The sequence below is a fragment of the Xenorhabdus griffiniae genome, assembly GCF_037265215.1.
Classification (GTDB): Bacteria; Pseudomonadota; Gammaproteobacteria; order Enterobacterales; family Enterobacteriaceae; genus Xenorhabdus; species Xenorhabdus griffiniae.
Genome location: NZ_CP147737.1, coordinates 1036452 through 1094122 on the forward strand (window position 1 = coordinate 1036452; position 57671 = coordinate 1094122).

General features: G+C 40.0%; 61 protein-coding genes and 1 tRNA gene (2 of these 62 cut by a window edge). 17 read left to right on the top strand and 45 right to left on the bottom strand.

What is annotated here, in order from left to right; genetic code table 11:
* The 3 genes in view from WDV75_RS04560 to WDV75_RS04570 are tightly spaced (at most 32 nt apart) and all read right to left on the bottom strand, a layout consistent with a single transcriptional unit that may run on beyond the window.
* Positions 1-980, bottom strand: the 5' portion of a protein-coding gene (locus WDV75_RS04560; protein WP_273558090.1) for an aldehyde dehydrogenase family protein. It extends 514 nt beyond the left edge of the window; 980 of the gene's 1494 nt are visible here — the first part of the coding sequence; its start codon is at positions 978-980; the stop codon falls past the left edge of the window.
* A gap of 15 nt (positions 981-995) precedes the next feature.
* Positions 996-1376, bottom strand: a complete 381-nt coding sequence (locus WDV75_RS04565) for a cupin domain-containing protein (RefSeq protein WP_273558091.1) — start codon at positions 1374-1376, stop codon at positions 996-998.
* A 32-nt stretch (positions 1377-1408) separates the two neighbouring features.
* Positions 1409-2710 carry an NAD(P)/FAD-dependent oxidoreductase gene (locus WDV75_RS04570; protein WP_273558092.1) on the bottom strand — a complete coding sequence of 434 codons (1302 nt, stop codon included), beginning with the start codon at positions 2708-2710 and terminating at the stop codon, positions 1409-1411.
* Positions 2711-3254: 544 nt separating this feature from the next.
* Between WDV75_RS04570 and WDV75_RS04575 the strand changes: the two genes are divergently transcribed.
* Entirely contained in the window at positions 3255-4205 is a 951-nt protein-coding gene (locus WDV75_RS04575; RefSeq protein WP_273558093.1) for a nucleoside hydrolase, read from the top strand.
* 65 nt (positions 4206-4270) lie between these two features.
* Here the strand turns inward: WDV75_RS04575 and WDV75_RS04580 are convergent, their stop codons facing one another.
* Complete coding sequence (locus WDV75_RS04580; protein ID WP_273558094.1) at positions 4271-5059, bottom strand: sulfite exporter TauE/SafE family protein; 789 nt, start codon at positions 5057-5059, stop codon at positions 4271-4273.
* A gap of 267 nt (positions 5060-5326) precedes the next feature.
* The gene (locus WDV75_RS04585; protein ID WP_311062235.1) at positions 5327-5497 is read right to left on the bottom strand and encodes a helix-turn-helix domain-containing protein; all 171 of its coding nucleotides are present in this window, start codon (positions 5495-5497) and stop codon (positions 5327-5329) included.
* A gap of 218 nt (positions 5498-5715) precedes the next feature.
* Between WDV75_RS04585 and WDV75_RS04590 the strand changes: the two genes are divergently transcribed.
* Positions 5716-5928: a helix-turn-helix domain-containing protein gene (locus WDV75_RS04590; protein ID WP_047766682.1), complete on the top strand. Its 213-nt coding sequence runs from the start codon at positions 5716-5718 to the stop codon at positions 5926-5928.
* Positions 5929-5967: 39 nt separating this feature from the next.
* Here the strand turns inward: WDV75_RS04590 and sugE are convergent, their stop codons facing one another.
* Entirely contained in the window at positions 5968-6282 is a 315-nt protein-coding gene (sugE, locus tag WDV75_RS04595) for a quaternary ammonium compound efflux SMR transporter SugE (RefSeq protein WP_189758277.1), read from the bottom strand.
* Positions 6283-6486: 204 nt separating this feature from the next.
* Entirely contained in the window at positions 6487-7053 is a 567-nt protein-coding gene (efp, locus tag WDV75_RS04600) for an elongation factor P (protein WP_189758276.1), read from the bottom strand.
* 40 nt (positions 7054-7093) lie between these two features.
* Between efp and epmB the strand changes: the two genes are divergently transcribed.
* A complete protein-coding gene (gene epmB / locus WDV75_RS04605) occupies positions 7094-8125 on the top strand; it encodes an EF-P beta-lysylation protein EpmB (RefSeq protein ID WP_273558095.1) in 1032 nt (343 codons plus the stop codon).
* A gap of 167 nt (positions 8126-8292) precedes the next feature.
* Here the strand turns inward: epmB and WDV75_RS04610 are convergent, their stop codons facing one another.
* The 4 genes from WDV75_RS04610 to WDV75_RS04625 form a co-directional block, all read right to left on the bottom strand.
* The gene (locus WDV75_RS04610) at positions 8293-8634 is read right to left on the bottom strand and encodes a DUF4156 domain-containing protein (protein ID WP_189758274.1); all 342 of its coding nucleotides are present in this window, start codon (positions 8632-8634) and stop codon (positions 8293-8295) included.
* A 110-nt stretch (positions 8635-8744) separates the two neighbouring features.
* Positions 8745-10391, bottom strand: coding sequence for a chaperonin GroEL (gene groL / locus WDV75_RS04615; RefSeq protein WP_273558096.1), 1647 nt, complete (start codon positions 10389-10391; stop codon positions 8745-8747).
* 58 nt (positions 10392-10449) lie between these two features.
* Entirely contained in the window at positions 10450-10743 is a 294-nt protein-coding gene (locus tag WDV75_RS04620; RefSeq protein ID WP_074020370.1) for a co-chaperone GroES, read from the bottom strand.
* A 175-nt stretch (positions 10744-10918) separates the two neighbouring features.
* Complete coding sequence (locus WDV75_RS04625; protein ID WP_189758272.1) at positions 10919-11437, bottom strand: FxsA family protein; 519 nt, start codon at positions 11435-11437, stop codon at positions 10919-10921.
* A 379-nt stretch (positions 11438-11816) separates the two neighbouring features.
* Between WDV75_RS04625 and aspA the strand changes: the two genes are divergently transcribed.
* From aspA to WDV75_RS04650, 5 genes are all read left to right on the top strand, one after another.
* The gene (gene aspA / locus WDV75_RS04630; protein ID WP_273558097.1) at positions 11817-13241 is read left to right on the top strand and encodes an aspartate ammonia-lyase; all 1425 of its coding nucleotides are present in this window, start codon (positions 11817-11819) and stop codon (positions 13239-13241) included.
* A gap of 140 nt (positions 13242-13381) precedes the next feature.
* Positions 13382-14683: an anaerobic C4-dicarboxylate transporter gene (locus tag WDV75_RS04635; RefSeq protein ID WP_273558098.1), complete on the top strand. Its 1302-nt coding sequence runs from the start codon at positions 13382-13384 to the stop codon at positions 14681-14683.
* Between the two features lie 147 nt (positions 14684-14830).
* Positions 14831-16603 (top strand): protein-disulfide reductase DsbD, encoded by a 1773-nt coding sequence (locus tag WDV75_RS04640; protein ID WP_273558099.1) that lies wholly within the window; start codon positions 14831-14833, stop codon positions 16601-16603.
* An 18-nt stretch (positions 16604-16621) separates the two neighbouring features.
* The gene (gene dicD, locus WDV75_RS04645) at positions 16622-17194 is read left to right on the top strand and encodes a division control transcriptional repressor DicD (RefSeq protein WP_273558100.1); all 573 of its coding nucleotides are present in this window, start codon (positions 16622-16624) and stop codon (positions 17192-17194) included.
* 129 nt (positions 17195-17323) lie between these two features.
* A tRNA-Phe gene (locus WDV75_RS04650) sits at positions 17324-17399 on the top strand.
* Positions 17400-17617: 218 nt separating this feature from the next.
* On the opposite strand, the gene WDV75_RS04655 is transcribed toward WDV75_RS04650, so the two are convergent.
* From WDV75_RS04655 to WDV75_RS04695, 9 genes are all read right to left on the bottom strand, one after another.
* Complete coding sequence (locus WDV75_RS04655) at positions 17618-18682, bottom strand: tyrosine-type recombinase/integrase (protein ID WP_273558101.1); 1065 nt, start codon at positions 18680-18682, stop codon at positions 17618-17620.
* 45 nt (positions 18683-18727) lie between these two features.
* Positions 18728-20416 carry a TraI domain-containing protein gene (locus WDV75_RS04660; RefSeq protein ID WP_273558102.1) on the bottom strand — a complete coding sequence of 563 codons (1689 nt, stop codon included), beginning with the start codon at positions 20414-20416 and terminating at the stop codon, positions 18728-18730.
* A 165-nt stretch (positions 20417-20581) separates the two neighbouring features.
* Positions 20582-22048 (bottom strand): UvrD-helicase domain-containing protein, encoded by a 1467-nt coding sequence (locus WDV75_RS04665; protein WP_273558103.1) that lies wholly within the window; start codon positions 22046-22048, stop codon positions 20582-20584.
* Positions 22049-22203: 155 nt separating this feature from the next.
* Positions 22204-22401 carry a hypothetical protein gene (locus tag WDV75_RS04670; RefSeq protein WP_273558104.1) on the bottom strand — a complete coding sequence of 66 codons (198 nt, stop codon included), beginning with the start codon at positions 22399-22401 and terminating at the stop codon, positions 22204-22206.
* A 14-nt stretch (positions 22402-22415) separates the two neighbouring features.
* The gene (locus WDV75_RS04675; protein WP_273558105.1) at positions 22416-23378 is read right to left on the bottom strand and encodes an ArdC family protein; all 963 of its coding nucleotides are present in this window, start codon (positions 23376-23378) and stop codon (positions 22416-22418) included.
* Between the two features lie 87 nt (positions 23379-23465).
* Positions 23466-23837, bottom strand: coding sequence for a hypothetical protein (locus tag WDV75_RS04680; RefSeq protein WP_273558106.1), 372 nt, complete (start codon positions 23835-23837; stop codon positions 23466-23468).
* An 83-nt stretch (positions 23838-23920) separates the two neighbouring features.
* Positions 23921-24151 carry a hypothetical protein gene (locus WDV75_RS04685; RefSeq protein WP_273558107.1) on the bottom strand — a complete coding sequence of 77 codons (231 nt, stop codon included), beginning with the start codon at positions 24149-24151 and terminating at the stop codon, positions 23921-23923.
* A 446-nt stretch (positions 24152-24597) separates the two neighbouring features.
* On the bottom strand, positions 24598-25197 hold the full coding sequence (locus tag WDV75_RS04690; protein WP_273558108.1) for a GDSL-type esterase/lipase family protein: 600 nt from the start codon (positions 25195-25197) through the stop codon (positions 24598-24600).
* Positions 25194-26117, bottom strand: coding sequence for an integrase domain-containing protein (locus WDV75_RS04695; RefSeq protein ID WP_273558109.1), 924 nt, complete (start codon positions 26115-26117; stop codon positions 25194-25196). The genes WDV75_RS04690 and WDV75_RS04695 overlap by 4 nt, the downstream gene beginning before the upstream one ends.
* Before the next feature lie 1010 nt (positions 26118-27127).
* Between WDV75_RS04695 and ccdA the strand changes: the two genes are divergently transcribed.
* The 3 genes from ccdA to WDV75_RS04710 are packed head-to-tail and all read left to right on the top strand — an operon-like array spanning position 27128 to position 28067.
* The gene (ccdA, locus tag WDV75_RS04700; RefSeq protein ID WP_273558110.1) at positions 27128-27346 is read left to right on the top strand and encodes a type II toxin-antitoxin system antitoxin CcdA; all 219 of its coding nucleotides are present in this window, start codon (positions 27128-27130) and stop codon (positions 27344-27346) included.
* Positions 27347-27655, top strand: coding sequence for a type II toxin-antitoxin system toxin CcdB (gene ccdB, locus WDV75_RS04705; RefSeq protein WP_273558111.1), 309 nt, complete (start codon positions 27347-27349; stop codon positions 27653-27655). It begins immediately after the preceding gene.
* A 58-nt stretch (positions 27656-27713) separates the two neighbouring features.
* Positions 27714-28067, top strand: coding sequence for a hypothetical protein (locus tag WDV75_RS04710; RefSeq protein WP_273558112.1), 354 nt, complete (start codon positions 27714-27716; stop codon positions 28065-28067).
* Between the two features lie 210 nt (positions 28068-28277).
* Here WDV75_RS04710 and WDV75_RS04715 read toward each other — a convergent pair whose 3' ends face one another.
* The 6 genes from WDV75_RS04715 to WDV75_RS04740 all read right to left on the bottom strand — a co-directional run bounded on the left by WDV75_RS04715 (position 28278) and on the right by WDV75_RS04740 (position 34795).
* Complete coding sequence (locus WDV75_RS04715) at positions 28278-29123, bottom strand: aspartyl protease family protein (protein ID WP_273558113.1); 846 nt, start codon at positions 29121-29123, stop codon at positions 28278-28280.
* Positions 29124-29296: 173 nt separating this feature from the next.
* On the bottom strand, positions 29297-29446 hold the full coding sequence (locus WDV75_RS04720; protein ID WP_273558114.1) for a hypothetical protein: 150 nt from the start codon (positions 29444-29446) through the stop codon (positions 29297-29299).
* A gap of 260 nt (positions 29447-29706) precedes the next feature.
* Complete coding sequence (locus WDV75_RS04725; RefSeq protein ID WP_273558115.1) at positions 29707-31842, bottom strand: peptidase domain-containing ABC transporter; 2136 nt, start codon at positions 31840-31842, stop codon at positions 29707-29709.
* Between the two features lie 16 nt (positions 31843-31858).
* On the bottom strand, positions 31859-33040 hold the full coding sequence (locus WDV75_RS04730; protein WP_273558116.1) for an HlyD family secretion protein: 1182 nt from the start codon (positions 33038-33040) through the stop codon (positions 31859-31861).
* 194 nt (positions 33041-33234) lie between these two features.
* Positions 33235-34413, bottom strand: a complete 1179-nt coding sequence (gene xyeB, locus WDV75_RS04735) for a cyclophane-forming radical SAM/SPASM peptide maturase XyeB (RefSeq protein ID WP_273558117.1) — start codon at positions 34411-34413, stop codon at positions 33235-33237.
* 232 nt (positions 34414-34645) lie between these two features.
* Positions 34646-34795, bottom strand: a complete 150-nt coding sequence (locus tag WDV75_RS04740; RefSeq protein WP_273558118.1) for a hypothetical protein — start codon at positions 34793-34795, stop codon at positions 34646-34648.
* Between the two features lie 635 nt (positions 34796-35430).
* Between WDV75_RS04740 and WDV75_RS04745 the strand changes: the two genes are divergently transcribed.
* Both WDV75_RS04745 and WDV75_RS04750 read left to right on the top strand, forming a co-directional pair.
* Positions 35431-36474, top strand: a complete 1044-nt coding sequence (locus tag WDV75_RS04745) for a DNA adenine methylase (protein WP_273558119.1) — start codon at positions 35431-35433, stop codon at positions 36472-36474.
* A gap of 8 nt (positions 36475-36482) precedes the next feature.
* On the top strand, positions 36483-37775 hold the full coding sequence (locus tag WDV75_RS04750) for an ISL3 family transposase (protein ID WP_273558120.1): 1293 nt from the start codon (positions 36483-36485) through the stop codon (positions 37773-37775).
* A gap of 114 nt (positions 37776-37889) precedes the next feature.
* On the opposite strand, the gene WDV75_RS04755 is transcribed toward WDV75_RS04750, so the two are convergent.
* The 18 genes from WDV75_RS04755 to WDV75_RS04840 all read right to left on the bottom strand — a co-directional run bounded on the left by WDV75_RS04755 (position 37890) and on the right by WDV75_RS04840 (position 55298).
* On the bottom strand, positions 37890-39404 hold the full coding sequence (locus tag WDV75_RS04755; protein ID WP_273558121.1) for a conjugal transfer protein TraG N-terminal domain-containing protein: 1515 nt from the start codon (positions 39402-39404) through the stop codon (positions 37890-37892).
* A gap of 2 nt (positions 39405-39406) precedes the next feature.
* Positions 39407-39727, bottom strand: coding sequence for a hypothetical protein (locus WDV75_RS04760; protein WP_273558122.1), 321 nt, complete (start codon positions 39725-39727; stop codon positions 39407-39409).
* On the bottom strand, positions 39724-41103 hold the full coding sequence (locus tag WDV75_RS04765; RefSeq protein ID WP_273558137.1) for an integrating conjugative element protein: 1380 nt from the start codon (positions 41101-41103) through the stop codon (positions 39724-39726). Before WDV75_RS04765 ends, WDV75_RS04760 begins: the two co-directional genes overlap by 4 nt.
* 46 nt (positions 41104-41149) lie before the next feature.
* Positions 41150-42112 (bottom strand): TIGR03756 family integrating conjugative element protein, encoded by a 963-nt coding sequence (locus tag WDV75_RS04770; RefSeq protein WP_273558123.1) that lies wholly within the window; start codon positions 42110-42112, stop codon positions 41150-41152.
* Positions 42112-42522, bottom strand: coding sequence for a TIGR03757 family integrating conjugative element protein (locus WDV75_RS04775; protein WP_273558124.1), 411 nt, complete (start codon positions 42520-42522; stop codon positions 42112-42114). The genes WDV75_RS04770 and WDV75_RS04775 overlap by 1 nt, the downstream gene beginning before the upstream one ends.
* A 319-nt stretch (positions 42523-42841) precedes the next feature.
* Positions 42842-45481, bottom strand: a complete 2640-nt coding sequence (locus WDV75_RS04780; RefSeq protein ID WP_273558125.1) for an autotransporter outer membrane beta-barrel domain-containing protein — start codon at positions 45479-45481, stop codon at positions 42842-42844.
* A gap of 248 nt (positions 45482-45729) precedes the next feature.
* Positions 45730-46125: an acetyltransferase gene (locus WDV75_RS04785; RefSeq protein ID WP_273558126.1), complete on the bottom strand. Its 396-nt coding sequence runs from the start codon at positions 46123-46125 to the stop codon at positions 45730-45732.
* A complete protein-coding gene (locus WDV75_RS04790; RefSeq protein WP_273558127.1) occupies positions 46119-48893 on the bottom strand; it encodes a conjugative transfer ATPase in 2775 nt (924 codons plus the stop codon). Before WDV75_RS04790 ends, WDV75_RS04785 begins: the two co-directional genes overlap by 7 nt.
* Positions 48890-49273, bottom strand: coding sequence for a TIGR03751 family conjugal transfer lipoprotein (locus WDV75_RS04795; RefSeq protein WP_273558128.1), 384 nt, complete (start codon positions 49271-49273; stop codon positions 48890-48892). The genes WDV75_RS04790 and WDV75_RS04795 overlap by 4 nt, the downstream gene beginning before the upstream one ends.
* Before the next feature lie 11 nt (positions 49274-49284).
* Positions 49285-50754 carry a TIGR03752 family integrating conjugative element protein gene (locus WDV75_RS04800; protein ID WP_273558129.1) on the bottom strand — a complete coding sequence of 490 codons (1470 nt, stop codon included), beginning with the start codon at positions 50752-50754 and terminating at the stop codon, positions 49285-49287.
* Positions 50744-51643: a TIGR03749 family integrating conjugative element protein gene (locus tag WDV75_RS04805; protein ID WP_273558130.1), complete on the bottom strand. Its 900-nt coding sequence runs from the start codon at positions 51641-51643 to the stop codon at positions 50744-50746. Before WDV75_RS04805 ends, WDV75_RS04800 begins: the two co-directional genes overlap by 11 nt.
* Positions 51644-52294, bottom strand: coding sequence for a PFL_4703 family integrating conjugative element protein (locus tag WDV75_RS04810; protein WP_273558131.1), 651 nt, complete (start codon positions 52292-52294; stop codon positions 51644-51646).
* Positions 52295-52308: 14 nt separating this feature from the next.
* Entirely contained in the window at positions 52309-52659 is a 351-nt protein-coding gene (locus WDV75_RS04815) for a TIGR03750 family conjugal transfer protein (protein WP_273558132.1), read from the bottom strand.
* Positions 52660-52675: 16 nt separating this feature from the next.
* Positions 52676-53047, bottom strand: a complete 372-nt coding sequence (locus WDV75_RS04820; RefSeq protein WP_273558133.1) for a TIGR03745 family integrating conjugative element membrane protein — start codon at positions 53045-53047, stop codon at positions 52676-52678.
* 14 nt (positions 53048-53061) lie between these two features.
* Complete coding sequence (locus tag WDV75_RS04825) at positions 53062-53307, bottom strand: TIGR03758 family integrating conjugative element protein (RefSeq protein WP_273558134.1); 246 nt, start codon at positions 53305-53307, stop codon at positions 53062-53064.
* Positions 53307-53633, bottom strand: coding sequence for an RAQPRD family integrative conjugative element protein (locus WDV75_RS04830; protein WP_273558135.1), 327 nt, complete (start codon positions 53631-53633; stop codon positions 53307-53309). The genes WDV75_RS04825 and WDV75_RS04830 overlap by 1 nt, the downstream gene beginning before the upstream one ends.
* A gap of 244 nt (positions 53634-53877) precedes the next feature.
* Entirely contained in the window at positions 53878-54639 is a 762-nt protein-coding gene (locus WDV75_RS04835; RefSeq protein ID WP_338802971.1) for an IS5 family transposase, read from the bottom strand.
* Positions 54640-54794: 155 nt separating this feature from the next.
* Positions 54795-55298: a recombinase family protein gene (locus WDV75_RS04840; RefSeq protein WP_273571990.1), complete on the bottom strand. Its 504-nt coding sequence runs from the start codon at positions 55296-55298 to the stop codon at positions 54795-54797.
* Positions 55299-55352: 54 nt separating this feature from the next.
* Here WDV75_RS04840 and WDV75_RS04845 point away from each other — a divergent pair, with 54 nt between their 5' ends.
* A complete protein-coding gene (locus WDV75_RS04845) occupies positions 55353-56474 on the top strand; it encodes an ISAs1 family transposase (protein ID WP_273571962.1) in 1122 nt (373 codons plus the stop codon).
* Here the strand turns inward: WDV75_RS04845 and WDV75_RS04850 are convergent.
* Complete coding sequence (locus WDV75_RS04850; protein WP_420497567.1) at positions 56471-56587, bottom strand: recombinase family protein; 117 nt, start codon at positions 56585-56587, stop codon at positions 56471-56473. The two genes, WDV75_RS04845 and WDV75_RS04850, sit on opposite strands and share 4 nt — an antisense overlap.
* Positions 56588-56901: 314 nt before the next feature.
* On the opposite strand from WDV75_RS04850, the gene WDV75_RS04855 reads away from it, so the two are divergent.
* The 3 genes from WDV75_RS04855 to WDV75_RS04865 all read left to right on the top strand — a co-directional run.
* Positions 56902-57090, top strand: coding sequence for a hypothetical protein (locus tag WDV75_RS04855; protein WP_273571964.1), 189 nt, complete (start codon positions 56902-56904; stop codon positions 57088-57090).
* 138 nt (positions 57091-57228) lie between these two features.
* Positions 57229-57531: a hypothetical protein gene (locus WDV75_RS04860; protein WP_273571966.1), complete on the top strand. Its 303-nt coding sequence runs from the start codon at positions 57229-57231 to the stop codon at positions 57529-57531.
* 75 nt (positions 57532-57606) lie between these two features.
* Positions 57607-57671, top strand: partial view of a hypothetical protein gene (locus WDV75_RS04865; protein ID WP_273571968.1) — the start only. Its footprint extends 151 nt past the window's final position; only the first 65 of its 216 coding nucleotides appear in the window; its start codon is at positions 57607-57609; its stop codon lies off the right edge, out of view.

Here is a 57671-nt window from a genome sequence, read left to right on the forward strand (position 1 = left end):
CGTTCAGTAAGTAATGCCAAAACAGCATCCATGTGAATGGATGGAATATAAAAGCGCTCCGCGGCTGCACAAATTTGCCCTTGATACACATATCCCGCTTCCAGTATGCCATCAACGATCTTTTCAACGGTCATATCAGACAGAAAAGCCGCCGCGTTTTTACCGCCAAGCTCCAACGTTGTGCGCTTCAATCCCTGCTCCAAGGCCAATTTTCCCACGCTTATTCCTGTTGGAACGGAGCCTGTAAAAGTGACTTTGGCACATTGAGGGTGATTAACCAGAGAAGATCCAACCCGAGCACCTGTACCGTTGACAATATTGATCACACCATCTGGAATTCCCGCTTCTTTTGCCAGTTCAGCCACACGAAGTAAGGTTAAGGGCGTATATTCACTGGGCTTAAGCACAATCGTACAGCCACAGGCCAGTGCCGCCCCCAATTTCCAGATCGCAATCATGATGGAAAAATTCCACGGAATAATGCCAACTACAACGCCGATAGGCTCACGGCGCGTGAATGCAGAATATTTTTCCCCTTTAAACGATGGCAATGAAACATTCAGTGTTTCACCCGTAATTTTGGTTGACCATCCGGCAAAATAGCGTAAATAATCGGCTGATGCTCCCACATCCAGCATACGGGATAATTGGATCGGTTTACCGGAGCATACACTTTCCAGTTGTGCTAACTCCTCACTATTTTTTTGTAATAGATCAGCCAACCGATTCAGGCAATTTCCCCGCTCCAGAGGAGAAGTCTGCGCCCACACGCCGTGAAAAGCATCTGATGCTGCCTGCATTGCCTGATTAACTTCGGTATCTCCTCCCTGATTGACCCTAGCGATTACTTCACCAGAAGCTGGGTTAACGATGGAGAAAATTTCATTTTCCTGACCAGGAACAGAGACGCCATTAATATAATGGCCATGAGAGTGCTGCAAAAAAGTTGTCACGGACTCCAGCAAATGAATATCACTCATCACTTTTTCCCCTGTCTAATCAGACAATTGCCCATTTATACAAGCCATATAATGTTTGACGAAACGCTCACTGGTGATTTCCCACAATACTTCGCACCCTTTTGCCGCAAACCACGAATCACCTTTATGGTATTCGACCATCATCCCTGTTTTGACGTCTGTCAGTTTCACTGAACCTTCATGCACTGTTGCCATTTCATCAAAGGGATAGATCATTTTAAATTTGCCCTTGGTACAGGCAAAAATACCACATGTCAGATTATCCGATGGTTCCCCGTGGATCATGGCGACACTTGCCTGCGGATCACCTTCCACCACAACAGAACCAAGATTAGTAACACTGCCAATTGGCATTAATTCAGGAAGAGTTTTATCTAACAATAATGGCTTTATCATAACTTTTACCTTTAACTGTGACCGTTGAAAAACTAACGACGCCCTTTCCAGTAACCTGAAGCCTGATGCCAAGTCTTACCGACAGAGAGCAACACATTTCTCAGTTTATCTTTCCCGATAATATCGAGGTGTGGAATCGAACTAAGTAGCGAATAACGCTCCGAACCTTCACTCATTCCCTCAGCCAGAATTTTGCAGATGATGTGGCTTGGCGTTACCCCAAATCCCGAATAACCTTGAACATAGAACACATTTTTATGATTAGGCAGAGAACCCATTTGTGGAAACAAATTAGCGCTGCAACATAATGGCCCGCCCCATGCCAGTTCTATCTCTACATCTTTCAAATAAGGGAAGGTCTTGAGCATGAGATTGCGGTTCCATGCTTTTAAATCGGAAGGTATATATTCAATAAAGTGTGTCGCGCTGCCATATAGCAAGCGATTTTCTTTGGTAACACGGTAGTAATCAATGACCGGACTAATATCACTGTAGGCTCCCCGAATTGGGCTGATCCTTTCAATCAAATCATCCGACAGTTCTTCCGTCATCAATTGGAAAGCATAAGTATTGATTGTTTTTCTATAAATAGTCGGTTCGAGTCCATCCAAAAAGCCATTACATGCCCACAGCATCTTATTGGCGCGCACTGATCCCGTTACTGTGCGTACTGTGACTCTGGGGCCGTACTCTACGCTCACAACTTGACTGTTTTCGAAAATTTTGACGCCATATTCAGTAACAGCTTTGGCTTCTCCCAGCAGCAAGTTGAGTGAGTGAACATGCCCACCCCCCATATTTTTTAGGGCACTGGTATAACGGTCTGAGCCAATAACTTTTTTAACATCAGCCCCCGTATAAAGCTCAATTTCCTCATCGGGGAAAGCCGAACGAAATTCCTGCAACCAACTATGCAGGGTTCTATCATGACGCGAATTCCAGCCAAGATAGGCATAGCCTTGGCAAAAATCAGCCTGAATATCATATTTGGCAACTCGATCACGAATAATTCCCGCTCCCAAGCTGCTGATTTTAAATATAGTTTCCAGGCCTTTTTTACCCACGTGACGTTTGATCTTATCCAAATCATGACCAATGCCCGTCATCACCTGACCACCATTACGGCCTGTACCGCCATACCCCAAAGTTCGGCCTTCCAAAATAGCAATATTGGTGATGCCTTTTTCTGCCAACTCTAATGCGGTATTGATACCGGAAAAACCTCCGCCAATGATAACGACATCAACATCCAAATCTTCTGTCAGCATTGGAAAACGAAGATCATATTTTTTCGTCACCGTATAGTATGTTAATGAATCAAGTTTATTATTCATGTTATACCCCATGAGCATCTGCTTATCCCCTGATGGCGTAACCTTGCTATTCCTTTTATCAGGGGTGCTTATCACATTTTTTGAACACTAGTTGTTCATGTGTATTAACAAAACAATAAAGAACAAAATATTAATAAGTTAATAAACGAATAAAATCAGACATCCATGCATTTTGTGTCTGGTATATATATGAATCATATGTACTTGAAATGCTCAAATCATTTGTTGTTTTCATGTTAACAAAATCACAATTATTAAAATATTTATTAATAAATTGTAATTTTTACATTTTCATTTTGTGATGGAGTTAGAAGGAATTTTTTCTGTTAGTAAATTATCCTGAACGTAAATATTTACATATGTACTTAATATACCCATCTAACTTCAAGATGCGTGTGATTTCTTCCCGCGAAGCGGGAAGAAATCAGGTTTCATAGCGTGTTGTAAATTGCAACTTGAAGTTTAATGCGTATAGGTTTCGAGTTGTAGCCGACAAAACAGCAACTTGAGAAATGAAGTTCATAATCACTGGAAAGGAATAAATATGCTACCCAAGAAAATTATCCTTGACTGCGATCCAGGGCATGATGATGCCATTGCTCTCCTGCTTGCCCACGGAGATCCCAATATTGAATTGTTGGCGGTAACGACAGTTGTTGGTAATCAAACCCTGAATAAAGTCACCCGCAATGCGCTTTGCGTTGCACGCATCGCTAATATTCATAACGTTCCTTTCGCAGCAGGTTGCCACCGACCACTGGTTCGGGAGATCAATACAGCCCCAGACATTCACGGTGAAACAGGTCTGGATGGCCCTATTCTTCCTGAACCTAGTATGAAACTGGATGAACGCCATGCCGTCGATCTCATTATTGATGTGATCATGGAAAATCCGCCCAAAAGTGTGACTTTGGTACCAACTGCGGGTTTGACAAATATCGCGATGGCCGCACGCAAAGCACCACAAATTGTTGAGCGGGTAAAAGAAGTTGTATTAATGGGAGGGGGCTATCATAAAGGAAACAGAAGCGCAGTTGCAGAATTCAATATCGTGATCGATCCAGAAGCTGCCCACATTGTTTTTAATGAAAAATGGCCGCTGACGATGGTCGGTTTAGATCTCACTCACCAGGCACAAGCAACGCCTGAAATTATTGAAGCAATCGCCCAGATTAAGACACGTTCCGCCCAGTTCGTTTTGGATGCACTGAAGTTTTATGGTGACAGATATCGTGAGCATCAAGGATTTGGCTATCCTCCTGTGCATGATCCCTGTGCTGTAGCTTATGTGATCGATCCTGATGTTATGACAACCCAAAAAGTTCCCGTTAATATCGAACTGATGGGAAGCTTAACCACTGGCATGACCGTTGCAGATTTCCGTTTTCCACCACCTGAAGATTGCCATACGCAGGTCGCTGTCAAACTGGATCATGCCAAATTCTGGCAATTGGTGATTGATGCTCTAAAAAATATTGGTGAAACAACTTACTGATATTATTAATTTATTCTTTGGCTATTGAGGTTATCTTTCTGCCTCAATAGTCAAAAGCATTTCTGTCAAACTAACCGGATACCCATTAACACAGCACTACATAAGATCAAGAGTAATGTGACATATTGCAGCACTTTGTCAGACAAATGCTTGATCAAATAATTGGCAAAAGGGATCGCCAGCAAAGAGCCAACAAACAGTACCAGAGCCAGTTTCCAATCCGTATGCCCGCCATAGGCATAAGCAAAAGCCGATGAGCCAGATAATATCATCGTGATAAAAAGGGAAACACCCACCGCTTGTTTAATACTCATTTGTCCATAGCGTAATAATAATGGCAATACTACTATACCCCCTCCCACTCCTGTCGCCCCAAGCACCAACCCCGCCCCCGTACCAGGCAGCAGAAAAGGCTTAATCAACCCAGATTGTAATTGTGATTGCGTTTGGTTCATGTGCAACTGTGGCTGACGTATTCGGCAGTAAAAAAGATAAAGGGAAAACAGGATAGCCAATAAAACCAGTACATTAATTCCCCATTCAAATTGTCCCCGATCATGGCTTAAATGACTGAGCATTGTGATGCCATAACTGGCGAATACTGTGCCGGGTATCATGATCAGCAGAATAATCAAAGATTGGCGTAAGGGAATATTTCCCATGCGAAAGTGCATATAAGAAGATGATATTTTCATCAACATTGAAAGAAAATTAGCTGTCGCGACAGAAGCTAATGCATCTAATCCAAAAAAATAGGTCAGGATCGGTAAGACTATCACTCCACCACCAACACCGGTAATACTGATAATCAAACCAACAACCGCCCCAATCACAAGTTCAGGGATCACTAACATCGTTTTGTTCCCAGCTGATATCTACATTTTCTTACCAAATTTCAGCAAGCCTTGCTTACAATATGACAAAAATATATATCATATTCAAAAATAGAATATCACTCTCAGTTTGGCGCTAGGGCCAAACGACAAGTAAACATGGTTCTTTCAAGTCGCAGCTTTATTGGCTGCAACTTTGCAATTGAAAGTAAAGAAGATGAAAATATAGGAGATAAGTTGCTGAAATTTACATTTCTAACGAGCTGTGTTTTATCTTACTCGTTGATTTTAATGGGGAGGATGTATTGTCCCAAAATCAAACAATTCACTGAGTTCAATCTGTAGTCCATTTGCTATCACATTAATTATTTCCAAGGTAGGATTCCTGACACCACGTTCAATACCACTGACATAAGTGCGATCCAGTCCACATTTATCGGCAAAAGCCTCTTGTGACATCCCAGCTTCTCTCCTGAGATACCTAATTCTTTGACCAAAAAGGGATCTGATGTTGTTCGATTTTTTCATCCGATAAGTATCGATTCATGTTACTTATCCGACCACGGACTATAAGTCACGTTTCAGCTAGATTTATGCTATGATGTGTGACTTATAGTCTACTGAATACTCATTTACTTTTTAATTAAAAAGATAATTGATAACTGGAGAACTTAAGAATGGAAAAAAAAGATTGGCATTCTGCTGACATCATCGCTGAATTGAAAAAACGCGGAACAACACTGTCAGAAGTATCGCGAACAGCAGGCTTGGCGTCATCAACTCTTGCCAATGCATTGCAACGACACTGGCCAAAAGGCGAACGTCTCATTGCAGCAGCGCTGGGACGCACGCCGGAAGAAATATGGCCTTCGCGTTATGAAAAAAAATAATCATAAACCCAGCGTAGTGCTGGGTTTATTTATAAGTAATCAGCTCGCTAACTTTAAGCCAATAATGCCAATCACAATCAGGCCAAGGCTCAATATCCGAGCGAAATTTGCAGATTCCCCCAACACCATGATGCCGAAAACCGCCGTCCCTACCGCACCAATACCTGTCCACACTGCATAGGCCGTTCCTGCCGGTAGGTTTTTCATGGCATAAGCCAGTAACCCCATACTGACCACCATTGCGCTGATCGTAATTAAACTCGGCACCCAACGTGAAAAACCGTGGGTATATTTTAGACCTACCGCCCACACGACTTCCAACAAACCAGCAATAAGAAGGATCAACCAAGACATGTCTTTCCCTTTATATCAATGACAAGTGGGGCCGTCCCCGATGAGATGACGTTTATCCAGGTCGTCCAGGATAACGATAAGAAATGAAATTGGATTATAGCTACCCGATTTAATAGCTGCAATGAGGCTAACCAAGAAGTGATGACAAAAAAACCGCAACCTCTGGACGAAGAGGCTGCGGTTTTTTTAGAATAGCAAACGCGGTTATTTCACGCGAGAAACGTATTCGCCAGAACGAGTGTCAACTTTGATCACTTCGCCGATCTGGACAAACAGAGGAACTTTAACGACAGCGCCGGTGCTCAAGGTTGCAGGTTTACCGCCAGTACCAGCAGTATCACCTTTCAGGCCTGGATCAGTATCAACGATTTCCAGTTCAACAAAGTTTGGTGGAGTTACAGCGATAGGACGGCCATCCCACAGAGTCAGAATACATTCTGCCTGATCGATCAGCCATTTTGCATTGTCACCAACGGCTTTCTCATCCGCAGCCAACTGCTCGAAAGTCTCGTTATTCATGAAATGCCAGAATTCACCGTCGTTGTACAAATAAGTCAGGTTGACATCCATGACATCTGCACTTTCAGCAGAATCTGTTGATTTAAAAGTTTTTTCCAGCAGTTTACCAGAAATCAGCTTACGAATACGAACACGGGCAAATGCCTGCCCTTTACCTGGTTTAACAAATTCACTGTCAAGAATAGCGCACGGCTCGCCATCTAACATGATTTTAAGACCTGAACGGAATTCATTGGTACTATAAGTAGCCATGGAGATCCTCTAATTTTTAACAAAATGGCTTAGCCAAAAAATGGCACACATTATAACCCATATTCACCCCGTCAGAGAAGTCTGGCTACAACAACTCGCGGATGTTATTACTGATCCCAATGAGTTGTTGCAACTATTATCCTTAAACACACATACGAAGCTGCGAGAAGGCAATGAAGCAAAGCGCTTATTTCCTCTGCGTGTGCCAAGAGCATTTGTCACACGAATGAAAAAAGGCGATCCTCGTGATCCTCTTCTATTACAAGTCCTGACCTCACGGGAAGAGTTTGCTATATCCCCTGGTTTCACCCCTGATCCATTGGATGAACAACGCAGTGTTGTTCCAGGTCTATTGCATAAATATCACAATCGAGCCTTGCTATTGGTCAAAGGGGGCTGCGCGGTTAATTGTCGCTATTGTTTTCGCCGCCATTTCCCTTATGAGGATAATAAAGGCAATAAAAACAATTGGCTGCTTGCTTTGGATTATATTGAACAACACCCTGAGCTTGACGAAATTATCTTCTCTGGGGGTGATCCATTAATGGCTAAGGATCATGAACTGGACTGGTTGATCAGCCGTCTTGAATCTATCCCACACATTAAGCGGTTACGTATCCATACACGTTTACCGGTTGTGATCCCTGATCGTATAACGCTTTCATTGTGTAATCGTCTAGCACAAACTCGTTTGCAGGTCATCATGGTAACCCATATCAACCATGCAAATGAAATTGATAATGCGTTCCGCACAAGTATGATGCGACTAAAACAAGCTGGAGTGACACTGCTGAATCAAAGTGTGATGTTACGTGATGTCAATAATAATGCAGATACTTTGGCTGACTTAAGTAATGCACTCTTTGATGCGGGCATATTACCTTACTACATCCACGTTCTGGATAAAGTTCAAGGTGCTGCACATTTTCTCGTGGACGATGAAGAAGCAAAAGCTATCATGCGAGAATTATTAACTAAAGTATCCGGTTATCTGGTTCCAAGCCTGACCAGGGAAATTGGTGGAGAGCCAAGCAAAACTCCGCTGGATTTAGGGCTAGCACAAAACGAGTGATCGTTCCTATGCCAATCGATCACTGGATAGGCTAACGTTATTACCATTAACGCTCTTCTAAACGGGCAGTGCACAGAAACTAAATGTATACGCAAATCTTGCTGTTGCGAAACATTCTTTCTGGGCATTGCCCAAACCATTTTTTCACTAACCCCATTGATTAATGCCTAGGGACACTTGTAGACCTGACCAATCATTTTACTATCCAGGGGGACAAAACTTGCCAATAATCCCTCTGATGGACTATTGATGCCATAAATAACATTGCCACCCATGTCAGCCGCCTTATTACGTAAGTCATTGGCTGCACTACGCATAGAACTGCTCTCATTGCTAACGCCATTGAGCCAGTTGCTTTGAGTGCCAGTCACTTCACCTAACCGCTGGCATTCACTACCTGGTTGAGTATCCGCAAAATGCACATTAGCGCCAGCAGAGGTTAATTGATGAGTTGTTGTACAACCGGCCAACAATAATACTGACGCACCAAACAAAATTTTAATTCGCATAACTTCCCTTATTAGTGATAGGAACAATAAAAAGGCGAGCAAGTTTTCCCTGCTCGCCTTTAAAGGCTTATCCTAACAGATGGGCAATACCATCATCAGGATGAACAGCATTACATCATGCCGCCCATTCCACCCATACCGCCCATACCACCAGCAGCACCTAAGTCAGCTTTGTCATCTTTAGGCAGTTCAGTCACCATTGCTTCGGTAGTGATCATCAAACCAGCAATAGAAGCTGCGAATTGCAGTGCAGAACGGGTTACTTTAGTTGGATCCAGGATACCCATTTCGATCATATCGCCGTACTGTTCAGTTGCAGCGTTATAACCGTAGTTGTCTTTACCTGCTTTCACGTTGTTTACAACAACAGAAGGCTCTTCACCTGCGTTGTCTACGATCTGACGCATTGGTGCTTCCATCGCACGCAGTGCAACGCGAATACCAACGTTCTGATCTTCGTTGTCACCAGTCAGGTTAGAGATTGTGCTAGCAACACGAACCAGAGCAACACCACCACCAGCAACAACACCTTCTTCTACAGCCGCACGAGTTGCGTGCAGTGCATCGTCAACGCGAGCGCGTTTTTCTTTCATTTCAACTTCAGTTGCTGCACCTACTTTGATTACAGCAACACCGCCTGCCAGTTTAGCAACACGCTCTTGCAGTTTTTCACGGTCATAATCAGAAGTAGATTCTTCGATTTGCTGACGGATCTGAGTAACACGTGCAGCAATTGCGCTTTCTTCACCGACACCATCAATGATAGTTGTAGTGTCTTTGTTGATAACAACACGTTTTGCCTGGCCCAGATCTTCCAGAGTCGCTTTTTCCAGCTCCAGACCAATCTCTTCGGAGATAACAGTACCGTTAGTCAGGATAGCGATATCTTGCAGCATGGCTTTACGGCGATCACCAAAGCCAGGTGCTTTAACCGCAGCAACTTTCACGATACCACGCATGTTGTTAACAACCAGAGTTGCCAGCGCTTCACCTTCAACATCTTCAGCAATAATCATCAAAGGCTTGCTTGCCTTAGCGACGCCTTCCAGAACTGGCAGCAGTTCACGGATGTTGGAGATTTTTTTGTCAACCAGCAGGATGTATGGGTTTTCCAGTTCAACAGAACCCGCTTCTGGTTTGTTGATGAAATAAGGAGACAGGTAACCACGGTCGAACTGCATACCTTCAACAACATCCAGTTCGTCTTCCAGGCCAGTACCTTCTTCAACGGTGATTACACCTTCTTTACCGACTTTGTCCATCGCTTCTGCGATCAGTTTACCTACAGTTTCGTCGGAGTTTGCAGAGATAGTACCAACCTGTGCAATAGCAGTGGAATCAGAGCAAGGTACGGACAGTTTTTTCAGCTCCTCAACAGCGGAAACAACTGCTTTATCGATACCGCGTTTCAGATCCATTGGGTTCATGCCAGCAGCAACAGCTTTCAGACCTTCGGTGACGATAGCTTGAGCCAATACGGTTGCTGTAGTGGTACCATCACCTGCCGCATCATTAGCTTTAGAAGCGACTTCTTTAACCATCTGAGCACCCATGTTCTCGAATTTGTCTTCCAATTCGATTTCACGTGCTACAGATACACCGTCTTTAGTGATGACAGGCGCACCGAAAGATTTATCCAAAACTACATTACGGCCTTTAGGGCCCAGGGTCACTTTAACTGCATCAGCCAGTACATTCACACCGCGTAGCATTTTGCTGCGAGCATCATTACCAAATTTTACGTCTTTAGCTGCCATTGTGTCTTTCCTTTAAATTCGTTCAATTAAGAAGATCTAAGCGTAATAAGATTCTCAATTACGCTTCAACAATTGCCAGAATGTCGCTTTCAGACATGATCAATACTTCTTCATTATCGATCTTTTCTGTTTTAACGCCGTAACCTTCATTAAAAATAACGGTATCACCCACTTTTACGTCCAGCGCCTTCACTTCCCCATTTTCGAGAATGCGACCATTGCCGACTGCCAAAACTTTCCCACGGGTAGATTTGCCCGCAGCAGAGCCAGTCAAAACAATACCGCCAGCGGATTTTGATTCAACTTCTGTACGCTTAATGATAACGCGGTCATGTAATGGACGAATTTTCATTGATAGATCTCCTATAAATAAAGTCCATATCAGGTAAGAGGATTGATACCAGAACCCAACAGAACCAGTATCATGAAGCTACAAATTGGGGCTTGAGATCATGACTTCAAGGGTGGGTAACAAAAAAATTTTACTTTTTTCTTACTGTCTGAAATCTCAGCCAATGTAACGGCAATCATTTCTTATTGCGCTCACTGTCAGATTCACCACAATTTTTTTGGTCATCCGATATACGGGAAGCGTCATCTTGCCTGCGCTCATATTCTCCCTCAAAAGTCTGCCCGTTCTGCCCATAACCGCCATGATGATTACCGGAACCATAAAAAGTATTCGGGCGGTAAACCTTAATGTGAGGCAATAACTTCGCTGTCAGAAGTTTCTGTACGGGAGACAATAACAACAGTAATCCAAGAAAGTCGGTGAAGAAACCAGGCAATATCAGCAAGAATCCAGCGATGACCAGAGAAACACTTTTAACAGCTTCTTCCGCAGGACTCTCACCGGCTGCGAGTTTTTGCTGCATAGAGAGGAAATTCTTAATACCTTGATTACGCACCAGGGATACACCAAGACAAGACGTCAGGATAACCAATAACAGAGTCAACAAGACTCCAACTTCAGAGGCAATCCGAACAAACAGGACAGACTCGATGTAAACCAGAAGGCATATAAGGATAAGCGGGAGCCAACGCACGTGGTTCTCCTTTCATTATTATTGAGGGTTCACACTATTCGATCATTCACACTCTGTGTGACACCTAATATCGGGTTAGATCACATAATATGGTGTTAGATAACCTATGTGGGGATAATCGTGGCCGTTTTCAACACATCAAACTCTCAACTTTTTTCTCCCGTAATCGTGACCTTAGTCACACATATGTTATTTCATCAATAAAATAGCACTATAAAGTGATCCAGGTTCAAGGCATTTCTTACAAATCCACATATGATCGCGCCAGCAATTTCATGATAAGTGTCTAATATCAGGGAAATTGTTATTGGCAACATTATTTTTCAACAAACACGTAACAGAACAGTCAAAAAACGTATCCAATTTTAAGAAGGTTCTCATGTCAAACAACATTCGTATCGAAGAAGACCTGTTAGGTAAACGAGAAGTTCCTGCTGAAGCCTACTACGGTATTCACACTCTACGTGCGATTGAAAACTTTTATATCAGTGACCGTACCATCAACAATGTGCCTGAGTTCATCCGAGGCATGGTGATGGTGAAGAAAGCTGCGGCACTGGCAAATAAAGAACTCCATACTATTTCTGGAAAAGTGGCAGATATTATCGTCAAAGCATGTGATGAAGTTCTCATTAAAGGCAAATGTATGGATCAATTCCCTGTTGATGTCTTTCAGGGCGGCGCCGGTACTTCACTGAACATGAACACGAATGAGGTGCTGGCAAATATTGGCCTGGAGTTGATGGGACATCAAAAAGGTGAATATGAGTACCTGAACCCAAATGATCACCTAAACAGAAGCCAATCAACCAATGATGCTTACCCTACCGGCTTCCGAATTGCTGTTTATAATTCCCTGATGCACTTAATTGATTCCATTGAGTTGCTGAAAGAGGGTTTTGACAAAAAAGGCGTTGAATTCGATGACATCCTGAAAATGGGCCGTACCCAGTTGCAAGACGCGGTTCCCATGACTCTGGGCCAAGAATTCCGGGCTTTTTCTGTATTGTTGAAAGAAGAGATCAAAAACATCACTCGCACGGCAGAGCTGCTGCTAGAAGTAAACCTTGGCGCGACTGCTATCGGTACTGGCTTGAATACTGCACCAGGTTACCAAAAGCTGGTCGTTGAAAAATTGGCCGAAGTCACAGGATTGCCTTGCCAACCAGCAGAAGATTTGATAGAAGCCACCTCTGACTGTGGCGCTTACGTCATGGTTCACAGCGCGTTGAAGCGTCTGGCTGTTAAGCTGTCCAAGATTTGCAACGACTTGCGTCTGCTCTCTTCCGGCCCTCGTGCTGGCCTGAATGAAATTAACCTGCCAGAATTGCAGGCGGGTTCTTCTATCATGCCAGCGAAAGTTAACCCTGTGGTGCCAGAAGTTGTTAACCAAGTTTGCTTCAAAGTCATCGGTAATGATACCTGTGTCACTATGGCAGCAGAAGCAGGCCAATTACAGCTTAACGTCATGGAACCGGCGATTGGTCAGGCTATGTTTGAATCTATGTCTATCCTGAACAACGCCTGCCGTAATTTGGTGGAAAAATGCGTCAACGGCATTACTGCCAATAGAGATGTTTGCGAAAACTTCGTATTCAACTCCATCGGGATCGTGACTTATCTGAACCCCTTTATTGGTCACCACAATGGCGATATCGTGGGTAAGATCTGTGCTGAAACAGGCAAAAGTGTCCGTGAAGTTGTGCTTGAGCGCGGTTTACTGACCGAAGCTGAATTAGATGATATTTTCTCCGTTGAGAACCTAAAACATCCAACTTATAAAGCAAAACGTTTTGATGACTAATTAAATGATTATAATAACGAGTTCGTCTTAATTATTAAGGCACGCTATTCCAACCGGAAGCGTGCCTTTTTAATTTTCTGCAAACACAAATTATTAACCATAGATTTTCATAATACTAAATAAATGAAGGAGTATTTAACATGTTAGCCGTAGAATTGGTTATTGTTCTGCTGGCCATTTTTTTGGGGGCACGATTAGGGGGAATAGGTATTGGTTTTGCTGGTGGGATTGGTGTTCTCGTCCTCGCCGCCATCGGTGTTAAACCAGGCAGTATTCCATTTGACGTTATTTCAATTATCATGGCCGTCATTGCTGCGATATCAGCCATGCAAGTGGCGGGAGGACTAGATTATCTCGTTCAGCAAACTGAAAAATTACTGCGCAAGAATCCCAAATACATCACAGTTCTGGCACCTATCGTCACTTATTTTCTGACGCTATTTGCAGGTACGGGGAACATCTCACTGGCAACATTACCTGTTATTACAGAAGTTGCCAAAGAGCAAGGCATAAAACCATGCCGTCCACTCTCTACTGCCGTTGTCGCTGCTCAAATCGGGATCACTGCTTCACCTATTTCTGCGGCGGTTGTTTACATGGCATCGATTATGGAAGGGCAAGGCATCAGCTATATCCACCTGTTAATGGTATTACTGCCTTCAACATTTTGTGCCATCATCCTTATGTCATTCATTATTTCATGGCTGTTTGATGCCAAATTGTCGAATGATCCTGTTTACCAAAAACGTCTTGAAGATGGCTTGATAGAAATGCGTGGTGCCAGCCAGATTCAAATCAAACCCAAAGCAAAATGCTCTGTTCTGTTGTTCCTGTTCGGTGTTGTCGGTGTTGTCATTTATGCGATTATTAATAGTCCAAGTGTCGGTCTGGTTGCAAAACCTCTAATGAACACCACCAATGCGATTTTGATCATCATGCTCAGTGTCGCTACGCTCACCACTATTATTTGCTCCGTCGATACTGATGCCATCCTGAACTCAAGCACTTTCAAAGCAGGTATGAGCGCATGTATCTGTATCTTAGGAGTTGCATGGTTAGGCGATACATTTGTTCAAGCGAACATAGACTGGATCAAAGAAACCGCGGGTAGTTTGATTCATGCCCAACCCTGGTTACTGGCAGTCATCTTCTTCTTCTGTTCAGCATTACTCTATTCACAAGCAGCAACAGCTAAGGCATTAATGCCAATGGCTCTGGCTCTGAATGTTACGCCATTAACGGCGATCGCTTCTTTCTCCGCAGTGTCTGGTTTGTTTATCCTGCCAACTTATCCGACACTGGTTGCAGCCGTACAGATGGATGATACCGGAACCACCCGTATCGGACGTTTTGTTTTCAACCATCCATTCTTTATTCCGGGTACTCTTGCCGTTGTAATAGCCGTCACATTCGGTTTTCTGTTTGGTGGTATTATCTTGTAGCTTCACAATTTCGATTATTTGGCATTATTATTTCAGGGGCGTGCCAGCCCCTGAAATCTTCCTGACACATCTTTTCCTGTAAAAAACTCTGCATTGTCTTAATATTAGGAATCAAACCCACGATACAGGCAGGCTAAAGACTATCTTATGATGAAACGTATTCTTATGTTGCTTCTACTGTTCAGCAGTATCGCTCTGTCACCTAACAACGCTAGCGCACTGTTTGAACAACCAGGGAAAAGCCTCTACCTTCCTGCTGATCAGGCATTCATGTTCGATTTTCAGCAACAAGGAAATAAACTCACGCTGAACTGGGATATTCAACCTGGTTATTACCTTTATCGAAAACAGTTCAATATCATTCCCAATCAAGAAGTATCATTGGGTGAAATTTCATACGCCAAAGGCGTCGATCATGAAGATGAGTTTTTTGGTAAGACAGAAGTCTATTTTCAATCGGCACGGATTGATATTCCCATTCTGTCTGCCACCAACAACGGCTCTCTCCAGATTACATACCAAGGATGTGCAGAAGCAGGTTATTGTTATCCGCCTGAAACCTTAAGCGTACCATTGCAAGCCGTTGCTGCTTCTCCATCAGGCAATAAAACCACGCCCCCCACCAACATAACTACAAATAAAGAAGACTCCTTACAAGCACCTCTGCAACAGGGAGATATACCATCCGAGTCCCACGATGTGCCATTTTCGCCACTCTGGGCGTTATTAATTGGCATTGGTATTGCTTTTACTCCCTGCATACTGCCCATGTATCCGCTGATTTCCAGCATTATTTTGGGCCAAAAACGTCCTGAAAGCCTGAAACGGATCTTTTGGCTCGCCATGAGTTACGTTCAGGGAATGGCGCTCACTTACACAATACTTGGCTTAATCGTCGCGGCGGCTGGCTTGCAATTTCAGGCTGCCCTACAAAATCCTTACATTCTCGTAGGGCTGTCAGTGCTGTTTATTTTGCTCGCCTTATCAATGTTTGGGCTATATACATTACAACTTCCTTCTTCGCTCCAAACTCGCCTCGTGGATTGGAGCAACCAGCAACAAAGCGGCTCTTACATTGGAGTATTTGTGATGGGAGCCTTAGCCGGTTTAATCGCCTCTCCCTGCACTACCGCACCACTCAGTGCCATTTTGCTTTATATCGCCCAAAGCGGTAATACGTTAGTCAGCGGCTTAACATTGTACCTCTACGCATTGGGAATGGGCTTACCGCTTATCGCCGTCACACTATTTGGTCACAAACTCCTGCCACGCAGCGGCCCGTGGATGCAATACGTTAAAGAAGCCTTCGGATTTATCATATTGGCCCTGCCAGTTTTCCTGCTGGAACGTGTACTGGGTGACACATGGGGCATAAGATTGTGGAGCCTATTGGCTGTTTCTTTCCTTGGTTGGGCATTCGCATTAACCTTAAACAGCAAAAACGGCTGGGTACGGACCTTACAAGTTATCTTACTCGCTTTGGCACTCATTGCTTCACGCCCTTTACAAGATTGGGTATGGGGAAGTCCTGCAGCAGAACAACAAAAAGTTACTTTACAGTTTCAACAAGTCTCTGATTGGCAAGAGTTAAGTCAAATTTTGGCGGAAAATCATCATAGACCGATTATGTTGGATCTCTATGCTAACTGGTGTGTCGCCTGCAAGGAGTTTGAAAAATATACTTTCAGTGATCCAAAAGTACAGGCACAATTAAGCCAATTCCTCTTGTTACAGGCAGATGTCACGGATAACACCCCAAAACAAAAAGAATTGTTGCAAAAACTGCAAGTGCTGGGACTCCCCACTATCTTATTTTTCGATAAGGGAACAGAGCTAACCGATGAGCGAATCAATGGATTCATGGATGCTCAGCGTTTTAATCAGCATGTACAGCAATTACAACATCGACAACAAAAATAATCTGGAAGGAGAGCCACCGTGCAACGTGAATATGTGCTTAGCCATGTCCTGAACTTATTAGAGCAACATGGCCTGTCAGCGACACTAGAGACGCTTTTAGCCTCTATCGATATTGATATCAACCATATAAAACATTTTTGGCCTGATCGTGAAGCCTTACTCTACGACTGCCTGCGCCATCACAGCCAGCAAATTGAAATCTGGCAGCGCCAAACTCTATTGGATGAAGGCCTAAGCCCTGAGCAAAAATTACTGGCACGCTACGACGCTCTCAAAGAAAAAGTACAAGAACAGCGTTATCCTGGCTGCCTGTTTATTGCTGCTTGCAGCGCATTTCCTGACGCCAACCATCCAATCCACCAATTAGCAGAATTACAAAAACAGAACTCTTTCCATTACACGGAAGAATTATTACAACAACTTGATATTGACGACAGCAAGCAAGTCGCTCAACAGATGGAACTTATCCTTGAGGGGTGTCTGAGTAAGCTATTAGTGAAAAGAGATTTTGAAGATGTGATCACTGCGAAAATTCTGGCTCAAGATATTCTAACCATCGCAAAATGCCGAAAAAATGGGGCGTTAAGTTAATAAAAAACGGCATTAGCTGAATAACCACACTGAATTGGTATAAAAATAAGGCAACCAATCAATTTTTATCGTTTTTTTGCAGAAAGTGTTTGACGGATTGGGCTGAATACGGTTTAATGCGCCCCGTTAGCCCGGATAGCTCAGTCGGTAGAGCAGGGGATTGAAAATCCCCGTGTCGGTGGTTCGATTCCGCCTCCGGGCACCAAATTTCCTAACCTGAACGTTGAAAGTGAGAAACTCAACGAGCAGTAAAACTTCTGGAAACTGGATTTCAATCATGCTTAGTTGGTAGTTGAACGCATGGTTGAATGTAAGTTTCAAAGAGGAATGCATGTTGCATCATGCAATCCTCTTCTCGTCTATTTTTATACATAGAGTTGGACTATTCGTCAACTCTATGTAAATTTTTTTTAATTTTTCTGCCTATCTCATCACAGTCAAGCGTTTATGTTCCCCACCTAACCCCATGCCTAGGTAGGTAGATAGCTCATTCTCTAGCATGTGAAGAGTGTTATGAATATCTTGGCCTATATATTCCATCGTAGAAGACAAACTTCGATGCCCCAACACATTCTTTGTCAAATGCATATTACGGTCAGGGCTACGCATTAATGTGGTTGCTAACGTATGACGAAAGCGGTGTGGGCTAACTGGAAAACCACATTCCGTAGAAAAACGCCGAAAGAATGATTTCACAGGTTGGCTATCAATCATTTTTGCTCTATCTACTTCTCTATCTGATAACCGATGTACATTGAAAAATATGTCATTAGGAGTAGCTCCTCTTAATACCATTTCATTTAACAAATTTTGCAATAGTGGTTTCAGTGGGCTTAATAAAGCTACTTGGTGCTCACAATGGTTTTTACTACTTTCGCTCCGTAAGAAAATGGCATTTTCTTCAAAATCAATATCTTTGATCCGAATATGAACTAATTGGTTTAAACGTATACCCGTTAATCTAAATGTTTCCATTACAACAATCCAAAATCGTGTCGGGTATAATGCACAACAGCGATAAGTAGCTTGCTGTGCTGATAATTCCTTCTCTAGTTGCGTAAACCTTTCAAAAACACGATACATAGTACGAAGCTGTGCTTCTGTAAAAACTTTCTTCCTTTTTATCCCTGGTTCAACCTGGCTATCAAAAAACGGGTTATCTTTACTTGTTTCAGATAACAAACCTTTTTTTATCCAAAAGCTATATAGCACTTGCATATGTCTAGCTTTTGTATTCCAAGTTCTTTCTGCCACACCTCTAATATTTAACTCATGCCTACGCCAACGCAAAACATGTTTATGAGTTACTTCTTCTGTGTTTATTTGTATATTTTCTATTCCCCTTAAATACTTAAGAAATAGTCTAACCACCTTACGATACGTTTTTTCTGTATCTGGGCGCAGAACCTTTGAGTAAAAATACTCATCCAATAGCTCATACCAAATAGGATCATCTTTTTCTTGCTTTAAAGACATTTGTTTTTTCATAAGGAATACTTCCATATTCTTTTTTGTTCAATAATTTTCTTAGTATCATTCTGAGGAAAAATCGACGAAGAGACTGTCTGAAGGGGTGAATTTAGAAAAAATCAAACTCATCTTCACTAAATATCCGCTAGCACGTAAAAATTTATTATTTTTACACACTTCCTCTGTAACAGGAACTGGATATATTTTGCATGTGTAATGGCGTTTTCTTTTGTTTCCCTTCTTTTCGACTCTATGCACATTCAATGACTCGAATGCAGATAATAATTGCTTATGATCGATTTCTAATTCTGGGTGTTGGCGCAAAAAAAGAAAAAAGATTGCTGGGGTTTGTAAAAATACAAACCCTGCAACGCAATGTACTTTTGCGCTAGCAGTGTTGTACTCAATTTTTTCAGCCTGCAACCCTTGTTTAAGCCATTGCCAAAATTTGACCTTCAATGGTTCATTTTTTCCTTGTTCTTGTCCGTCCATCCTTATGTGTGCTTCCTCTGTGTCCTTTTCCTCTCTCCTTTTAAGAAACACATTTTCTTCTATAATTTCAACTGATTTATTTTCAGCAAGTGAATTATTTCTAATTTTACTTCCACCATTGAGTAATTCATGCTCAACATGTTGATTTTTCAAACTATTTAATGGTGAACTATCAACACAGTTGTCTTGCTCTTTTTGTGCTACTTCTTCTTCTTTTATGTCTAAAAGCGACATTGCTGTTTTTAAATCATCACTAATAGCTTCTTTTGTGTTCACTACAAAAGCAGTTTCTGATAGTTCCTCTTTTTGGGACGTAGTTTCACTAAATGCACTTTTTAGTGACACTATATCTAAACTCTGCGTTTCTTCTTGAATTTCTTTTGCATCACTCTGTGTGTATATTGCAGATTGGGTTGGAGGTATAATGCTAATATTTTCAGTTGGTTCTAAAACAGAATTATTAATATTTTTTCCTATAACATCATTTGGATCCTCCTTTAATCTTAGGAAGTCTTCACTAATATTTGGTAACTTATTTACAGCTTCATCTATCAAATTACTAACATCTCTTCCACCTTCCCATTTTCCTACCATACAGTGCATTAAAGCTTGTAGTGCCACAGGAGTTTCACTCAACCAGTAAATAACTTTTTCTGGTAACAGTGTATAGCTCATTAATGCACCTGAGACAGAACGTAATTCCTCTAAATTTGAACTATTAGGCTTGGATCTAAATCGGTAGGCTTTATTTGGTGTCACTATTCCAGGCATCCAGCACGTTTGATCTATATACTCTCCATCAAATTGTCCCATCAACGGTAACCAATGAAACATTGATGCATAAAAGACTACCGCGTTCCAAGCGCTGCTTTGACTGGATTGTTCTTCCGGTAATGCTCCGGTTGGCAACAATTTTTTTTTTGATAGTCTGATTGAATAGACCATGGTAAGCAATGTAAGGTCAAGCAGCCCTCCTTCCAGAGCAAAAATTCCCCGATTAAACGCTGGCAAGTTCTGAATTCGTTCCGCGCAATGCTGAAGAGGGAATAAAAAAAATTCTTGATATTGTGCTTTTGATAGAGAAGCATTTTCCCAAAGTTGCTGTAAGCAATTCTTACGTAATGTAGTATTAAACAAGTCACATGATTTTTTAGGCAGAAAATAACCATCTGGTGCAACGGATATCTCGCTTTTAGATTTGTTTCCCCCCGAAACATCGAAACTACTATTACGATCTAACCACTTTTTAAATATCTTCATATAAATCTTCCGGTAATTTCAGTAAAACATTAAACACACTTTCCATTATTTTTTAGGTAAAAAATAACCATCTGATGTAACGGATATCTCGCTTTTAGATTTGTTTCCCCCCGAAACACCGAAACTATTATTCGATTTTTAAACATCTTTGCATAAGTCTTCTGATTATTTCAGTAAAACATTAGATACATTCTGATCAACTAAATTTTCTTCTGTTGAATTATTTCCGTTCTCAAGTACGCTTTGAATAATATCGTTAATCATAAGTTTTTTACGAGCGCGAGTTGCAGCAACATAAAGTAAATTTATTTCATCTCTTCTAGACAGTTCTGTTAATTTAGGATCAAATAAGTCAGGGAAATCATTATTTAATTCAACAAATTCCCATTCTAATCCCTTAGCTCTATGTGCCGTTGAAACCGTTATATTCGCGTTACTTTCATTAGTTATCGCAAATTTACGCATTATTTCTAAATTTTGGGGTAACGGAAAATATCGTTCTAACAGGTTGATAGATTGTATCATTTCAACATCTTGCGTGGCCCTGGCTATTCGGCAATATTCATCATAATTTTTGTAGTCCCGCATTAAACGAGGCTGTTGTACTTTTTGTGGCATATCTACCGAGAACCAATACAGATCTTCTAGCTCTTCAGTTCGATAAGCTTCAATCCCTCCAACCCAATATACTGATCTTTTTTCTTTTGCTGCGCCTAGTGCTATATCAATTACACCTGCCACCGTCCGACTCAATACTGTTTTATGAGGTACATCAAATTGTTGTGGTGACAAAACTTCATCTTCTTCTCCTAACCCAATAACTTGGCGAGTTTCACCATCCAAGGCAAGTAATGCATTCGCTATCCCAGCAACATGCGGGCCAAAACGAAAGCTATTTGTCAACCATAAGCGATCAACACCGACTAATTGTGGCGCATCCAGAGCGTTATCTGCTCCTCGAAAACGGTAAATTTGTTGATGCTTATCACCAACCAAGACTACATTTGTGTGCTGATTCAAAACAATTGCATGAGTGACGGGGTTGGCATCTTGGGCTTCATCAAACAAGATCGTTTGATAATGGCGAGATAAATCAGGTTGTGATAATTGATAAAGCTTCAAATAAGTATCATGTGTAATCGGAAAGGAATCATTCAAATTTTTCATCAAATTCCAAACATGCTCTGATCTTTGAATTATTTTAATTGGGTCGATGCCTTCTACTGCCTCTTCATCTGGGCAATGAATTAATTTTATTTTTCCATCAGCACTGGATAGAAAACGATTTAACGTACTTTGGACCCGATGAACTAATGACCAATGACGAGTATTTAAAGCCCGTGCAATATCTGTAATACGTAGTTGATTAACCAGCCTATGCTTGTAATGACGACCTTGGGTTGACCAGGCTAATTGGTGTGAGGTTTTACATTCAACATTAAAAGGAAACTTACGTTCTGCTTCTTCTCTTACGGCACGATTAAAAGCCAAGTAGAGCATCGATACTTTAGGATTAGCTAACGCATAATTTACTAATGTAGATGTTTTCCCTGTTCCCGCAAATGCATTTACTACTAATTTTGAACCATTCCATTCTACCACCGCTTTCTGTTCATCCGTCAGTGTAAGCATGAATAGTGCCTCTATTTAAAATAGCCACATTAATTTACGGTAATAATTAAAAACGCGGGGACTTAAGTACAGTAAAAATTCTTTTTCCGTATTGATAAAAAAACGCCTCCGAAGAGGCGTTCAGTAAAAATATCTCGAAGAAGAATTTTTATTTTTTAATAAGAAACTGATATTTTCGATATATCTATCGGTATTCCTATCTTATTAAAAGTTTCTGCGGGAGACAGACCTTGTTTAATAAAACTTTTTACTGTTTCATCATCATTTAAAACTGTATCACTTAATGTCATACCAACATGTTGCACTAACAACATATGCGCCAGCAATTTGAAGCGAATAATGTCATATCGCATATATTCCCTCTATGCTACGCTACTTTTGTATTATGAGATGTCCGCAAATTTAACAAATATTCACTTGCTTCCCTGGCTTGTTTACAGGCTCTAAAAAGAGCTTTTTTATCCTTTTTTAAAATAGATAACCAGTGTTCAATATAACTTTCATGGTTAACTTCACCGAGCACTTCCAATTGAGCACAGAGAAAAGCACTTCCCATTTCAGCTACCAATTCTTCAAAAGAATATACAGGATCACCAAATTTTCGATTTCTACTTGTTATTCCCTCACGATTCAATCGGCTTGTATGACCGGTGCTATGTACCATTTCATGTAGCAGCGTAGACCAATAGTCAGCTTCCGTACTAAACTGCTCCACAAGAGGCATTACTATACGATCAGCAATTGTTCTATAGTAGGCTCTATTTTGCGGTGCTGAAGTCATCTTTACACCAGTAGCATCCAATATTGTGAATACTTCATTTCTGATTCTAGGTGAAAGAGTTTCTTGTTTATTTTTCGATACTTGCTCATCTTCTTGTGATAGATGTTCTGGCAACCCATCACACTGAGTGACATTGAATAGCCAATTGTCCTTCAACATGCTACACCGTTTCATCAGAGGCTGCCCTTCGTTGTCAAACAATAAATCGTTATTTTCATCCCTAGCCTGGGTTTCATACGGTTTATATATTACAGTAAGAGTAGCTCGCTCTCCTTTACGAACCTGTCCCCCTAACTGCTGAGCTTGACGATACGTTAACCAACGGTTGGTATTAGCTCCCATTTCTTCCGCAGACATCCACAACAATAATATATTCACACCATTGTAATGGTTCCCTGTCATTGCATTGGTAGGTAACATATCCCCAAACTGTTTAGTCGCAGAACGCCAGGGCCTTTTCCACGGAGCCGTGCCTTTTTCCAATGCACTAATAATTCTATCAGTCACCTGTTGATAGATGTCCTTTTTTGCGTCATTTTGCTCTTTCATAAGGAGTACTCCTAAGATAAAAAGGCGTACTCCCCCTAGGCGGTGAGAGTACACCGCCTGGTGAAAAGTAAGTAAGATTAGAGTATTTTACCACCACGCCCAAAAAAATAGATCGTGGTTATCAAAATCAAAAGATTTCAGTGTACTGCTAACCCAGCTTTTTACTTCTTCAACATCCGACCAATAATATTGATCATATTCAATTGAACCAAAGAAAAAACCATCTTCTGTAGGGAATATTGTCATGCAATTATCTTTTGTCAGTCTATTTAAATCTGCTGATAATTGTTCTAACTTTTGTTTTGGTATCAATATACTTTTGCAATTATCGACACTTTGAACATTGTAACTAACCCAACGAAAAAGCGAGTTAATTTTTCGAAAATATCCCACTTGTGTATCATAATCAACACGTTCTTTCTGTTTTTCACCTGAAAAAAAGTGAATATCAAGTCCCATTTTTTATTCCTCATATAATAAAAACAAAGACAGGGACTTTCCCGCAGGAAAGTACCCTGCGGGGTTGGTCAATTAAGTTATTATTAATTAGCTTCAGTCTTCACTGGTAGTTCATCCCATGAAACAAAATAATGATTGCGATAATAGCCTTCCTCAACTTGGATTATTCCGTGGTGTCCACACTGAGTACATATAGCATCATCATTTTCACAGAGAAAATCATCATCGCCATCAGTTAGATACACTCCTTGATATCCACAATTTTCACATGGTTCCAACCAATTGATGAATACTTTCGTAAGTATATTTCCCATTAGGCATTCCCTCTAAACTGTCTATGGTAAATATCCCAACGTAATGAAACGCCTGGCTCATAAGGTGTACGTAAGAACTTCTTACTCATAAGACTTCTCCATAATTAAATAAAAATAGAGAAATCTTCCCAGGGGAAAATTTCCCCATTGGGTGAAAATAATAATTGAAAATGCTATTGTTATGAAAAGTTTCTTAATCGCCTTAGCGATCCCCGTTTTCAAAGAATAAACGAGTTTACCCAGAGTATTTACTGTCTGCTTTTTCAGGTATAGCAGATGGCGCAGTCACCCGAAGGCGTTCCTCTCAGACTACCGAAACATTAGTTATATAGCCACCCGAAAGCGCTCTTCTCAGGCTATTAGAGCATTAATAGATTGCACAAGGCAATGTAAGAACAACATTATTTTCTAACTAAGATTGCTACCTGTCAATAGCAAAAATAAAATTATAAAGATAACTTCAAATATTCCATCACTAGATTTGCTCCATGCTTAGTAATATGGATTCCATCATCTGTTCTAATTTTTTTTCCATCTAAAAAACCTGTATACTTTTCACCCAACACAGCATTTTGTGTTATATCTAAATACGTAACACCTAATTGCAATAAAGATTTTTTAATAATATATCGTGTGTTTTTTAACAAAAAATCATGTTCCTTGTTTTTTAAAAATGGGGGAGAAATCCAGATAATTTTTATATCGTAATTTTTACTCCTAATCCTGCCAATCAGTTCAAAAATAGAACGAGAATAATCAATTGAGTTTATTTCTTTATTGAAGTCGTTTGTTCCAATGCTTATAACAATGAGGTCATATTTATCAAAATCAATACGTTCAATAGCAGAAAACCAATCATACCTATGCCTATTTAGCCCAGAGCCAACTTGATAAAAAACATCCGCATTTTTATTAATTAAAGATTTATATGATTCACTATAAACATAAGTTAAAGAGTCACCTAAAATTAAAGCTTTACAATATCCATTTAATGAAAAAAAGGAAAATAAAATGAAATAAAATTTCATTGAATGAATAAAATTCATTCGTCACCTCCATTTACATTCTGGTAATATACTTGATTAATATATCTACCTCTACCATCACCATGACCTAAATCCATAGATACCTGTGCTAAAATTTCTTTTTTATTAAATCCTGCTTTCTGATAATGTGCGCTGAGTTCTTTAGCAACATAATATCGCATACTGTGAGGTGCTTTTTTACCAACTAATCCGGCTGAACGAACTATGTTTCTATAACGATCAACCGCCTGATGAATATTAGGCTTATCAATTAATTTACCATCACGTTCTTTCATCACATTTTCAGCATAATTGATAGCATTTTTAAGTTGTTCATTATTTAAAATTGTAGTATCTCTAGGACGTCCGCCTTTTGTGCCAAAGACCACTCTGACAGAATGATGTCCATTGTTTAAAGATTGCTTCCACGTATTTATAGATTTACAAGCTTGAACAGCTTCTTTTGTTCTCAGCCCTAAAACATATGCCAATTGTAAAGTTGCAGCAACACCTTTATCAATTTTTTCTACTTCTTTAAATGCTTTCTTAAATTCATCGGGAGATAATGCTTCTTTTGTTCCCATACGGCTTGCGCCTGCTATTCCAAGAGAACGATTATTCAATCGTTCATTATTTGGATCAGCTAATTTATGTTTTCCTGCTTGTGAAAGAATACCACGCAATGCTGACATTTCATTTTGTAAAGTTCGATTGCTAATGTTTTCAGATTTTCTGTTTTCAATATACCCTTCGATATATTTAATTTTCAGGCTATCTAACTGACGTAATTTAATGCCCGAAGAATTCAAATAGTTCAGAAATTGTTTGGCTATTCGAGTGCGATCGGCCACCGTGGCAAAACTCCCTCCTGCTTTACGGGCACAAGTAATAAAATCTTTCTTAAATATTTCTACCTTTGATCGTGACGTCTTTTTATCCATAAAAACCTCCAATAGCAATAATGTTAGTTTTTCGTCATTACAGACGTTCCCTGCGTATCGGTTATGTGTGTCATCCTGACAGTCAGATATTGTGTAGCAGGGCGCTATCATGTTGAGTTATTGCAGGAGCGCGCTCTGTGCTCTGCACTGCGCTTTAATGCTCCCCGTTCAGAGCCTGCTACCAGGATGAACGCCTCAATATCTGGACTACTTATCTCCTTTAATCGAAACTAAAAATTGAAATTTTCCTAAGCGACCGTTCGTAAAACGGGCGCTCTGGACGCTTAGTAAAAAATTTAAAACGATCTCTTACAACGTTTTGAAACATACCAACTTTTGTCTTCATTTGGTAAAACCGTTTGAAAAGATGTCTTAACGTTAGTTGTAATACGGTCTGGAAGTTTTACGCCTGGCGGCGTCACTTGGTAATCGCTACGCTTTTACTCAAGTGACGCCGCTCATCTTTCTGCTTCCAATACTGCTACTCGAAGATAACGAAAATGCCAAATGTTCCAAATGGCATACCGTTATATCGACGCTGGTAAAGGTCGCAAAAGCTCTCGACGTATTTACAAAAGACGCATTACATCGACAAAGATGTTTAATGTTTTTCTGCATCAAATAGCATGTTTGAAGGGGTTCATCTACATTTGACGAACTTTAGTTGAATATTTCTTAATCGCTTTAGCGATCCCCGTTTTCAAAGAATAAACGGGTTTACCCAGAGTATTTACTGTCTGCCTTTTCAGGTACGGCAAATGGCGCAGTCACTCGAAAGCGTTCCTCTCAGACTACTAGAACATTAGTATTTGCAATCACCCAAAGGCGTCCCTCTCAGATTGCTGGAACATTGATTGGTTACCATAAGATAACGTTACAGCGATGAAAATCTTACACTTGTAGCTCATACTCGTCAATGATTGAAAACCACACACAAAAATCAGGTTGCTTTTTTTTGCACAAAATACATACTTCAAGTATGTATTTATAATGTATACTTTGGGTGCGTAATGAAACATAGAGTTAACGTAACAGTTGATAAAGAAAATTATCTAATTCTAAGCTCCGCTGGCATAAATATTTCAGGTTTTGTTAATGAAACCATGGCGAAGGAGGCCCAACGCATCAAAGCTGAAAATTGGAAGACAAATAATCGTAAAGGGATGGAAGAAGTTGCTCAATTTATTGAGCAATATGGCTCATTTGCTGATGAAAATAAGAACTGGTAAATGCAATTTATTGTTTATCAATATAAACGAAAAGAAAGCAAATACAGCCTGCTTGTTGATGTACAAAGCGACATCATTGAAACACCAGGAAGACGCATGGTTATTCCCTTAGTTGAAGCATATCATTTTTCAAACAAGGTAAACCGCCATTTATTTCCCATAGTACAAATAGAGCATAAAGATTATCAACTTTTAACAACGGAGCTTTCGAGTGTCTCAGAAAACGTAATTGGAGAGAAAATTTCTGATGTGACTCAATGGTCGTCAGATATCAAGGATGCGCTTAATCTCTTATTTTGGGGAATTTAAATAATCGTTCTTGCATACTGGGTGATACTGTCTACTTATTATAGAATAAGGGGGTTATATGCAAAAAGATCTAAAGGTGAAATCTCGAGGAGAATTTTGGGGGATAAAAGCAGCGTGTATCTGGAAATGCTGTTTTAATAAATTGAAAAGCTGGGATAAGACGTGCGTTAGTAAAGCGAAGAAAAATAATGTTCCTGCATGGATTGGTCATATTCCAGTATTTGTAGCAAGTGCCTTAGCCATAACAGCACTTATCTTAAGTACTATTATCACTATAATTACAGTGTCAATTTTCTTTATTATAATATTAGTTTTATCTAAAACACCTAGTGTAGAGCCTTTAAAACATGGGCATTACGATTTAGACGGATACCATTACCCTGATGGGAGTATTGATCAGAGTGATCGGTGATAATTATTTAGAATTAACGAAATTCCGCTTCCTCGCTTTTAGCTGTTCGTTCCTCGCTCTGCTGCGGTACGCCTCAGCTAAAGACTGCGGCGAGCGTTACGGGGGTTCTAAAATTAACTCTCAGGTGGAAAGTGGAGATTGTTTCCATCCTAATATAGGTTGTCGAACGCTGTAACGCTGTTTTGGTTTTTTGAAAGAAATCGACGTATTTTAGCTGTTATTAGGTAAGCTAATTAACACGCGGTCATTTGATATGATAAGAATTCTGTTTGAAAGAAAATCATCACCTAACAGGCCATCAAAATCTATCCGTTCATCTGGAATTTGATAGATAGCCGCAGATAGCTTAATTCCATCAGGTGTTATAATAGTTTGCTTTGGGCAGGTCTGTGATAAATTAGCACACCCATCCTTTGAACGAGTAAAAAGCACCGTATGACTTGCACCAGTATCAATAACCATGCGGTTTATCTTCTTACCTTCAGAAGATAATACACTAATTTCTATTCCATTCCTTGTGCGAGTAAATGGAATAGATTGCCAACGATAGCCATAGGGAAGAGCTTTAAGATGGTCGGTTATCGTCAGCATCTTTGATGCGTAGTTAATAACCAGCGTTTTGTTTTTGGCAACACCCAGCCCCAACACGCCATCGATGATAAGTTTTCCCTTATTATCAAACATGCCGTTCCCCCATGGTTTAAAGAGTTCAACTTCAACATCTGAAAGGTGTTCACCATTAACAGTCATATTGGCTGTCCTTGCCACTACAGTAGATTTATCAACTCCAAAAACATCAACAGAATTTTGCACGGTTATTGTGTGATAATTCCGCTTTGGAAAAATCGAATCAAAGATAGATCGAGGGAGATAAAAAGCACCAGACGCCCCCGTATCAATTGAAAGTCTTTTAATCTCTTTCCCATTGATATTGAGCGAAACAGAAGGAGTTATATGTTCAAGGTAAGCAATTGGTGCAGTTATATCTGCTTTTACTGCTTCAACTGGAATGATAATAAGGCACAACAACAGGTATGTATGCAAATTTTTATTCATATTAAAAACCCATTAAGAACAGTGGATAATATTTAATTCCAACTCCCCCCTACTTTAAAACATAGCAATGAACAGCTTAGATTACAAATCCGTTCTTGCATTCACATAATAATCGAAAAAGACAGTTGATAAGAATTGTGTGGTCAATGACCACACAATTATATCACGTACTCTTATCGCCTATCCCATGTAGTTTTAAAAAATAGACCATCATCATCAGACGAACCACCACGAACAGCATCAAGTAGTTCAGATGCTTTTTGACCCTTCTGGTTTTTCAGGTTTGCAGAATTTTCTTGAATCACTTTCTGTAGTTCTTTCATATTAAGATCCTTAAAAAGATTGAAACAAAGAAGATAATAACGGAATTTACCATAACCTAATTTGTGTTTTATTTTGTTAGCCTACAAGAATTAATTTATTAAAATCCATCTGTAAGCCACATTGTTTAATATATATTATTTCAGATTAAGATCAACATAATTTTCACATAAAAAACAAACATGTAACATTTGTAAAATATAAACATATTAGCATAATATAATTAATATTATTAACGTTCAAAATTATAACTACAAGGTCATCAATCAATGTGTTTCAGTGATTGCAAATACTCGTGAGGGGTTGTAAATACACCGTTAACCATATCAAAAACTTTGTCGGCCACAGCGATAGCATCTGGTCGATGAGCTGCAAAAAGACGCGTTATTTTCATGGCCTTAATGGCTTCGTTTATTTTCCGCTCGTTTTCGATATCCAGAGCAGATGTGGATTCATCCAATATGAGAATTTTAGGTCTTCTATAAAGCGCCCGTGCAATGGAGACTCGTTGTTTCTGTCCTCCTGATAACACGCTCCCCATATCCCCAACTCTAGAATTATAGCCATCTGGCATCATTTCTATTCCATCATGAATAGCGGCCATCCTGGCACATTCATGCATAAGTTCAATGTCTGGCCTTTCGGCAAAACCGGTAATATTTTCCTGTAATGATCCGGTAAACAAAAAATCATCCTGTAAAACATAGGAAACATGCTTACGATAAGCCTCAAGGCCAATGCTAGATATAGGAACACCGTTAATTTTTATAATCCCTTCAGTCGGTTCAAGCAGTGAAGCAAGAACATGCAGCAATGTGGATTTACCACAGCCTGATGGACCTACAAACGCAACACTTTCTCCTGATTCAACAACAAAAGATAGTCTCTCAAAAATATAAGGTTCATTAGCTGAGTAAGCAAAAGACAAAGATGATATTTCTACTTCCCCGTTAAATTCCACAGGTAAATTTTGAGAGGCATCAAAGTGCATGTTTTCGCTTTCGGTAAGGACTACATCGCTAAGGCGGTTTGTATGCATTGAAAGCATTTTAAATTCATAAACAGCATCACAAAAATTAATCGTCCTTTGGATGAACATATCAGCGTACACCATGAAAGCAAACAGAACACCAACAGTAAAAAAACCATTTTCAGTCAACTGTGCACCAATATAGACAACCAAACATGCTGACAATCCTGTGACAAACGCGCTAATTAGCCGAAAAACAAGATCAATTCGAAAACGCTTTATATTTGCAGCAATGTTTTCAGTTGAGAGGTTCAACCATTTTATTTTTCTGTTAGTGCTCAGACACAGAATTTTGATCGCTGAAATACCGCGAACGGTTTCTATAAAATGTGAACTTTGAGCGGCAGTTTTACTGATAGATTCAGCCAGTGCGATTCTGTACATCCCAAAACAATACCATTTAATAAGAGCATAGAGCAGTGCCAGAAAAACTACACTAGCGCAAAGCGCTACGCTATAACTACTCATGACTACTAATAATGCAATTGTAACCACAGCATCAAGAATCGCATTTACCATACGCGCAGTAAATGCCTCCTGAATTTGGTTTAGGGATTGTAGGCGAGATACAACATCACCTAACTGGCGCTTTCCAAAGTAGGTAACAGGCAGACTGATTAGTTTTTTCAAAAATCCTTCAGACCAACTTAATCCAATAGAATATTTAGCTGCGGTAATAATCCAGTCGCGAAGCCATGTCAGCAGCATTCGCATAAAAAGCAAGGCAACAACAGCGGCTGAGATAACATTAAGGGCAAACATATTACTCGTGCTAAGAATGTTATCTATAATGAACTGTGAAGAAGCGGGGATAAGCAGCGTAACAAGTTCTATAGTCGCTGATATTGCTATGAGTCGTGCTATCACAGCACCTTTACCTTCTATCCCTGCCAGCATATCTCTGATAGAAAGTGCTGAAGATACTTTTTTTCGCTCAAACGTAGCACTGGGTTTCATTTCAAGTGCTATACCAGTGAAGCAATCCGATAGTTCAGAAAGCTTTATACTGCGTTCGCCAACAGCTGGATCATGAATAATTGCGCCTTTTCGGGACAGTTTTTTAAGCACCACAAAATGATTAAAAGACCAATGCAGGATACAAGGCAACGAAAGTGAATTCAGTTCTTCCAGTTCTACTTTTACGGGACAAGATGACAACCCCACTTTTTCACCTACGGTCACTATTTCTTTAAGGCTCATGCCATGTTTTGAAACATCAAAAAGTTTCCGCATAGAAAGCAGATCAGTATTGAAACCATAATAACTTGCGATCATAGCGATACAAGCAAGTCCACATTCTGAAACTTCAGACTGAATGATTACCGGAAGAGATTTCCCGACAGAAAACGTTGAAAAAAAATCTTTCACATATTTATCCATAAATTTAATCAACCATTCTAAGCAGCCATCTATAAAGACGTTTTTCACCTGTTAAGATTGAGGCATCAACCTGCATTCCCTGTTTTAACGGTAAACTCGAACGCTCTTCAGGAATGGCTATTACAGTAAAGTACATGTCATCCTCCCGCCTAATTGCAGCCTCTGATATTGAGGCAACTGTAGCAGTAAATTTTCCGTATCTTCTCCACGGATAAGCCGATACGCGTAATTTCACCTTCTGTCCAATTTTTATTTCACCTGCTGATTCAGCACCTACCTGGAGTCGGACAACAGGCATCGCGTCACTAGGTATAACTACGGCCAAAACATCTCCGCGCGTTACATTATCCCCAATCATCTTATCTACCCCAGCCACTCTTCCATTTATGGGACTAGTGATTTTTATTCGTTCAACGACATCCAAGTGTGCTAGGGATTGAGAAATTTGAGTAATTTCTTGATATACATCGTTTGTTTTTTCTTCTAATTTATGAGTTTTTATATCCATTTCAGTTTCAAGAGCGATGATATCAGCCTGCGTTTTGGTGATATTAACTAAAGTGTTTTGCATCTTTTCATCAGCCCGTAAGATTTCCTGCAGGGATTCATGAATCATCATTTCAGAAATGATCCCTTTTTTGCTGTATTTTACAAATGAGTTGTATTTCTTCTGTGATGCGGCAAAAGCGTTTCGATTAATCAAAAGTAGTTCATGCAGTTGCTCCAACTCGTTTTTTTTATTAGCTATAGCGGTAGGTATTTTGATAAGAGCGCTTTTTTTCTCCTTCTCAAATAATACTAATTTTTCAGTAAGTAATTGTTTTTTTTCTGTCAGCGCAGCACGTTCCCTTTGAGAGATCAACCCTGATTCAGTCTTTATCTCATGCGAAACTACCATGATTTCCTGGCCTACGTTAACCTGTTGACCGTCAATGACTCCCAAACTCTCCGCTATACCATCCATCGGAGAAACGAGAGAAGATGCATTAGGATTAAAAATTATTCTTCCAGGAGCTTCTACATTAATCCCGTAAGATCCCCAAATGAGGCAGGAAAGCAGCATTACGCTAGTCGCAGCACTTAGAATAAGGGGGAAAGTTGTTGATTGAGGGATATTAAGGGTATGCCTACCAATCCATGTGTTTTTACGATGAAAAATAGCTTCTTTGCGAAATAATCCGTTCACCAGAAATCCTTAACTGTTATTAGTAATTAATTAACAATCGGTTACTTCAATATCGATTACAAGCCTGTTAACCTCTTTACCGTTGATATTGATTGCGAAGAGGTTACAGACTAAAGGTGAACAATCGGCGAGGTTTATTGCTTCAACTGAAATTATCGTAAGATCCTGAGCCACACATACACTCAGAACTTTATTCATAATTCAGCAATTCCGATGTTTTTTGCGAGTTCATTTTCACTCAGGCCAAGTTCCACAAGGTAAGCAGCCCCCCGTCCGAGTAATGCCGCCATTGTATCGCAATAAATCGTTTTATTATTAAAGGCATTATCTCGCGAATACCTGTTTACAGGTTTTCCGCCTGCACAAATTTTTTGCCAGATACATCCTTGGCAATCCACAGGTAAAGAGGATTCAATTTTGTGAAATTCGCGCATGGGTTGACTGTTTACTATCTGAGCATAAGTTGCATCTGCAATGTTACCTATTGGTGTAAATATCTCTGAAACCGTTGAGCGCAAAGTATCATCAATGTAGATGTCACCAGTAGACGTAACCGTTATGGCTAAAGCTTCAAATCCTTCAGTCGGCGGCGTCACTCCCAATACTATGTATTTCGATGATCCAGCCAGTCTAGTGAAGTAACTGGATAAAATTCTTACATCACAATTAGGATCACTTTGTTCAAACCAAGCATCACAGACATCAATAAGAAAACGTTTAACTCCTTCTGTGTTGGTTGTATTTTCGTAATTGCTGTCAGGTAATAGAAAATCAAATCTTTTACACTGCATATCATGATAAAAGTGGTCAAAAAGTTCTTTACCACTGGCTTCGGGATCAATAACAGAAAGTATGGAGGGATAGTTAAGAATATTTCTTTCTTTCGCCGCTGTACACAATGCTTTATATCCGTTTAAGGTTGCCTCATATGAGCTACGCCCTTTGTGATCGAGACGGTATTTGTCGTTTATGTGTTTCGGACCATCGATGGAAATGTTTACAGAAATATTAAACTTTTCAAAAATGGCAATCCATTCATTGTTGATCAAGGTTGCGTTAGTCTGTAATGCAAAGCGCAACTCTGCATTCTTGTAATCTCCAGAATTGAGCGTTTCACATAGGTAAATTAAACGCTCTTTCTTGAGCATCAATGGTTCACCGCCATGCAAATCAATCTGTATTACGTCTGGGTTAACATCTTCAGCAACCCTTTCTAAAAAACCTTTCAACCCTATTATAGTGTTGTGGGAAATAACTGGAGCACTGTTTAGTGCAATATCACTTCCCATATTAAACACATAACAATATGAACAGTTTAGATTACAGCGCTCGCTTATTTTGAGAATTACTTCTAAGTGATTTATTTTATTCATATTTAGCAAGCCATCAAGTAAGTTGGTAAAAACATGTTGTCATCGACCACACGTTGACGTAAAGATCCGCCTTCTATGAAGGCGGAATTAATTTCACCCCAAAAGGACGTACTAATAAAATACCTAAAAATAAATCTCTACCAATTCTGATAATTTCAAATCTAAAGGCTAATAAAAGGCAGAGTCAAAACATTGCTGACCACCTCCACATAAGGTGGTCTTCAGTTAAGAATCAAAAGCTCTTTTTCCAATCAAGTTTGAACCATGTTTCAGCAGTAGATGCGCCACCACGAACAAAATCAAGTAATTCAGACGCTTTTTGACCTTTCTGATTTTTCAGGTTTGTAGAATTTTCTTGAATCACTTTTTGTAATTCTTTCATATTAATATCCTAAAAAAGGTTGAGTAAGAGAAGATAAAAATGGAATTTAATATAACTTTAATTCCATTTTATTTCGCTGATCTACAGAAATATTTTGTTAAAATTTATCCGTAATCAGCATTATCTAATGTATATTACCAAAAATCAAAGTCAACAATTTTTTTACAAAAAAACAACAGGAATAACACATGTGAAATATAAGCTAATTCATATAATTCAATTGGAACTATTAAGTTTTTAATTATAAATTAAATGTATTAAATATAGTATTTTATTGGTGATTGTTTTTTAAGAAATAATATTGTGTTGTTTTTATATACTTAAATTTTAAGTGTTCTTTAGTTATTTTTAATTTTTGGTAATGATTCCAATTTATTGTTAGCGGTTATCACAGCTATCCGATCACTACCCAAACTCAGAACTTCATGAGCAGTTAAAACTGTGCGGCTATTGGCCGCACACCACATAAAATGCTTCTTACATTTTTTGGGTAACCGGAATATCTGGTTGATCTCTACTTTGGCGTTCATTCACAGATTTTACTTTCTCAACGGAAAAGCTGGTTGTTTTGTTGCCCCTAAACCATATATCACATAATATATACCTGTGTGACATATGGTTGTTTGGGGGTAAGAATGAAGCAATATGAGCCAGTACCACCGCCTGTTACGTGGTTCGGAAGTAAAAGCAGGCTGGTTAAAGAGATCGTTAAGCATTTTCCAGAGCATCAGACGTATGTCGATGTGTTTGGTGGAAGTGGAGCCGTTCTACTTGGCAAAAAACCAAGCAAAGTTGAGGTATATAACGATCTGAACAGAAAGATGACCAGTCTGTTTAATGTGCTATCCGACAAGCGAAAAACTCAAGAGCTGGTTCGCAGACTGGAATTAACTCCATACAGCAGAGATGAGTTCAGGTCCGCAGCTGCATCTGTCGATGATGAATGTGATGAAATTGAGCTTGCAAGGCTCATGATCGTTGTCCAACGCCAGTCTCACGGGGGCTTAGCTAAGCAGTGGTCATACTGCGTTGACGCTCCGGCAGGTGGATACAGTGCCAGTGTTCGTAAGTTTCATACGGGCATAGAGCGTCTTCCCAATGTGCAAGCGAGGATGCGAAAAGTTCAGATTGAAAACCTGTGCTTCACTGATCTAATCCCTCGATATGATAGGCCTGGAACCCTGTTCTATCTCGATCCCCCGTATGTGCCAGACACTCGAATTAATGGTCAGTATGAGAATGAAATGACCATTGAGGATCATCATGCGCTTGTCGATCTGCTGCTGTCGTCTCGCGGGATGTTTGTTTTGTCGGGGTACAAAACACCTGTTTACGTTCCGTTAGAAAATGCGGGATGGAATCGAGTAGATATAGAGACATATGCCAGCACAAGCAAAACTCGAACAAAGAGGACGGAATGTCTTTGGGTGTCTCCTAACTGTTTGAATAAAAAAGATATTCCAACATATCTGGATATTGAGAATGATTCAGACCTGACAAACCGCCAAAAGGCGGCCTTGAGGGTTCACCGACACAGGCGGGAACAGTCCGAGTCCGCTATAAAAGAAGCGATTTACAGCCTGAAACGCATGAAGAAAAAAGTGACAAAAGTGGAGGTGTCTCGGATGACAGGGATCAGTCGAGAACATATCACCAGGCATTACGGACACCTTTTTTAGGATATTAAATGAACGATTTACAAGAAAGTAACAGCATACATTTGCCTGAGTATGAGGTGCTGGGCTGCAAAACCACCGACGACGAAATGCACTTCCAAGTGGTCGCGCCCGATCCCATTGCCTGCGAAGAATGCGGAGTGCAGGGTGAGTTCGTGCGGTTCGGCAAGCGTGATGTTCCCTATCGTGATCTGCCCATCCACGGAAAGCGGGTCACCCTCTGGGTAGTCCGACGCCGATACACCTGCCGGGCCTGCAAGACCACCTTCAGACCCCAGCTACCTGAGATGGTGGACGGTTTCCGCATGACGTTGCGTTTGCATGAATACGTGGAGAAGGAATCCTTCAACCACCCCTACACCTTCGTGGCGGCACAGACCGGCCTAGACGAGAAGACGGTACGCGGCATCTTCAACGCCCGCGCCGAGTTCCTGGGGCGCTGGCACCGCTTTGAAACACCCCGCATTTTGGGTATCGACGAGCTGTACCTGAACAAGCGCTACTGCTGCATTCTGACCAACATCGAGGAGCGAACTCTGCTCGACCTGTTGTCCACACGCCGACAGGATGTGGTAACCAACTATCTGATGAAGCTGAAAGACCGACAGAAGGTCAAGATCGTTAGCATGGACATGTGGAACCCCTACCGGGCAGCGGTCAAGTCCGTGCTGCCACAGGCTCGCATTGTGGTCGATAAGTTCCATGTGGTGCGTATGGCCAACGATGCCTTGGAGAAGGTTCGCAAGGGTCTCAGAAAGGATCTGAAACCCGCCCAAAGCCGACCCCTCAAAGGAGACCGGAAAATCCTGCTGAAACGCGCTCACGAGGTCTCAGACCGGGAGTGGTTAATCATGGAAACTTGGACGGGTGCATTCCCGCAGCTGCGAGCCGCATACGAACACAAGGAGCGCTTCTACAGTATTTGGGACGCCTCCACACGGGTGCAGGCAGAGTCCGCACTGGACGAATGGATAGACACCATCCCCAAGGGACAGAAGGAAGTCTGGAGCGATCTGGTCAGGGCTGTGGGCAACTGGCGCGAAGAGATCATGACCTACTTCGAGACAGACATGCCCGTCACCAACGCTTACACGGAGTCGATCAACCGATTGGCCAAGGACAAGAACCGTGAAGGACGTGGTTACTCCTTCGAGGTGATGCGGGCACGAATGCTCTACACCACCAAGCACAAGAAGAAGACCCCGACTGCGAAGGTCTCTCCGTTCTACAAGAAAACCATCGGTTACGGACTTCCGGACTTCGCAGAGGAACTCAACTACGGGGTCGATCTATCAACCATCTGAGGGTGTTATCAGGTTGGTGGGGTGAAGGTGCCCCATCAACCATTAAATCCGTATACCCCATTTTTTAAGCTAATATGATATTTTCGCTTAAAGCCTATTGCTAAACACCTCCTTTTACTTTTTCAATTTATTAATAGCCGCCTCCCCACCTTTACCCCCTGCTTGCTTAGATTCGGTAGTTCCTCTTTGCATTGCTCCAGTTTCCAATGTTCCACCGACTTTAACACCTGCCCAGGATAACGCTCCCATCCAAACTGCGGGTAATACTAAGAACATTGTTCCCATGACAAAGTTGATAATAATATCATCCGACGTATTTTGTATTCCCATCATATTCCAACGGCTATGTGTATCTGAACTATATAAAGCTTCGATCATCCAGCTATCCAACCAACGAGCTAATTCCCACCAGAACGTTAAAAAATTCAAGGCAAAAATTACAAATGTTAATGTAATTGCTGTCTTAAAATCGTAGGCTGAAAACATTAAGATCAAAGGCAGCATTACATATATAGCCATCAACAATAGGCTTTGAACCATAGGCAGTGATTGCCGCATTGCGTCTAGTGCTGGAAATATTGCCAATGAACCCAGAACCTGCCCTACCATAGATCCGGCACGTGTCGCCGTACTTGTTATAGTGAAGAAATCAGCATTACCGCCATACCCCATATACACAGAATCTCCCTGAGACACTTGTAAGCTGGCTGGGCTGACTAAACGGCGAATAACAGCTTCCTGAAACTCTTTTGAATCTTCATTTATCAATCTCATCGCTGATTTTGCGCGTAACCACATCCCTGGATCAGCTTGTTCCATTACTAATTTTCTAAGCCCAATTTTTTCATCTGACCACCACTGAGCACATGTAGGATACCCTCCAACTCCAGTATTAGAATAACCATCGTCACGCTTAGAAACCCATGGAAAACCCTCTCTTGGAGTACGTGACTGTAAAGTTTGATAGGCTCCGTTTAGAAACGTTCGAGAACCTAGCCACTCCACATCTCTCAAAACACTTTCACTCGACTCCTTACCCTGGTCTTGACTCTTCCAGTCATATAATGCAAGTGAGTAACAGTCATTAGTAAAATCCTGTAATGCGGCTACTAATGAACCATTTTTTATATAACTATGCTGAACTTCAAAACGAACTTGGCGTAGATCCGGACGACACGGAATAGTTGCAACAGAAGCTTGAGTAATCCCCTTAGATAATTTATGGACCAACATCCACCATATTGGCGCTTTTGCCGTTTTATCGTCTAAAGATGAAATAGTGCCTTTAAAACCAGAATCTTCTGGTTTTGCTGCTGTCCATGTTCCACAATATTTGCTTCTGCTTGAATCAATTTGCATAGTACTAAGACTAACGTTAAAAAGTGGAACACAACAAAATACCATTACGACGAAAGCACCATAAATTGCATTTTCAATCCGAACAATAGATAAAGTTCCTTTATTTCCTTCGTCCTCCCCTTCTTCACGTACTTTTAACCATATACCCGCCACTTTAAATAGTAGTGGAACAACAAAAAGCCCTGTACTGAGTAGTATGTTCCATAAACCATTATTAATTACCCAGCCCAATAAAGTCAGAAAATACTCAAGATAGTTATTTGTGGTCATAATTACTCTCCATTGTCATTGTTTATCCAAATAACCGCTTCACTGACCAGGGCGAACAATACGAACATTATCACTACACGTTTAAAAGGTTGTTGTGATTCTAAGGGTACTTTTCCTGATTTCCATAAATTCCATAAGAAGACGCCAATCAATGCATATACAACCACGCGCCATAATAGTGAAAAATAGCGCCAGCGATACATTAATTGGTTAAAACCTCCGGCTAAATCAGGGTTTATTAAACTTAGGTGAGCAACAAAGAGCAATCCCATCATAAGAATAACAATGAAAACCATCCATTTTAAAAATATTTTAATTTTCATTTTCTATTTTCTTCCGTAGCAGAAATACCCAATGAATTTACTCGTTTATCTGTGTTATCGTGAGATTGAGTCTGTGGGTTAGCTAAAGTTCTTTGATGGTCGCGCTCAATAATAGTCAAAACAGTATTATTAGAAATTTCTCTTCGCAGTTCCATTTCGGTTTTTAGTGCATTGATTTCACGATCAAGAATATCAATCCGGCGATCACTCTCTTTAACAGCTTGTGATAAGTTAGCTGCATTAGGTTCTGATTGTCCGGTCATTAGCATCCTGCGCATAGTTAGCGCCAATTCAATTGTGTCTGACATAGCTAATTCGCCAGCTAAACGTTGTACTAGTGCACCGTTATCAGGATCTCTCCTTAATGACTGAATAACACCTCGTGTGACTATCAAGCTACCAGTTTTTAACTTAGATAGATTTTCAGTTGTAGGGGAAATATTACCGTTGACCAGTTTTACTAATTGCTCTTGATTATCTTTAGCTGTCTTTTCAATCACTGGAGCAAAACCAGTTCCAGCGACGCTACTTCCAGGCTGATTTTCTGCTGTACCATCTGCACATTGGCTAGTATCTGTACAAGTGCGAATTGATTGATCACCCAAAATTTTCACAACAGTTTGTGCGGCTTCTTCACTATTTTTAAACCTCTGACAGGCTCCCCCTGAGCACTGACCTGTAGAAATAGTTTGATCACTGTTGACTGGTAAGTGATTCATCATATTAAAGCCAGCTTTAGCCAGATCACGCGTTGGTTGGATAGCTTTTTGCCCTTTTCCTCCTTTTTTTTGCCCTCCAATCCAAGGAACTCCTGCTTCCCCTTTAGCGCTATTAAGCTGATTGTTTGTCTTGACGGCATCATTACTACCATTATTCACTAATGTTTTGGCTTCTTCCATAACCGCTGCTTGTGACCATTTGCTGTTATCAGAGAAATCCATCAATCGCTTGGACAAGTTCTGACAATTAAATTGCGCTTTATCAAAAGCAACATTGGCCTGCAAAACTCCATTAGTCAGCATTTCGTACAATCCTGGGTTAGCTCGTTGAATAATTAACCCAGGGAGACTTGCTACAGCTCCTGTTGCTCCTTGAACAATCTCCCCCATCAAGTTTTTAAATCCATCAGTGATACCATTTAATTGGTTACTAATCGTAGTTTTTAAATCGAAATTTCCACACATCAAATCATTGGACCATCCAATTCCCATTCCAACTCGCTGCATAGTACTTCGGCTAGGCGGCTGAGATAGAACAGTGCCTCCACCAATCGTGTAGAACAATTTATCTGATACAGCACCACTCACATTTTTACCGTAACCTATTTTATTATCTTCCCAAGCAGAAGCAGAACCCCAGAGAAATAAAACCCCCATCAATACAGATTGCGAAATAATTTTCTTATTCATTTTTATTTTTTCCTTAAAAATTAGTACTACTCAGGAATTTCTGTCCACGACGTTTACAACAACTATATGGTTGCCAAAGTGCCCAAGCGTAATTACCGTTTTCTGCAACTATTCCAGATTTATCAGGAAAAACAGCGCAGCTATTACTAAGTTGAGGCGATAATCTCTGCCATTTATGATTTTTAGTACCAGTATTTTCTTGCACCGGATCAGGAGGCCAATAACCAGGCGTTTTATTTGCTTTTAGGGGTGAATAAATATGGGGCTGACCTGTACGAGTTATAATATCAGCGGCACGCTGAGCTACGACCGCAGCAGCCTTATAATCGTCTTGTTGTGTAACAAATCCGCTGCGAGGATAAACATTTCCCCACATATTTCCTGTATATTGCGAGCCAATCTCTCTCTTGCCAGGAATAATAGCTTCAGGATATAGAGTTTCGGGAATACCCGAACGCCATGGAAAACTGTCTAATGTACTCAGAAAATAGGGAAATAACGGCGTTGCAGCACCGCTACAAGAATATCCGGGGATGCTCTTTCCAATTAGAGATGATCCAGGATGACCAATCGCATCGGCATATTTAAAATGTAGATTAGTTTTCCTCTTTGATGTTTTCTGCTCATTATGCCCACCTCCCGCATATACACCAGATAATGCTCCTGTAATAGCGTTTTCCAAACCTCCAGAGGCTCCACTTACCATAGACATTTCTACCCATGGATTTCCGCTTGGTGAGTTGTATATGGATACAACAACTTCTGGAATAAAGTGTTCTACCTTTACTGAAGTTCTGACTTTGCACCCCCAGGGAGTACAGAACAGCCAATAGCAGATACCTTTTATTCGCCAACTAATACACGATGGAGATATAGAGCTGGCTATGATACTAGCGCTATTAATACTAGCTGCAGCCAGCGGAATATTAATTGCCCCTAGTAGCATAGAAGCCACTAGTAGCTTCAATTTTTTCATTAATTATTCCTCCTACGATATGTATCCACCAAGATTTGAGCACGGATAGCATCAGTACTGCCATACACAACATAGCGATCATCTATTACAATAGCTGGATATTTTTTTATACCCAATTCCCAAGCACGGATAATTCCCTGGTATGCTGTGACAATATCCTTTTCTTTTTCCCTCCATTCTGGCGATTGTAATAATCCAGTTATTAAAGAAGAGTTACTTGTATTTACAGAAATATTCATAGTGTTAAACCAGTTTTCTGAAAACATATCAGGAGCATCAAGCCAAACAACTTGAATATCGTTTCTAGAGTCGCTTCTACTTGGTGGGTTTTCATGATCGGTGTAAATGACAGTTGACGCTTGAGCTATTGATGTCAAAGCTATTACGATAAAAACAACCAGCATTTTCATTAGAATTGCCCTCAACTATTAAGTTGAAACAAGATTGCAATAACTTTCCAATAAAATCAGTAAATAATTCATAATCCAATAAATATAATTTTTTATTAAAAAAATAAATAATAATCAATTGGTTATAAGCAATGAATAAAAACACCCATTGCTTAATTTGTAGTCATTCAATTTGGTAGCTATTCATTTAACCTAGATTATTACCTTTACTTTCTGGTTCATGAGGAGGTAATTTTTCATCCTCCCGATACTCTAACCATACCAAATTATTAAGATCTTTTTCATATTCTTCTTTATTTATCATGATATTAAATCCTTATCAGAATCGATACCTAACATTAAACAAACCGTTAATACCTTGTTTTTCCCCTATATAACCTGTGAATTTAAATTCGCCACTAAAATTAGATTTTTCGCCAAAATCGACACCAATTGATGCAAACCCACTACCTCCTTTCGAAGATAAATCACTAACCCTCATTCCTTCAATAGTTCCTTTTGATTTACCATCAAACTCATATTGGTAGCCTACTCCAGTATTTAAAGTAATATTTTCCGTAATCTTATTATGTAATAACACCCCTACTTTCATTTGATGAGAGTTAATTGCATCAAATTTAATTTTTTCATGACCAAGTACAGTTTTAATATTTACCATATCATGATTAATATGCGTATACTGATAATCACCATGAACAGTTAAGTTTTTTCTACCACTAACCTTAAATTTTTTATTAATTCCGACATGAGACCCAAAATATGATGAGTCACTATTATATTGACTCATTATATTCTGATTTACTCCGAAATCATGTGATTTGAAATCATAACTTAATTTCCCAACTCTTAATGAACCTGTGATTATCAGATCGTCAAAATTTTTTCTTTGCACTAATAACCCTGCACCTCGATAATTTACACTTCCTTTTCCTTTAATTATTGGTAAACGGCTTTGATTGTATGAAGTGTATGATGCATTTCCGGCCTCAAAAAATACTCCTAGTGAGGAATTTATTTTATCAGAATAAATAGCACTCCCAACTAAAAGATTAGCTGTTATTAGGTTCAGTTTGTTTCCTATATTAAAACGATTCTTGCCTGATTCAATTAACGCAAAAGGCTCTATGTTCATACCTTTTAATTTAACTTTTGTGACCAAACTATCATTAGCAACTAAAATTCCAGCATTTCTCCCAAACAAATAAGCTGTTGTTTGCGGATTTAACCCTAATTTTGATTCAGGTTTTTGCTCCGGCTCAGGCTGTGGTTCTGGCTCCGGCTCAGGTTGTGGTTCTGGCTCCGGCTCAGGTTGTGGTTCTGGCTCCGGCTCAGGTTGTGGTTCTGGCTCCGGCTCAGGCTGTGGTTCTGGCTCCGGCTCAGGCTGTGGTTCTGGCTCCGGCTCAGGTTGTGGTTCTGGCTCCGGTTCAGGTTGTGGTTCTGGCTCCGGTTCAGGCTGTGGTTCTGGCTCCGGTTCAGGTTGTGGTTCTGGCTCCGGTTCAGGTTGTGGTTCTGGCTCCGGTTCAGGTTGTGGTTCTGGCTCCGGTTCAGGTTGTGGTTCTGGCTCCGGCTCAGGTTGTGGTTCTGGCTCCGGCTTAAGTGGAATCACGTTAACAATGATAGATTCTTTGCCATTTTCTTTTTTTTGTTTTTCTAACCCAAATGTTAATAAAGTCGCTGTACCTAATGTTGTCTCTGAATTAACGAGTTTTACATCTCCTATTACATTACTCATTAGCGTAACTATACCGCCATTTACTAGCTTTGAGCCTTTATGAATACCATCAACTGTTACTGTTGATTTATTCATATCGATAGTATCAATTGTGTTGAGTAAAACATCTTCATCTTTTACATTTTCATTTAGAAAAAATTTATAAACTTCAAATCCTGATACAGATTTCAACTTCAGTGGGTCTGCCCTAAAATTAAGCACATTTCCTGTCAACCTATCTCTATCACCGAAGTTTCGACCAGCTAAAATTGTTGAGCGCTCTGGAGCATTAAACTCAATATGACCATCCACAGTTATGTTCACACCATTTATGTCCTGAGAGTGAGATGTTTTGATACCTAAGATGTTTACGCTGGAGTTAAAAATGACATCATTTAGATGCACGAAAACTGAGGTATAAGTGGGAGTTATACTTGAAATTAAACCTGTAATATCTACTAAATTGTTAAAAATTGATTTTTCAATTCTTACTAAATTATTTTCATTATTACCTTTACTGGCTAAATTCATTGCCCCATAAATTCTGGTGTAACCATTAAAAATAGAATTTTTGATATTAATTTTATTATCAATTAAACTTGCACTACCTATGTTAGCAGCATAACCACCCAGAAATAGAGCATATTTATCAAATTGTGATTGTTCAATATCAATCAAATTACTCCTCAAAAAGGCATTATCTCTAGAACTTTCTCCACCATATGCTCCCCGTATCTCAACCTCGTTCATTAGATGGGAATTTTTAACCGAAACAACAGAATTTTCTATTGTAGAATTAGCGCTTCCTTTAGTAAATGTTCCCGTTAAATCAGCGTTACCTCTAATTTTTACTCCATCTAATAACACATTATTCTCTTTAGCGTACAGGCTGTTTCCAGAATGGATATAAGCCCCCGATGAAGTTAAATTTCCAATTTCGCTATTAGATATAAATACATTATTATTTCCAATGACATTATCACCATGTATTGCCACGGTATTTCCACCGTACAATATGAAGTTTTTATCTGACACAACCTCCTGCATCATTAAATTATTATTACCCATGCCGTTTAGTTTAGTTTTTCGGGAGTAGCCCGCCATAAATTTTCCATCCAAATCTTTTTCAACCACACAATTATTATTGTGCGTTCTTTCTATTTCAGAACCACACTCTACAGCTAATATCTCACCACTAAAAATAGCAGAGCTGATTAAAATAGAAAGCAATGTCCTTCTATTTTTCATAGAACAAGTTCACCTTACTGTTTAATTTAAAATATATAATCCCATGATGAACTGTATGGGGGTACGATTCACCATGGCCATTTTTGTAGTCCTCTGAAACTCCTATAATTAACAAAAACACTCGATCATAGTCATAAAAACTGCTAATTTAAATAGCGTAGTTTTCATAGAATTAGTTCACCTTACTGTTTAATTTAATGATATGAAGCTACATGGTGAGTCGTATGGGGGTACGACTCACCGCTTTGCTATTCTTTCATCCGTTGATAGATCAACAGGATCAAATAGATCGCATCTGTTGTATCTGCTACATGAATAAACCATCTAGGGTGCTTGTATTCTTCTGGCTTGGGCCAATAATGTTCGCCGGACACAGTTATCAAAAGGTTAACATCGTGCCCTTTTCCATCCTCTAAGTTAATTGAAATACAATTACTTTTTCCTATACGATGCGGGTGACAAGTCATCAAATATACCTTTTTTAATCTCCGCCGTATTTCCGTTAATAAACGCCCCAAAGAGCGAACGGTTTCCTCAGATATAGAAGGGCATGACTGCGGTTGACAATCAAAGACAGAAAATAAATTGATATCAGAATCAGCTTTACGCCTAGTCATGGGAACACGATATTTCAGAGTTAACATTCAGATATTACCTCACCAACACTACGTTCACGAGATGGCAAACCGCGAGCTTTATCCAACTTTGCAGCAACTAAAAAAGCGGCTTCCAGTTCACTGCAATTGTGTTTCTTCATTAATTCCCTACGTTCTGCCTTTTCTTCTTTTTCTGTCATTCCCAGAGCCAAAAATAAACTTGGCGGCACAACTCTAAATAATGCTTCGATTTTTTTCGACAATACTACTCCTTCAGTATAGCAACGTGGGAGTTTACTGGCTGAACGTAAGACAGCTTTTTGATCCTCACTCAATGTCTTAAATCGAGCTATATCCTCTATTTCTTTTTGTGGCATGGTGAGACAAACCCACCATTCCGCCATATTGAGCATCTTAGCGGCAATACTAGGGTAGTCTTCTAGGTTTTGAGTAGCTAACCATAACCACGCTCCTAATTTTCTCCACATTTTTACAACCTTAGTCATATATGGGGATAACAAAGGATTGGTAGTAAGAATATGGGCTTCGTCAATGACGAAATTAATATCACGTTCTAAATATTGATCACGTTCTGCAATGTTATTAATAGTATTAATTAACGATACCATTGTTAACGCCATCGCAGCTTCATACCCTTCACGAGCTAAATGAGCAAGGTCAATCAAGGTAACATCCGCTTCAGGCCAAGCAACGCCAGGCTGATTAAAAAGTTCGCCTTCAAATCCTTGGGTAAACAGGCTCATTGCTTCCGCCATCTCAGCAGCACGGACACGACGGCGGTTATCACGGTTAACATCACCAGAAATTTCATTAAGAGCACTCTGCAAATCGTCAGCAAGCATTTGCCTTTTTTGCTCAAAAGTATTTTTCGCAGCCAATAAAATGGCTTCACGGATCATTCCCCTGTCTGCTCTGGTTAACCGTTTTTCTTCGTCGGGTTCACCTCCTGTGATCATCATGCGGGCTGCAATCTCCATCTCCCCTAGGATATCGCGTTCTTCATTTTCTTCATCAGCATTAATATCTGGTAAATCTTCAAGTTCCAAAGAAGCAATATTTGCCTGTAGCAATTTATGCGCATCAGCAAATGGAGGTAAACTCACTTTAGAGCCAGGCTTAACACTAATTTTATGGACACTAAGACCCAAACTTTCAAAGTAGTCAGCCAGCAAACCAAAACTATTTCCAGCTTCAGCAATAAACAATCTTGGGCGATGCACAGCCACCAATTGTGATAACACAGAACATAATGTTGCAGACTTTCCTGCACCTGTTGGACCAAATAACAACAAATGAGCGTTTTGCGAACGATCATTTTTATTCTGCGGATCAAATGTCAGAACATCACCACCACGATTAAAGAAAGAAAACCCAGGGTTTCCTGTGCCAGTTGAACGCCCTGTAATGGGTAACAACCCAGATAAATGTTGAACCCACGATAGACGTGTATACCAGTGATTTTTATCAAGTTGTGGATTAAAACACATCGGCAAGGCTCTTAAATACCCATTAAGTGGCGCAACATCATATTCTGGTTTAACCGGTTCTAATCCAGCCGTTAATAAAGTGGATGTAATTTCAATACGTTTACGATTTAATTCCTCAATATCATTTGCCCGTAATAAAAAAGACAAAGAAGCTCTGTACAGTTTATGGCGTCTTCCTAAATATTCTTTGACTATCTTTACATCTTCCCTGACACGTCCAGATTCAGTATTCTCACCAACTGCATTTTTTGCTAATTTTGTAAATTTTTCTTCCAATGTATCTTGCGGTTGCACAACTATAGTAATAGAAACAACAGTTCCTTCTGGAAAAAGATCCATTAATGTATTGATATTTCTATCTCCACGCCGCTGTTCTCCAGTTAAAAGCCCTGGGCTTGGTGCTTTTCTCAGACGTTCAACGTTAACTACTCCATGTGCTTTATTATCAAACCACCAGACTCCGTTCACAGTATCTGAGCGGGGCGGGGTAAACCACAATGTTTCAGCGAAATCATTATGTACTTCTAGGTTGTTTGGTTTTTCATCCTGCTTACCCCAATATGCTCCCTCTCGATACAATGTTTGTTTATCTATCCAGTCAGGTTCTGGGTTAAAAAGACGCAGCAACCAATCATGAATTTGATAACCATTCTGGCGAACACAAACAATACCAGCATTTCCCAAGGCACTACTTAAACGATCACACACTTGGTTCAACATGCCTATTGGTGGCATCGGGTCGCGGGGATTTTTTCCTAACCAACGATAAATTACCATACGAGTACGGCGTTGCTGTCCGCGCCATGGTTGCCCTGTTACTAACGTATCATCGAAAAGTCCTTCTGGACGTGCAATACCCTGTAAGTGGTTTTCAGTTTCACGCAACCACGCTTCAGTAAATTTCGTACCTTGAGCCGCAGGGCGAACATAATTGCGTAGCCTATTCAAATAGGTTGTTACATTGCTTTCATCTTGGCAAAAAAACTGAACAACCCAAGGATTTTCATCATATTCTTCAAGGCTATCCTGCAACGCGTCTTCAACAGTATCCCTTATTTCTTCCAGACGACTTTCTGGTCGCCCTTCTGTTGGTGCTGGCTCTATTGCATATACAGCTCCTACTGAAATACCGTCATCCAATAACAAACATTGCTCATCATCTAAATATTCAGCCCATGGCAAGTAATCAATAATTGATGGATTGGCGTGATAAAGTTTTCTTTCATCTGATAACGTCATTTTTTTTGGTCGTTTTAATGGCTGACTTTTTATTGATGGCTTCTCTTTTTTGCTGAAAAATTTCATCATAGTGTTTCTATCCTTTCACCTGGCATTGCATACTGCACTTGTTGGTAAAACGAAAATACAGTGCTATACCCTGGTACGGGTAAATTCCCTTGAGATAGATGAGGGAAAACATACATAATCATATCTGGGTTAGGTAAGCGGGGGAATTGCTGACTGATTTCAGTTATTTTATTTTCTTGTCCATGCATCTCCAAAGGCCGTAGCTGAGTATTTCGAGCTTGTTGTATCAGTTGTCCACTCGATGCCTTTACACCAGCTTTACCCTGCCAGATTTCTATCATGTTATGTTCGCCAGCAGGCATCAATTTCTCTTTAGAAGTAACGCACCCCATTAGAAGTGTTGAGGCAAAGAAAAGAACAGTAAATGTTTTTAATTTCATGTGTTTTCTCCTTAATCCAATTCACTTTCCATATCATCAGCTAAGCTGAATCCATAGTTTACCTTGCGCCCTTTGCCTTCATAATCAATCGGGATTTGACGGGTAATATGCACAGCAACTGTTTTACCTGGCGGAACGTAAACAGCATCAAACGTTTGCCCATAACGAGATTTCACCCAGTCAGCGACATCCTTAAAACCTCCGCCAATCGCTTTTCCTAAAGCTGCTTGTCCTGCGTCTCCTGTAAGCGCTGACGTTATTCCGCCACTACTATTAGTTTGATTTGTAAATTGGTTCTGCGAAAACGCATCTCCGGCAGAGGCTGCTGCTGTTAAAGCAAACAGCGTCGGTAAATATGTACCCGCGTTAGTCTTACGTTCACCGCTGATACACGGAATACCACTCTCATCAGAAAGCCAACCAATCGCACCACCATTATTGCGCCCACTGTTATTACTGCCATCAGTGCGGCTGCTGGGCTGTGGAACAGTGCGGACAGTTCCATCAGCAAAAACAAACGTAATTGATGTAATATCTCCACGAACACAGGAAAGTGTCCAATCTCCGGTAGCTGTCCCACTTATCACAGCACCTTCTACATCTGGTAAATCAATTCCATTAGCAGTTAAATTATCTTTACCAACGACTACCTTGAATGGATATGGATCAGTTACTTTTCCATCTATTGGAACCCTGCCAAGTAATGCAGTCATTGCTTGGCTTCCGACTAATGTAGAATTTTCTGGTAATGTATAAGCAGGTTCAACACCCTCTTTATCAACCGTATCATCAATAGTTCTTTGATTTTTAGCTGTCCTATCTAATTCAGCTTTTTGACGAGTAATTTCATTGTCTTCTAAAAATGACATAGGATAAGTGGGTTTGGCTGGATAACCACCTGTATTATTACTTGGATCTACTGGTTGGGCGTCTTGAGGATCTACCCAAAGAACACCTCCTTTATAAGACACAGAAGACTCTCTTTGTTGGTCTAATCCCAAACCAATTGGAATATCACTTGATGAATTTGTAGATTTATTACCTAAATTGAATGAGTCCCCTAAATTTTCCAATCGTGTCATTAAAGTTTGCTGTTCTGCCTGTAATGCTCGCTGCTTTCTATCAGCTTCTTCACGAACTTCAGTAACCGCAGCATTAATTTGGCCTGATATATCCTGGCTCTTTGTCCGTAAATGTTCATTTTCTGCGACTAATTTTTGATTCTGTTCATCTAAAATATTTTGCTTATCACGGACTTTTTTCAACGTGCCAACCAACGTACGTAAAGTATCTTCTGGAGTATCACCTTCAATACCCAATGCTTTCAGTTCATCAGCATCTAAATTTTTCAGCGACTGATCTATATTCTCTGTAGATGATGTTGGTTTATCTGCCTCACAGCTCTTAATGCCGATGAGAATAGCAACCACCAAAACAGATGGAACTAGCACTTTTACTAAAGTATTAGATTTAACTTTCATCGCTGGCTCCTTTTGTTTTATTTTTAGATACTTTTTTCGACAAAACAGGTTCAGCAATGAAGGAGTTCTCTGGTTTTCCTTTCATCACCAGATACAAAGCTGTTGTATCTTCAGGTGTACCAGTTGGCCCTAACCATTGATGCTGAAATGTAGCTGTCAGAAATTGACCTTGTAACATACGAGGATCAAGCACGACTTTTTCGGTAGTCAGGTTAGTGAATTTCAATGCAACGACAGTTACACCATTAGCACGCCACCCAGCTAATGGTGTAACTTGAATACGAGCACTTGGGTACAATGTCGTAATACATTTAGACAACGATAACGGTATAGATTGGACACCTGGGACAGCTTCAACGGTCCGTAATGGTGCATATAAATTCTGTGCCGCATAGCGTGTTAGTAGCGCAGGGAGTGGAGCACTATAGGAAGCCTTCTGTTTTTTCTTATTTTGGGCATTGGTATTATTCAGACCCTGATTGTTATCTCTTGAAGAACGCTGCTGTGTTACTTCTCCTGAATAAACAAGCCTAATTGGTTCCAGTGTTCCTTTATTAGGTTTAGTAGTTACATCTAATAGAATAATTTCACCGTTTTGCACATCTTGTAATTGCAAACGAGTCGTTTGAAATTCTCCCTCTGCTTTTAAATACACAGTTCCGCCAGTACTTTGAACACGCAATTTACCATTCAGCTCAGGCGGAAAACCGACACGAACATTTTTTTCGACAAAAATAATTCGTTCCACTCCAACGTTAAGGTGAACTGGTAACGGAATACGCTCCCACTTCACAAGCTCTACCGCATTCGCTGTAGTGGACACCACTAATGAAGTTGCAGGTAAAATTAATGATAAAATCAAAAGTGCCGATGAAGAGTAACATTTCATTTATTTGTTCCTCTTAGCGTCTTGGGCTTCAGAAATAGCTGCTAAACGCTGCGGTATTCCATCATAACAATCTAAAGCCAATCCAAATGGGTTCGACTCTTGATCTCCTTCCCAACGAGTTACTTTAATCGGGTAACGTACAACTGCACGTTTAACTGGCTCTGCATGATAATATTCATCAACAACAACATCTAATTGAACTATCCAATTATCTCTATTTACAATAGAGACTTTATTTTCACTATATCCACGACCAGGAATTTCATATATAACTCTAACTCTATCTCTTAACTCTCCAATATCAGTGCGATATTGTGCTTCTTTTTGAAAGAAAGCCTTACATGATGGAGTTAAATAAGGTGATAGCATTTCAATTTTTTTAGGAAAATCCGTCTCCCCATCCTTAGCCCAAGCATTAATTTGTTGGAAAATATAAAAAGTAAAAGCATATACTGTTGAATCGGGAATTTCCCACCATGCGCGGGTACTCCCCGCCCGTAAATCTGGAGGGTTATGAATAGTTAAATTACGAGGGGCACTGAACCACCCTCCAAATGCCACGAAAAGGAGTAAAACCAACACACAACAAATAACACGTAAAGTTAAAATATGTTGATCACGATTTAATAAGGCATGACGAAACCGACTCATAATTTACATTCCTTTTATTTTGTTCGACGTAATGACCATGCCTGATCATGGACAATTAAGTTAGTAGCATCTCCCATTCCCCATTTCCTTTTAATCAAAGCTAATTGACGATAAATATAGTTTTCTGGCTTTCCTCTTTTAAGGCGAGTTAGATATCTTCCACCAAAAAAAACCACTAACAAAGGTATAATTAAAATGAAGGTTGGGATAATTACCCAACCTACTAAAGGAACGAAAAATAAACTAATTACAAAACCTATAGCTGAGCCAAACAATGCAGCCAAGCCCAATTCAGGCATAGTAAGACCCCGATAAACAACTGGTTCAGAATTTAATCTATCCGGCATAAATTGTATGGTCTGCATTTCGATCTTTTCTCTATTAAAAAATAACGCTTGCTGATTTTGTAATAAGCCAGATAACAAGCACAAGCAAGATAACACCAACTACCAAAATACCTGCAAATTTACCCCATCCAGCTTTTTCATCACGAACTTCCTGAAATGTCTTTAATGCTGCGCCAGCAACAACAACAAATGCACTTGCCGTTACAACTAACCCTAATAAAACGATCCCATCATTAAAGTATCCAGTTAAATCTCCCAAAAAGCCACCTTTACTACCTGATGTTGGAGGCTCAACTTTTGGCAAAGCTGCTAAACCAGACGTAGTAACACCCATTGCTCCCAAAAATATCAATGCCCACGTTACAGAACGTTGTTTCACTCGACTAAATACCTTTTTTATTTCCATAAAGTTTTCTCTCACTAATTAATAAACATCCAAATACAAATCAATATAAGAAAAACTGCCCTGATACAAAATTGAGTTAGAACAGCCTCACGAACTTTCTCATTAGCCCAACCTTTATATACATCCACCATTCCCCATGCAGCCCATATAAACAGAAGCGCAATTAAAAGACCGATACAAAAAATTTCAAGTGAAAATGGCTCTATACCTCCCCCACTTCCCGCTTTAAAAGCTTGCTCCTGGACGCTATCCATCGCCATTAACGTTTTTCCTTACGGTAGTCACCGCTAATTTGATATTGCGATTGAATAGGAATGATAGGTTGTGCTCTTGACGGTTCTAAATACCTATTAATTCCTTGGCGAATAGTTTCAATGTCTTTAGAGGCTTTTAAATAATCAAAATAAAAACGACGACTAACGTCTTGATTTGCTAAAGTTCTGGCACGCTCAAGACTCGCTTGGATTTGTTTAAGTTGTTTCATCGTTAATGCCAACTCATCTTTTTCTGCCGCCCATGCAGAATTAGCAAAAAAAGAACTTAGAGTTAATATTAACGTAATTGGTGCTGTAGAAAACAAACGCATATTCATAACCTCTTAGCGAGTTACCTTTGCGTTTAGGATAAATTTTTTAAAAATAAATTCAGCAATAAACTCTTATTAGAAAAAATAAAAAAATTGGATTTTTCTATCATAGAATAAACGTAGCCTGGTAGTAGGCTACGTTTACTCGATATGGGTAGGTGATTGTTATACCGTTTGGTAGTCCTATTGTTGATTGGTTGGTTTTTTTATCTACTAGGGGCTGTTGACGTTTTGAGTTCACCATTTACTCAACCCACATCGGTAACCATATAATGACAAACGCCAGTGCCAACATACTGGCGTAATTTCGCGCCAATTTATCGTATCTTGTCGCAATAGCTCGAAAATGTTTTATTCTGGCAAACGCATTTTCGACCAAATGCCGATAACAGTATAAAACTTCATCAATACTTTTATCGGGTTTTCGGCTATTTTTTCGATAGGGAATGACCGTTTTTGAACCTTGTTTTTCAACGAAATCTCTGAAAGTACCGCTATCGTAACCTTTATCCGCGATCACAAAATCGGATGCGGGTGAATGGGTGACCAAACTTTCTGCATGTACAATGTCGTGCGTTTGACCCCCTGACAGCTCAAAATGGACAGGCAAACCATAACTGTCTACGGCCAAATGAATTTTAGTCGAACGTCCACCTCGACTTTTACCGATGGCTTCATCTTCTGTTGAAGCTGCCCCTGAGCTATGTTGATGAGCGCGGATAATACTCCCATCAATGAATAACCATTCGGTGTCTGTATTTTCAGATAACAATTTGAATAATAATTCAAAAACACCTTTCTTTGACCAGGCGTTAAAGCGCTTAAAAAGCGTATTCCATTTGCCAAATTCATCGGGTAAATCCCGCCACGGACATCCCGTTCTCATTCGATAAAGGATCCCTTCGAAAGTCAGGTAATGCGCGTCTTTGTGGTAAATACATCCATGTTGTTGCATTAATACAGCTAGCGTATTCCATAAAGATTTTGATAACATTGTTCTTGGCATGATGAGCTGGGGTAATGGTTTTTTCGCGAAGACAATGATACCAGATCATCATGCTGTTCAAACTTCCCTCCACGAAACGTCAACACGCCCTAATGATACGGTCACAATAATCTTCCCGCCGCAAGGGCTATAGCATAAATGTAATTCATTTGTACTTATTTAGTAGCTACCTTTTTATGCCTATTGTATATAGTCTGCCTACTCACATCGTACCGTCTAGCTATGTCACCTATCGTAAATACTTCTGATGCAACTAATACATCGATTTCTTTGATTTGATCCGCTGACAAGGAAGGTGGTCTTCCTCCAATTCTTCCTCTTGCTCGCGCAGCGGCTAAACCTGATAGAGTCCGTTCTCTGTTACGATTGTGCTCAAAATTAGAAAAAATAGCTATCAATTGTAAATATAACTCGCCAGCAAATGAACTGGTATCAATGTTCTCTTTCAGGCTTTCAAAATTAATTTCACGTAATTGCAAATCTTCCATTAAGTTGACTAAATCGCGTAAGCTTCCCCCTAACCGATCTAATGCCCAAACTACCAGCGTATCACCAGTGCGTAATGCTCTTAGACAGTTATCTAGTTCAGGGGTTCCCGATTTTCGCCTACGTTCACCACCTCGCGAAACCTGTTCTTGATATACTTGTTCACAGCCCAGGGGTTACGCATGAAAATATTTAGTGGATAATTCCTTCATTTTAGAGGGGTGCCGATGAAAGAATTAGTGGAGGTCTTTTCTGATTTTCCAGATCCACGTTGTCAGGGAAAGGTTAAACACCGTTTTATTGATATCTTAGTGATCGCGGTATGCGCTGTCATTGCCGGGGCTAACGCCTGGACCGATATTGAACAGTACGGCCAGCTAAAAAAGGATTGGCTGGGTTCATTTCTTCTGCTCAAAGGCGGTATTCCGTCACATGATACTTTCCGGCGCTGTTTTAGTTTATTAAATCCGGGCCTCTTTGAACGTCATTTTTATCAGTGGATTTCTCGTGACGTCTCTTCAGAAAAGCGAGCGATCATTGCGATTGATGGTAAAAGTTTACGCCATTCGTTTGATAAGAAAATTGAACAAAGCCCACTACATGTGGTGAGTGCATTCTCGGTTGAGAAAGGACTCAGCTTATGTCAGTGTGCAGTAGACGGAAAATCAAACGAAATTAAGGCCATCCCCGCATTATTATCGATGCTTTCATTGAAAGGACATCTCGTGACGATTGATGCGATGGGCTGCCAACGCACGATTGCTCAGCAATTACGTGAGAGTGAAGCCGATTATATTTTGTCGCTTAAAGGCAATCAGGGAAAAACTTTTTCGGAAGCTGTTAATTATTTTCAACAGCAACAGATAACCCAAAAACCTTACCTTAAACCTGACTATGATGAATTCGATGATAGTCATGGACGTACCGTCAGACGACGTGGATGGGTTCTGCCGCTGACATCAGAAACAAAATACCTAAGTTCTTGGCCAAATATTCAGGCCCTTCTGGTAACGGAAACGATACGGCAAGAACACTACTCTGACACGGTAACCTCTGATTTTCGTTATTATTTAAGTAGTTGCCGGGATGATCCCGCCTTTCAGTTAGGTGCGATACGAAAACATTGGGCTATCGAAAATAGTTTACACTGGGTACTGGATGTCACTTTTCGAGAAGATGACTCACGGATGAGAGAGCGGATCGCCACAAGAGTATTTGCCCAATTACGTAAAATGGCACTCAATATCGTTAAACGAGATACCAACAGTAAACTGAGTTTAAGTGCCCGAAGGAAATCGGCCGGGTGGGATAATGGCTATATGGAAGCGCTGTTATTTAATCAATTTTAGCCTACTAAAATTTCATGCGTAACCCCTGGTTCACAGCCTGCTTCATATAACGCATCAATTTGATGCGCCAAATCCTGTTCTGCTGTTGACTTCCGAGCGTACCCTATACGCATACTTTCCTCTTAGTTATACACCTTTATTAGACGTAGATAATTTTACAAGTTTTTTGACATTTTTCCTGAAGAAGAAGTCCCAAACTAAAAAAATTTGAAGCACGTCAAAAAAACGATGGTTTTTTTGACATTTTAATATAAAGTGTTTTGCTTTATCATGCATTTTGCTTTATCATGCATTTTACATGACAAGGAAACTTACTATAGGAGGTAACAGCAGATACAAAAATACAGCCTATTTACTGAATACTTTGATACTATACAGGCTGTATTATAAATTAGCTGAACTAGCTTGTTCATGAAAAGAGTGCACTATGGAAATCTATAGTTTAGAAGATTATGTAAAAGTTTATTACCAAGGAGTAAAAGCAGAATTTGCACGTAAACAGGGGGTATCACCTCAACAAGTCAGCCAATGGATTAAACAGGGTTTTGTAGTAATAGATCATAAACTATATTCTTGGCGCAGGGATTTAATAAAACCACTAAACAATAACAATTGAAAGTAGATTGCTTTAGGGAGTTTTTACCGAAAATAAAAAATAAGTAGTGAAATGGTGAGTTGTACCCCCATACAGCTCATCGTGTAGTTTCATATTATTAAATAAAAAACCGAACACTAACAGTAAGGTGAATAACTTATGAAAACTAGGCTATTTAAATTAGCAGTTTTTACGACTGCATTCATTTCATCTTTATTAATAAATGCCGTATTAGCTAATTCAGGTACTATTCGATTTTCAGGTGAAATTGTGTCACCTCCTTGTGTAATACACACCAAAGGTGAAAAAGCTGAAGTACATTGCTTTATCGAAAATAAAAAAACAATAAAAAAAATAAACCCTCAAACATTTAAAGGAGTATTAAAAACAACTGATCACAACAATATTTCTGTTAATCGCCCAAGTAAAAACGTAGCTATTTTAATCATTACGCATCATTAAATGGCTGCATAGAGTTTAGATAATTAAATAGCATGGAATTAATTTTAAAGGAAAGCGATTTGCAAGGAGAATAAAATGAAAATAAAAGGCAATCTTAAAAAATGCCCTAAATGTGAAAGTACAACTGGTTTTTATGTGTT

Coding starts and splice junctions, on each gene's coding strand:
- WDV75_RS04565 (WP_273558091.1), bottom strand. CDS start 1,376: ATGATAAAGCCATTATTGTTAGATAAAACTCTTCCTGAATTAATGCCA.
- WDV75_RS04570 (WP_273558092.1), bottom strand. CDS start 2,710: ATGAATAATAAACTTGATTCATTAACATACTATACGGTGACGAAAAAA.
- WDV75_RS04575 (WP_273558093.1), top strand. CDS start 3,255: ATGCTACCCAAGAAAATTATCCTTGACTGCGATCCAGGGCATGATGAT.
- WDV75_RS04580 (WP_273558094.1), bottom strand. CDS start 5,059: ATGTTAGTGATCCCTGAACTTGTGATTGGGGCGGTTGTTGGTTTGATT.
- WDV75_RS04585 (WP_311062235.1), bottom strand. CDS start 5,497: ATGTCACAAGAGGCTTTTGCCGATAAATGTGGACTGGATCGCACTTAT.
- WDV75_RS04590 (WP_047766682.1), top strand. CDS start 5,716: ATGGAAAAAAAAGATTGGCATTCTGCTGACATCATCGCTGAATTGAAA.
- sugE (WP_189758277.1), bottom strand. CDS start 6,282: ATGTCTTGGTTGATCCTTCTTATTGCTGGTTTGTTGGAAGTCGTGTGG.
- efp (WP_189758276.1), bottom strand. CDS start 7,053: ATGGCTACTTATAGTACCAATGAATTCCGTTCAGGTCTTAAAATCATG.
- epmB (WP_273558095.1), top strand. CDS start 7,094: ATGGCACACATTATAACCCATATTCACCCCGTCAGAGAAGTCTGGCTA.
- WDV75_RS04610 (WP_189758274.1), bottom strand. CDS start 8,634: ATGCGAATTAAAATTTTGTTTGGTGCGTCAGTATTATTGTTGGCCGGT.
- groL (WP_273558096.1), bottom strand. CDS start 10,391: ATGGCAGCTAAAGACGTAAAATTTGGTAATGATGCTCGCAGCAAAATG.
- WDV75_RS04620 (WP_074020370.1), bottom strand. CDS start 10,743: ATGAAAATTCGTCCATTACATGACCGCGTTATCATTAAGCGTACAGAA.
- aspA (WP_273558097.1), top strand. CDS start 11,817: ATGTCAAACAACATTCGTATCGAAGAAGACCTGTTAGGTAAACGAGAA.
- WDV75_RS04635 (WP_273558098.1), top strand. CDS start 13,382: ATGTTAGCCGTAGAATTGGTTATTGTTCTGCTGGCCATTTTTTTGGGG.
- WDV75_RS04640 (WP_273558099.1), top strand. CDS start 14,831: ATGATGAAACGTATTCTTATGTTGCTTCTACTGTTCAGCAGTATCGCT.
- WDV75_RS04655 (WP_273558101.1), bottom strand. CDS start 18,682: ATGAAAAAACAAATGTCTTTAAAGCAAGAAAAAGATGATCCTATTTGG.
- WDV75_RS04660 (WP_273558102.1), bottom strand. CDS start 20,416: ATGAAGATATTTAAAAAGTGGTTAGATCGTAATAGTAGTTTCGATGTT.
- WDV75_RS04665 (WP_273558103.1), bottom strand. CDS start 22,048: ATGCTTACACTGACGGATGAACAGAAAGCGGTGGTAGAATGGAATGGT.
- WDV75_RS04670 (WP_273558104.1), bottom strand. CDS start 22,401: ATGCGATATGACATTATTCGCTTCAAATTGCTGGCGCATATGTTGTTA.
- WDV75_RS04675 (WP_273558105.1), bottom strand. CDS start 23,378: ATGAAAGAGCAAAATGACGCAAAAAAGGACATCTATCAACAGGTGACT.
- WDV75_RS04680 (WP_273558106.1), bottom strand. CDS start 23,837: ATGGGACTTGATATTCACTTTTTTTCAGGTGAAAAACAGAAAGAACGT.
- WDV75_RS04685 (WP_273558107.1), bottom strand. CDS start 24,151: ATGGGAAATATACTTACGAAAGTATTCATCAATTGGTTGGAACCATGT.
- WDV75_RS04690 (WP_273558108.1), bottom strand. CDS start 25,197: ATGAATTTTATTCATTCAATGAAATTTTATTTCATTTTATTTTCCTTT.
- WDV75_RS04695 (WP_273558109.1), bottom strand. CDS start 26,117: ATGGATAAAAAGACGTCACGATCAAAGGTAGAAATATTTAAGAAAGAT.
- ccdA (WP_273558110.1), top strand. CDS start 27,128: ATGAAACATAGAGTTAACGTAACAGTTGATAAAGAAAATTATCTAATT.
- ccdB (WP_273558111.1), top strand. CDS start 27,347: ATGCAATTTATTGTTTATCAATATAAACGAAAAGAAAGCAAATACAGC.
- WDV75_RS04710 (WP_273558112.1), top strand. CDS start 27,714: ATGCAAAAAGATCTAAAGGTGAAATCTCGAGGAGAATTTTGGGGGATA.
- WDV75_RS04715 (WP_273558113.1), bottom strand. CDS start 29,123: ATGAATAAAAATTTGCATACATACCTGTTGTTGTGCCTTATTATCATT.
- WDV75_RS04720 (WP_273558114.1), bottom strand. CDS start 29,446: ATGAAAGAACTACAGAAAGTGATTCAAGAAAATTCTGCAAACCTGAAA.
- xyeB (WP_273558117.1), bottom strand. CDS start 34,413: ATGAATAAAATAAATCACTTAGAAGTAATTCTCAAAATAAGCGAGCGC.
- WDV75_RS04740 (WP_273558118.1), bottom strand. CDS start 34,795: ATGAAAGAATTACAAAAAGTGATTCAAGAAAATTCTACAAACCTGAAA.
- WDV75_RS04745 (WP_273558119.1), top strand. CDS start 35,431: ATGAAGCAATATGAGCCAGTACCACCGCCTGTTACGTGGTTCGGAAGT.
- WDV75_RS04750 (WP_273558120.1), top strand. CDS start 36,483: ATGAACGATTTACAAGAAAGTAACAGCATACATTTGCCTGAGTATGAG.
- WDV75_RS04755 (WP_273558121.1), bottom strand. CDS start 39,404: ATGACCACAAATAACTATCTTGAGTATTTTCTGACTTTATTGGGCTGG.
- WDV75_RS04760 (WP_273558122.1), bottom strand. CDS start 39,727: ATGAAAATTAAAATATTTTTAAAATGGATGGTTTTCATTGTTATTCTT.
- WDV75_RS04765 (WP_273558137.1), bottom strand. CDS start 41,103: ATGGGGGTTTTATTTCTCTGGGGTTCTGCTTCTGCTTGGGAAGATAAT.
- WDV75_RS04770 (WP_273558123.1), bottom strand. CDS start 42,112: ATGAAAAAATTGAAGCTACTAGTGGCTTCTATGCTACTAGGGGCAATT.
- WDV75_RS04775 (WP_273558124.1), bottom strand. CDS start 42,522: ATGAAAATGCTGGTTGTTTTTATCGTAATAGCTTTGACATCAATAGCT.
- WDV75_RS04780 (WP_273558125.1), bottom strand. CDS start 45,481: ATGAAAAATAGAAGGACATTGCTTTCTATTTTAATCAGCTCTGCTATT.
- WDV75_RS04785 (WP_273558126.1), bottom strand. CDS start 46,125: ATGTTAACTCTGAAATATCGTGTTCCCATGACTAGGCGTAAAGCTGAT.
- WDV75_RS04790 (WP_273558127.1), bottom strand. CDS start 48,893: ATGATGAAATTTTTCAGCAAAAAAGAGAAGCCATCAATAAAAAGTCAG.
- WDV75_RS04795 (WP_273558128.1), bottom strand. CDS start 49,273: ATGAAATTAAAAACATTTACTGTTCTTTTCTTTGCCTCAACACTTCTA.
- WDV75_RS04800 (WP_273558129.1), bottom strand. CDS start 50,754: ATGAAAGTTAAATCTAATACTTTAGTAAAAGTGCTAGTTCCATCTGTT.
- WDV75_RS04805 (WP_273558130.1), bottom strand. CDS start 51,643: ATGAAATGTTACTCTTCATCGGCACTTTTGATTTTATCATTAATTTTA.
- WDV75_RS04810 (WP_273558131.1), bottom strand. CDS start 52,294: ATGAGTCGGTTTCGTCATGCCTTATTAAATCGTGATCAACATATTTTA.
- WDV75_RS04815 (WP_273558132.1), bottom strand. CDS start 52,659: ATGCAGACCATACAATTTATGCCGGATAGATTAAATTCTGAACCAGTT.
- WDV75_RS04820 (WP_273558133.1), bottom strand. CDS start 53,047: ATGGAAATAAAAAAGGTATTTAGTCGAGTGAAACAACGTTCTGTAACG.
- WDV75_RS04825 (WP_273558134.1), bottom strand. CDS start 53,307: ATGGCGATGGATAGCGTCCAGGAGCAAGCTTTTAAAGCGGGAAGTGGG.
- WDV75_RS04830 (WP_273558135.1), bottom strand. CDS start 53,633: ATGCGTTTGTTTTCTACAGCACCAATTACGTTAATATTAACTCTAAGT.
- WDV75_RS04835 (WP_338802971.1), bottom strand. CDS start 54,639: ATGCCAAGAACAATGTTATCAAAATCTTTATGGAATACGCTAGCTGTA.
- WDV75_RS04845 (WP_273571962.1), top strand. CDS start 55,353: ATGAAAGAATTAGTGGAGGTCTTTTCTGATTTTCCAGATCCACGTTGT.
- WDV75_RS04850 (WP_420497567.1), bottom strand. CDS start 56,587: ATGCGTATAGGGTACGCTCGGAAGTCAACAGCAGAACAGGATTTGGCG.
- WDV75_RS04855 (WP_273571964.1), top strand. CDS start 56,902: ATGGAAATCTATAGTTTAGAAGATTATGTAAAAGTTTATTACCAAGGA.
- WDV75_RS04860 (WP_273571966.1), top strand. CDS start 57,229: ATGAAAACTAGGCTATTTAAATTAGCAGTTTTTACGACTGCATTCATT.